This is a genomic window from Gaetbulibacter sp. M235 (assembly GCF_043876835.1).
In the GTDB taxonomy this organism is placed as follows: Bacteria; Bacteroidota; Bacteroidia; order Flavobacteriales; family Flavobacteriaceae; genus Yeosuana.
In genome coordinates, this window is sequence record NZ_JBAWJZ010000010.1 from 57,672 (window position 1) to 114,997 (window position 57,326).

Sequence of the window (57,326 nt, forward strand, 5' to 3'; positions counted from 1 at the left end):
GCTTGCAACTTCTACAAACGCTCCATTTCCTCCTGTTGCAAATGATACACTTTCTACTGAGTAATCTTGATTATTTGTGGTATTTAAATTGACATCACCAGGCAATCCTGCTCCCGAAAAAACAATACTTCTATTAGGATCTACACCTGCAACAAATGTATATTCTTTGGTCGTGCTATTATAAGTTACATCCCAAAAACCTGGCTCCGCTGGAATATCAGTACCTCCACCGAGGATTACAGTTCCATTGGGCCATCCAACAGATATATTTGGATCATAACCACCTGTTGTGCCCCAAGAACCATCTTCTGAAAATTTTATTGCAGAACTATCTCCTCCAGTACCTAATATTTTTACTCCAGCTTTAGAGTATAGGCCACCGCCTAAATCGTCTAGAACTACATTGCCTGGCTGAACCCAGCCACCAGTTCCATTTCCTGTAATAGTTACTACCTGTGCATTCATACTATATCCAAATAATATAGCAATTAGTAATAAGTGTAATTTTGTTTTCATAAAAATTTAATTTAGTTTTTTGTTAAAAAAGAATAGGCTAAATTTATAATATAATAATTTTAGCTCATATTTATTGCATACACTTTAATTACATCGTGTGAGTTAAGTATATTACGTCAATTATACTTTTTTAATTCTTATTTACTTAATAAATAGTGCTTTATGATTAAAAAAAATCATTATCTTTAGGTATTGTTTTATATATTAAAATTTCATCCTTTGGCTTTTAGATGGTATTATATTGTTTTGCTCTTTATGTATTCTTATATGCAAGGACAAATAGACTCTTCTTTGTTAGATAAGATAAAATCTTCGGTTACTGAGACTATAAACTATGATAAAAATGATTTTAAATCTGATTCTCAGTTTTGGACGATGTGTGAAGATGAAGATGGGCTTTTGATTTTTGGAAATAACGAAGGAATTATTGTTTTTGATGGAGAATATTGGAAAAAAATCTTGCTTCCCAATAATTCATCTGTAAGAAGTTTAATGGTAGATGATAATGGGACTGTTTGGGTTGGGGGATATAATGAGCTGGGTGTATTGAAAAAGGATTTTCATGGAGATTATAATTATGTCTCTCTTGTAAATGAACTTCATTTAGAAGGTACTAATCTCGAGAATAATTGGCAAATACATTCTTTTAATGGTAAAGTAGTATATAGGTCGTTTAGAGAATTGTTGGTAATAGTTGGGAAATCCGTTACCCATTTTAAAGCAAATCAAGCATTTCTTTATTCGAAAGAAATCGGCGACAATTTGATCGTTCAAGATGCTAACACTGGAGTTTACTTGTTGAATAAAGAAGCAAACAGAATAACATTGGTTTTTGCACCTGATAGTTATGAAAATGAAGTTATTTCGGCAGTTTTTAAAGTAAATGACCAAGAAGTGTTTTTGGTGACCAAAGAAGGAAACATATTTTTAGCAAATTTAATAACAAAAAAAATTATTAAGAAAATTGAGCTTTTTGAAAAAGGCCACATAGATCCAATAAATTGTGGAATTCAAAAAAATGACTCTACATTTCTTTTAGGAACCTTAAGTTCCAAAATTATTGAGTTAAGGAAAGATGGTAGTACACAGAGAAGTAATATTTCATTTTCAAACATCAAGAACACAGCAATTCATAATTTTTATAAATTAAAATCGAATAACATTTGGGTTTTGCACAACAATGGTGTTTCATGTTTAAATTTTAATTCACAATATTCCAATCTTTTTGATAATGCCTCGGTTTATGATATATTGATTGAAAACAAAACTATCTATCTGGCAACCAATGAAGGCGTATATTACTTAAATGGGTTTGATACTTCTGTTTTTAAAATTAACTTGATTGAAGACTTGCCTGGTCAGGCCTGGTCCTTGAATAAGGTAGATGATGATATTATAGTAGGCCATAATGATGGATTGTTTGTTTTGGGCAATAATAAATTGAAACCTGTTTATGACAATAGAACAGGTTTTTGGAAAATCACCCCAATAAAAAGCAAACGGAATTTATTCTTGGCTTCAAGCTATAATGGCTTGTTTTTACTGGCAAAAGAGCAGTCTAATTGGGTGTTAAAACATAAAATTGATGGATTTGATGAATCAACCCGCGATATTATTGAAGCTGAGGACCCTAATACATATTGGATTTGTCATGGTTATAAAGGAGTTTATAAGGTTCTTATTAATTCTGACTTTACACGTGTTGAATCTGTTGAGCATTTTACAACAAATAATGGTTTTAAGTCGCCTTTTAATATCAATGTTGTGAATTATAATGGACGTATTGTTTTTACAACTAACAATGGCATTTATATTTTTGACAAAGATTCAAAAACATTTATTCCGGATGATATTTTAAATAAGATTTTAGATCCTACAAAAAACACCAGAAAATTATTATATACTAAAGAAAAAACATGGTTTGTTCAAGACGACGAAGCAGGCTATTTTTTAAATGATGATGAGAACAAGCAATTTGTAACCCTTCCATTTTTAAATCTTAAAGGAAGTTTTAATAAAGGAATGGAATGTGTTTTACCTTATAGGAATTATGTCTTTTTTGGCTCAAGTAAAGGCATGTTTTTATACGATATTAATAATAACAATAATCAAAAAGCTTATACGGTTTTTAATAATATAAGTTATATAAAAGATCAGATTAAAAATTTTGCCCCAATTAACTCTGATGGGAATATTGAATTCCCAAATGACTCAGATATTTTAAGATTTGAATTTAGTGCTCCAAAAATATCTCCATATAATGATGTTCAGTATAGTTATTTTCTAGATGGTTTAGATTATGGCTGGTCAGAATGGGTCTCTCTTCCTTTTAAGGAATACACAAAATTGAGACATGGAAAATATGTATTCAAAGTAAAAAGCAAAAGCAATACGGGTATTGATGGAGAAGAAATTACATATGCTTTTACTATTCTTCCTACATGGTATCAAACAAATTTTGCATTTTTTATATACATTATAAGTTTTTTTGTTCTGACGTATTTTGTTTATAGGCTTATTTTAAAAAAAATAGAAGGAGAGAAAAGAAAAACAAAACTAGAAACTTTAAAAGATCAAAAATTAGTTAAACTAGAATTAGAGCAACTTAAATTGTCTATAGAACAACAAAAAATTAAAGAAGATAAAGACCATTTAGAAATGGACTTAATTGATAAAAGCAAAGAGCTGGCCAATTATACCCTTTTGTTAAGCAAAAGAAAGGAGGCCTTTTTAGAATTGAGCAACGATTTAAAACAACTCAAAGAGCTTGTTAAGAGCAGCGAGTCTAAAAATAAAATCATTCAAATCTTCAAAAAGCTGAATCAAAATAAAATTGGAGATAAATATTTAGAAATTTTTGATGTGAATTTTGAAAGAGTCCACACCAATTTTTTTATGGATTTAAAACAAATTGATGCCTCTTTTTCACAACGGGAATTGAGATTGTGTGCGCTGATTAAAATGAACCTTACAAACAAAGAAATTTCACATATACTTAATATTTCTACACGAGGAGTAGAAACGGCCAGATATAGAATCCGTAAAAAACTTAATTTGCCTGCTTCAGAAAGTCTTACCTTGTTTTTAGAAAATTTAAGTTTGCAAGATTTAAAATAAAAAAGCGGTTTACTAAATGCCAAACCGCTTTTTTAAGTGCTTTTCTAAGATTAAAACTTAGTCTTTAACCTTAAATACTTTCTCCAAAATAGTGTCCATTAAACACCATTTCGTTAAGGAGGATTGCAATAAATTAGCGCCTACAAAGGCTGTAAACCATAACCAGTTTTGGTTTACATAAATAGCAAGTAATAAACTTATAAGTATAAAGCTTCCTGCAATTCCTCTTACAATTCTATTTTTCATTTTATTTTATTTTTAGTTCGATTTTTCAATGTTCAAAACAGCTACGTGAATTTTTGACACTGTTTTTTGATTATCGTTAAAGTTATTTATCAAGTTGAAGAGCATATCAACATTCTCTTTTTTCACAAAGGCATAAAACACAATAGATTCAGTTTGGTTCATTTCACTAGAAAACCAATTAGATTCTATGGCATCTTCTGTACTATCTCGAAAACCTATAACTTCTCCGTATGAAAAGTTTGTAACTTCAGCTTTTTTTAGTTGGAGTTTAATGTCTTTTTCAAACTCTTTAATTGCGGTAATTATAACTAGTTTCATAGTATCAAGTATTTAATTCTTCTTTTTTTTCTTCAATAACATCTTCTTTCTCCCATTTTTTTCGTTCAGTGATATAATAAATTAATGGAACCACAATAAGAGTAAGAAGTGTAGAAACAATAGCACCAGCTACCAATGAAATTGCTAAACCTTGAAAAATCGGGTCGAATAAAATAATGGATGCACCAATTACAACTGCTCCAGTTGTTAATAAAATAGGAGTAGTTCTTACGGCACCGGCATCAATAATTGCTTGTTTTAAAGGAATGCCATCGTTTAATCGTATTTCGATAAAATCAATTAATAATACCGAATTTCTTACCATAACACCCGCTAAGGCAATCATACCAATAAAAGATGTTGCAGTGAAAAATGCTCCTAAAAGCCAGTGACCTAATACAATACCAACCAATGAAAGAGGTATGGCAACCATCATAACCAAAGGCGTTTTAAAGTTTTGAAACCAACCAACAATCAGCATGTAGATAATAACAATAACAATTAAAAAGGCTGCTCCTAAATCACGGAATACTTCCAAGGTTATTTGCCATTCACCATCCCATTTTACAGTAAAATCTGTTTCTTCGGTAGGAGACTCCATATATAACTCATTGATTTTATAACCCTTTGGAAGCTCAATTTTTTGCAATTTTTCATTCATTCCTAAAATGGCATAAACAGGACTTTCTAATGCTCCAGCCATATCGGCAAGTACGTAAACCACACGTTTTTGATCTTTTCTGTAAATGGTTTTTTCTAAGGTTTCTTTTTTAACTGAAACCAAATCGCTCACAGGAATCACGTTTCCACGATTTCCTTTAATTTTTAGATTTTGAATATCCTGAAGCGATGTTTTGTCTTTGTCATCCAATGAAAGCACAATGCTTACATTATCGTTTGATGTTTCATCATATAAATTTGCAATAGGATATTCTTGAAGTAAATAGGTTAAATTTCCAACTACTTGTTGTGGAGCAATGCCATTAAGCATGGCTTTTTCCTTGTCTATTTCTAAACGATATTCAACTTGATTTGCTTCAACCATCCAGTCTGTATCTACAACGTCAACCGTATTTTCTAAAATACTTTTAACTTGTTGGGCAACTTTTACTTGTTCATCATAATTTGGTCCATAAACCTCTGCAACCAATGTAGATAGTACTGGAGGTCCTGGCGGAACTTCAACTATTTTTACATTAGCATTATATTTTTTAGCAATTTTTTGAATGGTAGGACGTACAATTTTTGCGATATCATGGCTTTGTAACTTTCTGTCTTCCTTATGCAGAAGATTTACCTGTATGTCTGCCATATTGCTACCTCCACGTAAATCGTAATGGCGCACCAAACCATTAAATGTAATAGGGGCAGAGGCTCCAACATAGTTTTGGTAATCTATAACTTCTGGAATTGTTTTTAAATATTGGGTAATTTCTTGAGTAACTACCGCAGTTCTTTCTAAAGTAGTGCCTTCAGGCATATCAATCACTACCTGAAATTCATTTTTATTATCAAAAGGAAGCATTTTTACAGCAACCGATTTGGTGAAAAACATAAGAACTGAACCTAAAAGCAATAAAGCTGTTATGGCAAACATAACATTACGTTTTTTAGAACTGTTTAAAAATGGCTGTTCAGTTTTTTTGTAGATTTTATAGATCCAGCTTGTCTCTAAACCGTCATCTTCTTTATGGGTTTGTTCATCTTTTTCTTGTAACAAATGATATCCTAAATAAGGTGTCACAGTTAATGCTACGAATAATGATAATATCATGGCAATAGAAGCTCCAATAGGCATTGGACTCATATAAGGTCCCATCATACCCGATACAAACGCCATTGGTAAAATTGCAGCGATTACCGTAAAAGTGGCCAAAATGGTAGGGTTTCCAACTTCGTTTATGGCATAAATAGCAGCTTGTTTAAAAGGCAGGCGCTTCATTTTAAAATGCCTGTGCATATTTTCGGCAATAATTATACTGTCGTCAACAACAATACCTACAACAAACACTAAGGCGAATAAAGTGATTCTGTTCAATGTATAACCAAGCATATAGTAGGCAAACAAGGTTAAAGCAAAGGTTAATGGCACTGAAAAGAATACTACCAAACCACCACGCCAACCCATGGCCAGCATTACTAAAATGGTTACTGCTAAAATGGCAACACCTAAATGCAATAATAATTCTCCAACTTTATCAGATGCTGTTTCACCATAATTACGTGTCACGTCAATATGAACATCATTCGGAATTAAAGTTGATTTTAATCTATCAATATGTGTCAATATCTTTTCAGATATTTTCATGGCATCAGCACCTTTAACCTTGGAAATTGAAATGGTAACTGCTGGATATTCTGATTTGAAATTTTTAAAACCATCGTTAGCTTGACCAAAACCGAAAGACACATAACTTTCTGGTGATGATGGTCCATCTTGAATTGTTGCTACTTGTTTTAAGTAAACAGGCATGTTTTGGTTCACACCAATCACTAAATTTTCAACATCTTCTTTAGTTTCTAAAAAACGACCAGTTGTAATTAAATATTCAGTATCATTATTAACAAAACTACCAGATTGCGAACTGCTGTTGTTGGCCTTTATCATTTGCATAATTCCCAAAGCATCCACACCGTTACCAGACATTTTATCTTTATCCAGAATTACTTTCAATTCTCGGTTTCTTCCGCCAATAACTTTTGTGATAGAAACATCTTTAACTTTTTCAATTTCCGAAGTCAATTCTTCTCCAATTTGTCGTAATTGAAAATCATCGTAGTTTTCGCTCCATAGTGTTAAACCAAGCATAGGTACATCGTCGATAGATCGTGTTTTAACAATAGGTTTGTAAACACCCTCAGGAAACATGTTTTCATGTTTCATCAACTCATCATAGAGTTTTACATAAGAGCGTTCGGTATCTTCACCAACATAAAACTGAACAACCATAACGGCTTGTCCGTTCATGGCCATACTATGAATGTGTTCAACACCTTTAATGTTAGAAATAATCTTTTCCAAAGGTTTAATAACCCTACTTTCAACTTCTCCCGGATTTGCTCCTGGGTAGCCAACCATCACGTCGGCCATAGGCACATTTATTTGAGGCTCTTCTTCTCTTGGAATAAGAAACGAACTGTAAACACCAATAACCATCAAACCAATCATCAATAGGATGGTAAGTTTTGAATTGATGAAAAAATGTGCAATTTTACCTGAAATTCCTTCTTGCATTATTATATCTTTTTAGGCGTTTTAACAGGCTTTCACCAGTCGCTTTTTTTGTGCAATCACAAAAAAGAGCTCCAACAATGGCTCAATCCTTAACGCATTTATTTTATTGAATACTAACTTTAGCACCATTAAACAATTTACCATCAGCCGAAATAATATAACTTTCGTTTGATGACAAACCAGATAACACTTCTACTTGATTTCCAAAGGTTCTGCCAATGCGCAACCATCGCAACAAAGCAGTATTACTTTCGCTAACGGTATAAACTCCATAAAGCTGACCTTTTGTTACAATAGCTTCTTTAGGAATTAAAACCATTTCAGATTTTTCCTGAGCCTTCATTGGAAATTGAACAGTAACAAACATGCCCGACAAAATAGAAGTATCTGTTTCATCTAATGCTACTTTTACTAAGTATTGTCCACCAGTATTTTTTGCAGAACTGCTCAATTCTGTAACTTTTCCTGTTATTGTTTTGTTTATAGATTTTACTTGAACATTAACAGAAGTTCCTTTTGAAATTTTTGAAATTTCACTTTCTGGAACACTTGCCATTACTTCAAATTTTCCGGGAGCTTCCATAGCTATCAATGGCATTCCTGGGTTTGCCATATCGCCATTTTTGATATACTTTCCGGTTACAACGCCATCAAAAGGAGCACGAATATTGGCATATGCAAATTGAGCATCTACTTCGTTTTTCATTTGTTTTGCACCTTCCAACCTGGCTTTGGCCATATTGTAATTTGCAGTTATGTCGTCAAATTCTTTTTGAGATGCACTGTTTTCTGAAAACAAATTTTTATATCTGTTATAATCCTTTTCAGCATTGGTAAAAGCTGCGGTAGCTTCGGCAATACCGGCATTAACTTGTGAAAGTTTTGCTTGTAAATCTGAATTATTTATTGATACGAGCAATTGCCCTTTTTTTACTTTGTCGCCAACATTTACGGGCATATTGGTTACAAATCCCATCAGGCGGGTACTTAAATTGGCGCTGTTTACAGCTTGAATGGTTCCACTGGCAGTTAAAAATGGATTATTATCATTTTCACTTATTGAACTTACTTTTACAGTAATAGGAGAATCATCTGCTATTAATTTTTTCTCATCACTTCCACAGCTAAATGCTAAAAGGGTAAGAGCTAAAAAAGTAATTGTATATTTATTTTTCATGGTTTTTATTTGTCTTTAGTTAAAAATTGTAGGTATGCTTGCGCATAATTATATTCAAAAATAGTTTGGTAATACTCTAATTGTTTTTGAGCAAATTGGGTTTCAGCTATTAATAAGTCTGATGTTCTTTCTAAACCTTCTTTAAAGCGGTTTGTTCTAATTCTCAACGATTCGTGAGACTGTTCCATAGCAAGTTTTGAAAGTTTCAATTTATTTTCAGCATCAATAAACATGCGTTTTGCTTTATTCAATTCTAACTGACTTTGAGAGACATATTGTTCGTATTGAAGTTTGGACTTTTCAAATTCAGCTTTACTTTTTTGGGATTTTCCAAAACGTTTAGTTCCATCTAAAATGGTCCAGTTTAATTGGGCTCCAACTAAATAACCGTTAGCATCACCTTGAAACACTTTGTCATCATACAATTCATAACTTCCAAAAGCATTTAAAGTGGGTAGAAACGTCATTTTATCTGCCTTGTGCATGGTTTCGTAAGCATTTGAAGCTAATTGCATGGCTTTAATGTCTGAGCGTTCTGGAGAAACTTGAGACGCAACCGCTAAATCAAAATTGTTAACGGTTAAACTATCTGAAGGTTTTAGTATGGCATTACTCGTATCGTTCATAAGGAATGATATGTAATTTGAAGCATTTTCAACATTACTCTTGGCCATTTGTAACTGATTCTTAACTTCGGTAACTCTTACTTCTACTGCAAGTACATCGGCTTTTTGTAAGTAGCCTTGTTTAAAACTATTATCGGCCAATGCTTTGTTTGATTCTGCAGCTTTAAGGGCTTTTTCAATAACATCGAGAGCTTTGTAAGCTAACTGAAGTTGCATGTAAGCTTTGTCTACTTCAAAAACCAGATAATCATTGGTTCTTTCGGTTTGTAAAGTCATGGCTTCCATTTTGTTTTTTGCCGCTTTACGTTGGTAAAAACCATCCATGTTAATTAACGGTTGTTTTACTTCAATTTTAGTAGCAAAGTTTTGTGTTTGATCTGGATTATTTAATAATGCCGGATTAAAATCGTTAGCAGTTAATATTTCCTGGTTTAATTTTGAACCAAATGCCATTAAAGGATTGGTTGTAGAAATACCTGTATGGGAAACTGCAATGTTTGGTAAAAAAATGGCATTGGTTTGTCTGTAATCAGCTCTGGCTTGATTAAAGTCTTCTTTTGAGATTTTTAAGGTTTGATTGTCTTTTGAAACTCTGTCTAAAACATCGGCTTTAGAAATTTGAATAATTTCTTGGGCATTAAGAATTGAAACAAAACTTAAAAAACAAAAAGTTAATATATTTAAGTTATTTTTCATTTGTTGATTTATTTAACGTGGCAAAAGTAGAAGTGTTTTTAAAGTTTTTCGGTAACCTATGTTACTTAGTAAAGCAGAATGATTTTTTTAAGTGATAACTATTCAAGTTAAGCATTGATAATGAAAAAAAACATGACTTTTATCACAGGATTGAAAAATGTTAATAGAAATATTTTTGAAAAAAAAGCAATCTTTAAATCCAAAAGATTGCTTTTTTAAAAACCAAACAACAAAAAATTAACCAATCACAGAGGCTAATTTACTTTTCTCGTGCCGCCATGTCCACCGGCAACAATAACCATGACTTTTATACTTAATATAAAAAATTTAAAAAGTTGTATTATGGGATTCATCATTTTGAATCGTTGTATAGGTGAAATTCTTCTCATAATTTTTGTTTTTTATTCGGGAATTAACCACCAAAGAGGTTTCATTTTTGCTTTATAAATAAAGGCATAATGCAATGCTAGTTTTAACCAATGACCTGCTAACCCAATAGAGCCAAAGGTTTTTCCAAGATGTCTTCCTTGTGTTTTTGAATATTTTATATAATCAGGTATAATAGGAAAGGTAGTGATGCTGATGCCACTTCCGTCTAACAAACCGTAACCTGCTGAAGCAATACAGGCTGCTCCCATATTTCCCATAGAACCTTTGTGTTTTAAAGATTCTTTTCCACTTTTAATTGAATCAATAATGTTATCTGCTACTAATTTTGCAGTAATACCCGAAGGCATTCCTGTTCTAGGTGGTGAAGGAAATATTTCTGTTCCGTTTTTACTTTTTCTTGGTTTAGAAATAGTATGTGGCGGTGCAAATGCTATACCTGGAGCAAAAATATTTGGATAGCTAGGGTTTTGATAAGTCTCTGGCCAGTCTTGAACAGTCCATTCTTCATATGGTTTTGGAGTATAGTCAGCATCAACAATCATAAATCCTTTAAATAATTTATCAGTTATATCTTGATTGTTTTTATCGAAAGCTTTAAATCCATGCCCTGAAAATGATGGGATTAACATGGCAAAATCATATGCTTTTGTTTTTGTTTCTCCGTCTAAATTTTCATATTGAGCTAGACCGTTTTCAATTTTGTTTACGCCTGCTCCAAGAATCCATTTAATATCTCTGTCTTCAAAAATCATTTCTACCATTTCACTTGATTTCATAGTAATAGAGCCATAACTCATCAGCATACCGTCCATCCCAAAATCTCCTAATTTAAACTCGTTAGATATCCAAGTGATTTCTGCCATGTCACGTATTTTATGGCGACGTAATTCTTGTTCAACATTCAAAATATATTCAAAGGCAGCACCTTGACAGGTTGCTTTGGCATGACCAGTACCAATTAGGATTTTAGCTTTTTTGCCTTGCTTCATTTCTTGAATAACTTTATTCAAGCCATCCCAAGCATGTTCTGCATGTGTATAGGTGCAAACAGAGTAGGTTTTATTTTTACCAGGGATTAAACCATTGGTCGCTTCAAAATTTAATTTAGGCCCTGTTGCATTTATTAAATAATCGTAAGTAATTTTTTCTTGATTTCCTTGTTTCTCTCCAGTAACATATTCAGCTACAACATATGGTTTGCTCTCTTTTTCATCTCCTTCTGGATGAAAACTTATGGCTTTGGCTTGTTTAAAGTCTATGCCTTTCTTTTTGTATAAAGGGGCTAATGGGAAGAGTATTTTTTTAGATGACATTCTACCAATTCCAACCCATATATTTGAAGGTATCCATTGATAATTACTGTTGGGAGAAACCACAATTACCTCATGCTCTTTTGATAACTTTCTTCTTAAATGAGAAGCAGCCACATGACCAGAGATACCGGCTCCTAGAACAACTATTTTAGACATATTTAATGGTTTAGTTTCTCAAATGTACTTTGATAAAATAAGTTTTCCTGTTACAAATGTTACATATAAAAGAAAATAATTGATTGCTGATTTTTGTTTCTAAAAAATTTATTTTTTAATGGTCTCCATATCCAACATCATCCATTTTTCCTTTGAAAACTTTGTATTGAATAGTGAAATAAACCACAACTAGAAGTAATGCGATAAAGAACCAATTTAAGCCTACTGATAAACCATATTCATGCGCAGCAACATTGTAAATAGTTAATGCAGGATTAACATCATTGGTTGATGGTAATACTTTTGGGAAAATTGATGCTGCTGTAGCTGCAAATCCACCAAATAAAAATAAAGACGAAAAGACAAATCCAGATCCATCCTTTTTGAAAGATCTAATTTTAAATAACCCAAAAAGTCCTGTAAAGGTTATAATTGGAAAAATAAAAAGCCAAGGCATTTGAATGAAATTATGAAAAGGCTTAGGCTCTATAATATGCCAAATCGATAATGATATAATTACTAAAAGAAGCAGCACAAAATTTAATTTAAAAACAACATCTTTCAATTTGTTATTCAAACTTGAATTGGTTTTAAAAATAATCCAGTTGGCACCGTGAATAGTTATAGCAACAACGGCAACTACGCCTAATAAAATGGTGAACCAATCAATAATTCCTAAATGTTCTGGATGTGGGCTAAAAGTAGAATTCCATAAAGGTAAAAAGAAATAATGTGCTTCTTGTGTTGAAATGCCATTTGTTACGTTTCCCAGATTGACTCCTCTTACAATGTTTCCTAAGGCAATTCCAAAAAATAATGCTAAAAGTAAACTAGCAATTCCAAAGGATTTATCCCAAACACTTTCCCACATGGAGTTTTTTACTTGTCCTCTTAACTCTAAACCAATGGCTCTAAAAATCAACAACCATAAAATCATAATCAGAGGTAAGTAAAAACCACTAAAAGAAGAAGCATATAAAGTTGGAAATGCAAAAAATAAAACACCACCAGCTGCAATAAGCCAAACTTCATTCGCATCCCAAAAAGGACCAATGGCACTTGTTATTGCTTTTTTATCTTTTTCGGTTTTAGCAAAAAATAAATGGATAATTCCAGCCCCAAAATCATAACCGTCCAGTATTAAATACACAGCTAACATTAGCATTAAAACGAGATACCAAAATAATTCCATAATTAGTGTTTTATAATTTCAGGTCCTTTATTAATAATTTTTCCAGCTAACATAACAAAAAGTAAACCAAGCAATATGTATAACCCTATAAAACCCAATAGAGTAAATAGCGTATTGCCCGATGAAACTGTTGGAGAAGCTCCATTAACGGTTCTTAATAAGTTATAAACCAACCAAGGTTGTCTGCCCAATTCTGCAGTGTACCAACCAGTTGTATTTGCTATATAAGGAAAAGGTATCATAAACATAATTGTCCATAAAATCCATTTGGTTTTATATAATTTTTTTCTGAATAATTGAACCGTGGCAAGTAACATTAACCCTATAAAAATGGTTCCTAATCCAACCATGATATGATAGCTATAATATAAACCGGGAATGTTTGTAGGATAATCTTTTTTATCAAATTCATTCAATCCTTTTATTTCTGCATCCCATTTTTGATAGGTTAAAAAACTTAAAATATTGGGTACGGCAATTTTGTTGTCCAATTTTTTTTCCAACATATTAGGCTGTCCAATTAAAACAATTTCAGAACCACCTTTTTCAGTTTCAAAAATGCCTTCCATAGCTGCAAAAGTTACCGGCTGATGTTTTACTACGTTTTTTGCAGCTAAATCACCCGTTGGAAATGCAACTAATAATGAAGAAATTAAACCGAACACAACACCGGTTTTTACAAACAATTTACCAAACTCACTATGCTTATTATTTAAAATGTAAAAAGCTCCAATAGATGCTACAACAAAAGACGATGTGACAAGTGAAGCCGCCTGATTATGAAAATATGAAGGCCATAACCAAGGATTACTAAACAAAGCCCCAAAATTATTGAGAACAAATTTTCCGTTTTCTAAAACTTCATAACCAACAGGATATTGCATCCATGAATGTGTGGCAATAATTAAAAAGCCACTAGCCCAAGATCCTAAAAACACTAAAAATCCAGTAATAAAATGAAGTTTGTGTCCTAATAATTTTTCGCCAAAAAGGAATAAACCTAAAAAAGATGATTCCAAAAAGAAAGAGAACATCCCTTCCATAGCTAAAGTTTGACCAATTATACCTCCGGTGAGTTCAGAAAATTTGGCCCAATTGGTTCCAAATTGAAATTCCATTGGAATGCCAGTTACAACACCCATGGCAAAATTCAAGGCAAAGATTTTCATCCAGAATTTGGCTGCATCGTTGTATTTGTCAATTTTGGTTTTTAAGAATTTCCATTTAAAATACACAATTATTAAGGATAATCCCATAGTTAATTGTGGAAATAAGTAATGAAAGGTGATAGTGAACGCAAATTGCATTCTGTCATAAAAGAGCATGTCTTCCATTGTAATATTTTATTTTTTCAAAAATACAACACAGCTAATTAAATAGCTGTATTTATAAATTAATTTGATTAATGGACAGTGTTAAATTTTAAAATCTTGATAAGTTTCTGTTAAAAGCACGCAAATGGTTATTTGAAGCAAATAATAACCTTGAATACACAGTATTTATATCTGAATTTGAAGTGTTCTTTACAGCATTTTCTAAGTCTGCTATGTCTGTAACTTCAATGGTTTTACCAACTTCTAAAGCATCATATTTTGATTTTGAACCTTTTTCAATTAAATCATTGTACATTTTTTGTAAATGTTCATTATAGAATACACCGCATTTATCACTTAGCTTATATGATATTTTATTGATATTTAATAAATATTCCATCATATCCATATGTTGTTGTTCACTTTGCTTGATATTATTAAAAACCATTAAATTCCATTTGGTATCTAAAAATTCATAAACATCGCGAGCTACTTTTTCTTCTTCCAGCATATATTTCATATCGTTAATTTCTTGGTTTGAAATACTTGATACTTGACTAAAAACATTTATCCATCCTATTGAAATAATGAGAATTGAAAGTTTAAAAATTACATGTTTCATGGCTCTTTAATTTTGATTTTTTTCGAAGTGAATTGAATGAAAAAGTAAATGTTGTATAAAAGTACTTTAGTTTTTTTAAGTGTTTAGTAACCTGAGTTACGCAATCTTTTCAATATTGACCTCATATTTGAAAAAACTTAGAATAGAAATGATATAATGTACCCTAATTTTGACTTTAATATTATAATTTTGCATAATTGAAAATAGCTACAACCATATTATCATTTGTGCTCACTTCAACTATTTTATTTAATAGTTTAAGTGTGTCTTTTACTTATGGGTATTATTATTTAGACACCTCTGATTTTATTGAAAGGCTTTGTGAAAATAAGGACAAACCAGAAATGCAGTGTAATGGTAAATGTCATTTAAAAAAGGTTGTAGAAAATAATACTAACGATGACAAACTGCCTTTTAAGTATGTTAATTTTAAAGAAATTTTATTATATGTAGTTGAACCAACAAAGTATGAATTTGTAAATAGTTCATCAATAAAAGTTCAAAAAATTAATTATAATAATTTATATGCTTATTCGCTAGCGAAGGCTTTTGATCATCCACCTCAAGTTTAGTTCTCACATTTTTAAATTATAATTCAAAAGATGTTGAATCCTCTTTTGATAATCTATTTATTTCAATTTTTAAACAATAAAAAATGAGAACATTTTATAGTGTGCTATTTTGCATGCTTATTTATGCTATGTCTTTTTCACAAGATAAAGCCAAAGATACCATTGCACAAAAAGTAGTGCAGCTTGATGAGATTTTAGTAACAGGAAATTCAATTACAGATCCAGTGCTTACTCAAGTGTCTAACGACTATCAAAAAAATATTGTTCAACCTAAAAATGTAGCCGATTTATTTAATAATATCAATGGTTTTTCGGTTATAAAGCGAGGAAATTATGCTACTGATCCATCATTCAGGGCATCACAATATGAACAATTAAATATTCAATATGATGGAGGAACAAAAGCCATGAACGCTTGCCCAAATAGAATGGATCCTATTACAACACACATAATTCCAGAAGAAGTTTCAAAAATTGAAATTATTAAAGGGCCATATACTGTACGTTACGGAGCAACTTTTGGAGGTGTTATAAACATTGTAACCGGCAAACCAAATTTAGAAGAAGTAGGTTTTCATGGGAAAGTCTCAGGCGGTTATGAGTCTAATGGAAATTCATATGTAACCATGCTGCAGTTACAGCAAATTGCAGATTCTTATGATATCGTTGGGAATGTTGGTTACAGGGATTTTGGAAATTATGAAGACGGAAGTCAAACCGAAATTCCTTCGTCATTTAGAAGTACAGATTATGGTTTAAAATTAGGGTATAATTTTACTGATAGCCAACGTTTACAAGCCCATTGGAGACAATCTTTTGGTAGAGATGTGTTGCATGCAGGTTTGCCAATGGATACTGATTATGATAACAGCAGTATTTTGTCATTAGATTATAAATGGTCAAATATTGGAGATGTTTTAAAGTCTATTACGGCTAAAACATATTATAGTTATGTAGATCATTTAATGTCAAATAATATGAGACCATCTTTTATGATGACTGGAGCGTCATCTGCCGTTGAAGCAACAACTATTGGTGGAAAAGTTGAGTTAAACTGGAAACCAGCAAGTAAGCTAAATGTTTTTTCAGGAATAGATTTTATGCATATAGCAAGAGATGGAGGTAGAGATAGAGAAGTAAAAATAATGAATGGCATGGTGTTGCCAACACCTAAATTGTTTCATGATAAAGTATGGCAAGATTCTTATATAGATGACATAGGCTTGTTTACCGAAGCTAAATGGTCTGTTAATAGTTCTACTATTTTAACAGCTGGATTACGCATGGATATTGTAACTTCTGATATTAAAGATCCAGAAGCAGATTTTGATGCTATGTATATGTTAAGAAAGAGAACCGAAGAAAACATAAGCACTACTGTCTCAATAAAAAAAATAGTATCTGAAAACTTTACAATTGAAGCAGCTTTTGGAAGAGGAGTGCGATCAGCAAATATGATTGAGCGTTTTATTAATCATTTTACAGTAGGGCAAGATGCTTATGAATATATAGGAAATCCTAATTTAAAGGCTGAAGTAAACAATCAATTTGAATTAGGTTTTAAAGGGTATGAAAATTTAAGCAATGGGTTCAATAAATTTAGTTATGAAACCTCTTTTTACTATTCGTTTTTTGATAATTACATAGTCGCCCTGGAAGACGCTAGTTTAACAAGAAAATATATGCCAACATTACAGCCAGTTCATCCTAAAGTTTTTCAAAATTTAGACAAAGCTTATAAAACAGGTTTTGAAGTCATGGGGAAATTAGATTTTTTAAACGATTATTATTTTAAAGCTGAGGCAGCTTATGTATATGCTAAAAACAAAGATTTAAATGAATCTTTGCCACTTATTCCTCCATTTAACATGATGCTTACAGCAGGTTTTGAAAAAGATAAGGTTTGGGCTAATGCACAATATAATATCAATAGTAAACAGTATAATATTGCTAAAAGTTTTGGTGAAATTGAAACAGCGGGTTATGAAACTTTAAATCTTCGTTTTGGAGTAAAACCTTTCAAAAATGTGTCTTTAGGAGTAGCTGTTTTAAATGTATTTGATCAAACGTATCATGATCATTTAAACTTTTCATTTAATAACCAAGCAGATTTTGGAACGGTTCCAATTACAGAACCAGGGAGAAATATAACGGTGTTTATCCAAAAGAAATTCTAACTTAAAAGAGCCTTATTTTAGAGGTTCTTTTAAGTTAAATCTAAAAATGAAGAAGATAATGATGAAAAATAGAAATGCTAAAAGCCCAGTTATTCTACGTTTTTTTCATTATCTTCTTTTTTCTTTCCACCCATCATAAAATTAATAAGAATACCAATTAATGAAAGGCAAACAATTCCAAATACGGCAATCATGATGGCGCCATTTGTCCAACTATAGAATGCTATGTTTTGTGATAACATGAGTTTAGTATTTTAGATAAGTTTATCTATAAAGATAGAGATTGAGTGTGTTTTTATATATGACTTTTGTTAGATAATTAAAAGTATTCATAAATTAAGCGTCTATTCTTATCTTTATTTATGAAAATTGTAACATAAGCTACTGCTTTTCTCATTTAAAATTTGTTATTTTTGTTCAAAATTTTAAACAAATAAAACAAATGAAATTAATCAAGTTTTTAGCAGTTGTATTTTTAACTACTATAGTGTCTTCTTGCAATAGCCAAGGTGTTACCAAAAAATCATTGGATACAGAAATTGACTCATTAAGTTATGCTATTGGAATGGATGTAGCACGTAATGTTCAAACTAATGTTTCTGAATTGGATACAGATCTTTTTATTCAAGGATTTAGAAATACTTTGGATTCAACAAATCTTTTAATTGAAAAAGAAAAAGTACAGGAAATTTTAAGTACTTATTTTAGAAAAAAGCAAGAGGCAGAAAGAGCTAAAAGACAAGCAGAAGATTTGGCAAAAGCAGAAGAACAATTTAACGACAATAAAGTTGCAGGCGAAAAATTCTTAGAAGAAAACAAAACTAAAGCAGGTGTAAAAACTACAGCAAGTGGTTTGCAATATATAGTTGAGAAAGAAGGTACTGGTGAAAAACCAACAGCTGCTTCAAGAGTAAAAGTACACTACCACGGAACATTAATAGATGGAACTGTGTTTGATAGTTCAGTTGATAGAGGAGAGCCAACTCAATTTGGTGTTGGTCAAGTAATTAAAGGTTGGACAGAAGGTTTACAGTTAATGCCAGTTGGTTCAAAATATAAATTTTTCATACCTCAAGATTTAGCATATGGCGCGTTTCCTCGTCCAGGTGGAGCAATTAAGCCATTTTCTGCTTTAGTATTTGAAGTTGAACTTTTAGAAATTGTTAAATAATATATTTAAACACTCTATTTTTCAAATATAAACAGGAGGTTTTACTTCCTGTTTTTTTTGTTTATAGCAATATCATAACTAAATTACCAAAACAAGGTTGTAACTTTGTACCTTGAAAAAAATGAAGGCATGAGTCATAAAGCAGGTTTTGTAAATATTATTGGAAATCCAAATGTGGGTAAATCTACTTTAATGAATGCTTTTGTTGGAGAGAAATTATCCATCATTACATCAAAAGCTCAAACCACAAGACATCGTATTTTAGGAATTGTGAATGGAGAAGATTTTCAAGTAGTCTTGTCAGATACGCCTGGAATTATTAAACCAGCTTATGAACTGCAAGAATCTATGATGGATTTTGTTAAGTCTGCTTTTGAGGATGCCGATGTACTGCTTTATATGGTTGAAATTGGAGAGCAGGAATTAAAGGACGAAGCCTTTTTTAATAAGATTACTAATTCAACAATTCCAGTTCTTTTACTCTTAAATAAAATAGATAAATCTAATCAAGAGCAACTTGAAAGTCAAGTTCAGCTTTGGTCTGAGAAAGTGCCAAATGCTGAGATTTTCCCAATTTCTGCATTAGAAGGGTTTAATATTAAAGAAGTGTTTAATAGAATTATTGAGTTACTTCCAGAATCGCCTGCATTTTATCCAAAAGACCAGTTAACAGATAAACCTGAGCGATTTTTTATTAATGAAACCATAAGAGAAAAGATTTTGCTTCATTATAAAAAAGAAATTCCATACGCTGTTGAGGTTGATACCGAAGAGTTTTTTGAAGAAGATAACATTATTAGAGTACGTTCAGTAATTATGGTTGAACGTGACACTCAAAAAGGAATTATTATAGGTCATAAAGGAAGTGCTTTAAAACGTGTTGGAGTAGAAGCCAGAAAAGATTTAGAAAAATTCTTTGGTAAACAAATTCATATAGAACTGTATGTTAAGGTAAACAAGAACTGGCGATCCAATGTTAACCAATTGAAACGTTTTGGTTACAATCAAAAATAATTAATCAACGTTATAATCAAGCTTCATGGTTATAGAAGCTGTTTTTTCTTTTGAATCGGTGTTATAAGTGCCACCCCAAGAATAATCTTCATTGGAATTTTGACCAGTAATTTGAAAAATACCCATTTTAGCAGAAATTAATTCCCCTAATTTTCCACCGGAGTTTTTAGCTATCATGTCTGCTCTTGTTCTGGCATCAGCGGTAGCTTTAGAGATCATTTCAATTTTTAAATCGGCCAATTTGGTGTAATAATACCTTGGTGCCTGAGAATAAAATTGAATTCCTTTATTCAAAAGTTCTGTAATTTCTCTTGAAATACTTTCTACTTTTTCAACATTTTTAGAATCAATTTGTAAAGACTGGGTTAAAACGTACCCTAAAAACTCGTCGCCAATATATTTTCCATCGACTGTATATTTTGCTTGCATATTTTTTCTGCTGTTTACTGCATTAAAAACCAATTCTTTATTGGTTATGCCTTTAGATAGAAGGTATTCGGAAATTATTTTTTTATCCTTTTCAAGATCACTGTATGCCTTTTCAAGATTACTACTTTCCTTAGAAAAAGAGCCTTCCCAAACAATAAGATCTGAAGTAAAATCTGCATTTCCTAAACCAGTTACAGAAATGGTGCCATCCACTTTATTTCTATTCATATAAGCATTGCCTAATAAGTAAGCCCCGATAATGATTGCAAGTCCGAAAATGATTGCGCTAAGATTATTTTTCATAAGTAATAACAATTAAAAAGTGATTTAAAAAAGTTGAAATTTAATATATATACGGGTATTTTATAAACTTAGAGTTTTATTCATAAAATTATTTAGCTCGTGCATTTCATGTTTGCTGGAAGCTTTTCCTATACTACCACCAAAGTATAGCACAAACCAAGCTATCACCATAAAAATCATCATACTAACTTGTAAAGAATAACTGTTTTTTAATGACCAGTTTGTATAAGCCCAAATGCTAAATGCAATAAATAGACCTGCAACCATAAAGTGTAAAAACATAAATAAGGTCCAAACTGTTGGATTTGGTCCAAATAATCCGTGAACTACACAGGATTTATCATCAACTTCATTAATTTCAAGATGTAATTGAGGCGACCAAAAATGTTGCTTTTCTTTAGGGAATTTTATAAAAACATGGTCGTCTATACGGTTTACAATAAAGTTGTTTTGTGTTTTTTTTGCGTTTTCAAAAGTTTGTAAAACGTCTTCATTGTGGCGCTCTAAATTTATTTTAAAACGAGGCCGTAACACAATAGTATTGGTTGTTGACATTTAGTTTTGTTTTAAGGAGATTAAAATACTATTTTTTTCAAAGAGTAAACACTACCTTTGCAGACAATTTAAAGATTATGAGTAATATAGTTGCTATAGTAGGACGTCCAAATGTAGGGAAGTCAACATTTTTCAATCGTTTAATTCAACGAAGAGAAGCCATTGTTGATGCGGTAAGTGGAGTTACAAGAGATCGCCATTACGGAAAAAGTGATTGGAATGGGAAAGAATTTTCGCTTATTGATACAGGCGGTTATGTGTTAGGAAGTGATGATATATTTGAAGCCGAAATTGATAAACAGGTAGAATTAGCCATTGATGAAGCTGATGCTATCATTTTTATGGTTGATGTTGAATCTGGCGTTACTGGAATGGATGAAGATGTTGCCAACTTATTACGAAAAGTAAGTAAGCCTGTGTTTTTGGTTATAAATAAAGTTGATAACGCTAAAAGAGCTGAAGATGCCGTTGAGTTTTACTCATTAGGTTTAGGGGAATATTACACCATTGCAAGTATTAATGGTAGTGGTACAGGCGACTTATTAGATGCTTTAGTTAAGGCTTTGCCAGAAAAAGAAGAAGTGGTTGAAGAAAACCTGCCTCGATTTGCAGTTGTTGGTCGTCCAAATGCGGGTAAATCTTCATTTATAAATGCTTTAATTGGTGAAAACAGATATATAGTAACAGATATAGCTGGTACAACTCGGGATTCTATTGATACAAAATATAACAGTTTTGGCTTTGAGTTTAATTTAGTAGATACGGCTGGAATTAGAAGAAAATCAAAAGTTAAGGAAGATTTAGAGTTTTATTCTGTAATGCGTAGTATTCGTGCTATTGAAAACTGTGACGTTTGTATTCTTGTATTAGACGCAACCAGAGGGTTTGATGGGCAAGAACAAAATATTTTTTGGTTAGCAGAACGCAACCGTAAAGGCATTGTTATATTAGTTAATAAATGGGATTTGGTTGAAAAGGACAATAAATCTACTGTAGAATACGAAAAGGTCATTAGAAAACAAATAGAACCTTTTACAGATGTGCCAATTGTATTTGTTTCTGCATTAACCAAACAACGTGTTTATAAGGCTGTAGAAACAGCTGTTGAGGTTTATAACAACAGGTCTAAGAAAATAAAGACAAGTAAGCTTAATGAATTGTTTTTACCAATCATAGAAAGTTATCCGCCGCCAGCTCTTAAAGGTAAATATGTAAAGATTAAATACATTATGCAGTTGCCAACACCGCAACCTCAATTTGCATTTTTCTGTAATTTGCCTCAATATGTAAAGGAGCCATATAAACGTTTTCTTGAAAACAAATTACGAGAGCATTTTGATTTTCATGGTGTGCCAATAAGTGTTTATATGCGTAAGAAATAATTTTTTGTTTGTTGAAGTTGGTAAAAGGTTATTAAAAAATAAGATAAGTATTACCAGCTTCCACCAGCACCACCACCAGAGAAACCGCCGCCGCCGAAGCCTCCACCAAAGCCACCACCACCAGAACTTCCGCCCCAGCCACCTGATGATGATTGTCCACCAAAACTGCCTCTGCCCAAGTTGCTTAAAATAATGGCATCCCAAATATCAAAACCTTTGTGCCTGTTACCACCTTTGCCACCACCATCGCGTTTGTTTTTTGATATTGAAATAATAATAATTATAAATATGATAAATAAAATAAAGATTAATTGTGGAGGAAAAGATGGTGAGTCAACTTTTCTGCTGCCATGATAGGCTCCAGTTAAAATATCAAAAATGGTATCAACACCTTTGTTCAAGCCTTGGTAATAATCACCTTTTTTAAATTCTGGGATAATTATATTTCTTGTTAGTTCTCCAACAATACCAGCAGTTAATCTATCTTCTACACCATAACCGGGAGAAATCCATATTTTTCTATCTTCTCTGGCCAATAAAATAAAAACACCATTATCTTCTTTTGCTTGTCCAACACCCCATTTTTGGGCCCATTTTGGAGCCAGTAAACCAATGTTTTCTCCTTTTGTTGTGCCAATAATAACTACCACAATTTGTGTTGAAGTGGTATCAGAATATTTAATAAGTTTATTTTCTAAAGCACTTTTTTCTGAATTTGAAAGCAGGTTTATATAATCATAAACACTGGTTTGTTCTTTGGGAATTTCAGGGATATCAAATTGAGCTCTTGCTATTTGTATAAAGCATAAACTCAATAAAAGAGAAAAAATAAGTGATGTGTGTTTAAATTTAAGCATTAGCCTTTAGAAATTTCATCAGAGAGTTCATTGATATCACCACGTTGCCAAGGAAAATGTTTTTCTAATTCTTCTCCGGCTTTTAAAATACCTTCAACAAGTCCTTGTTTGAAATTACCTGATTTAAAATGAGACTGCATAATATCTTTAGTGTTATCCCAAAAATTAGTAGGTACTACTTCATTAATTCCTTTATCGCCATAAATTACAAAGGTTTTATCTTTTACGGCAACGTAAATAAGGACTCCATTTTGTTCTTTGGTATTATCCATTTTTAGGTAATGAAATACTTCTAAAGCACGGTTGAAAGGGTCTGTTTCAGAGGTTTTCTCAATGTGCACACGAATTTCACCAGATGTATTTAACTCTGCTTTTCTAATGGCTTCAATGATTTCCTGTTCTTCATGTTCTGAAAGGAAATCTTCTACTTTAGACATGGTTTCTAGTTAAAATCAAATTCTACATCAACCGGCTTTTCAGCACCAGCTTCAGCATCAAAATAAGGTTTTCCTTCAAAATTAAATAAACCAGCTAATAATGAGTTTGGGAACGTTTTTACGTGATTATTAAAAGGTTTAATAGCTTCGTTATATCGTGTTCTGGCTGTTTGAATGGTATTTTCTGTACTTGTTAATTCGTCCTGAAGTTTTAAGAAATTTTCATTGGCCTTCAATTCAGGATAACGTTCTACAGTTACCAAAAGTCTTGATAAAGCACTGCTTAAACCTCCTTGAGCTTCATTGAATTGTTTAAGTTGTTCTGGAGTAATATTAGTTGGGTCGATAGTTGTTTGTGTTGCTTTTGATCGAGCTTCTATGACTGCAGTCAGAGTGCTTTTTTCAAAATCAGCAGCACCTTTTACCGTATTTACAAGATTTCCAATAAGATCATTTCTACGTTGATATGATGTTTGAACATTTCCCCAAGCTTCGCTAACATTTTCATTTAGCTTTACTGCAGTATTGTTAAATCCAACAGCCCATCTGTATACGCCAAAAATTATAACAACAATTATAATTACTGGAATCAGCCATTTTTTCATAATAAGGTGATTTTAAAAAGTTAGTTTTATTGTTTCACTATTAGTAGTGCAAGTTGTAAAAATGTTACAACTCGCTTTTAATTTTGATAAGTTGAGATTTTATATCCTCTAATTTAGTGATAATTTCGAAGTTATTAAGTGTTTTTTGCTTTTCTTCTTTAAGATGAGTCTTAGCACCTTCAAGAGTGAAACCGCGCTCTTTAACTAAATGAAAAATAAGCTTAAGGTTTTTAATGTCTTCGGGTGTAAATTTTCTGTTTCCCTTGGCATTTTTTTTTGGTTTTAAAGCATCAAATTCCTTTTCCCAAAACCTAATTAATGAGGTGTTTACACCAAAAGCCTCTGCAACTTCGCCAATGCCATAATATCGTTTATCTGGTAGCTCTATATGCATTAGTCTAATGATTGGTTTTCTAATGAAGCATGTTCTAGCATCTCGTTAAATTCTTCAGCGGTTAAACTACCGTAGTAAAAGTTGATAGGATTTATTCTCTGTCCATCTTTAAAAATCTCATAATGGCAATGCGGTGCTTCTGAACGGCCTGTACTACCAACAAAACCTATGAGGTCGCCACGTTTTACTTTCTGGTTTTTTTTAACATTATACTTGTATAAATGTCCGTACAAACTAACATATCCATAACCATGATTAATTCTAATATGGTTTCCATAACCAGTTGCAGCATTATCAGCACGTTCTACAACACCATCTCCAGTAGCATAAATTGGTGTGCCTCTAGGTGCAGAAAAATCCATACCCCAATGCATTTTTCTTGCCTTGGTAAAAGGGTCAGAACGCATACCGTAACCAGAAGCCATACGTTTTAAATCTTCATTGCGTACAGGTTGTATGGCAGGTATTGCTGCCAAAAGTTTTTCTTTTTCTTCTGCCAATATAGCTATTTCATCAAGTGATTTTGATTGCACAACTATTTGCTTTTGAAGAATATCTAGGCGTTTATTACTCTCAATAATTAATTTAGAGTTATCAAAGCCCTCTAAATCTTTATATCTGTTAATACCTCCAAAACCAGCTTTTCTTTGCTCATCTGGAATTGGATTAGCTTCAAAATATACGCGATATATGTTATTATCTCTGTCAGCAACATTAGCTAAAACAGCTTCTGCTTCTGTCATTTTTTTATTTAATAATTGAAATTGAAGTTGAGCGTTTTGCAATTCTCTTTTAAGAGCACGCTCTTTAGGAGACTCAACATATTGACTGGCAATGAATACAAATAAAAACCCAAAAAGCGAAGAAGACAACAAAAACATGAAAGCATATTTAATGGTTGTTCTTTTTTTGCGTTCTATTTTTCGGTAAGAAAGCGATTCTGAATCGTAATAATATTTTACCTTACTCATTACTTAAATTATACTATTTTTGCACTTTGTTTAACATGCAATTTATCATTAATATTACTTGCAAACGACCAAACCTACAAAAATATTATAACAATAATAACATGTTGTTATAATTGTAGGTTCACACTCTCTAAAATTTTAAATAAAAAATGAGAGTAAATATAAAAATTGTTTTGCAATTAATATAATTTTACAATACAGTAACCATTTTATATAGATGAAATCTCAAGATATTCGCTCTAAATTTTTAAGTTTTTTTGAAGAAAAAAATCATAGCATTGTGCCATCTGCTCCTATGGTTTTAAAAGATGACCCGACTTTAATGTTTGTTAATTCAGGAATGGCACCTTTTAAAGAATACTTTTTAGGAAATGCTAAGCCAAAAAACAACAGAATTGCAGATACTCAAAAGTGTTTGCGCGTTTCTGGTAAGCATAATGATTTAGAAGAAGTGGGTTATGATACCTATCATCACACACTTTTTGAAATGTTGGGAAACTGGAGTTTTGGCGATTATTTTAAAAAAGAAGCTATTGCGTGGGCGTGGGAATTATTGACTAAAGTTTATAAAATTGATAAAGATATTCTTTATGTGACTGTTTTTGAAGGAAGCGAAGATGATAAACTTCCAATGGACACGGAAGCTTATGATTTATGGAAACAATTTATTTCTGAAGACCGCATTTTAAAAGGAAATAAAAAAGATAACTTCTGGGAAATGGGTGACCAAGGACCTTGTGGGCCTTGCAGTGAAATTCATGTTGATATCCGCTCTGCTGAAGAAAAAGCTAAAATTTCGGGTAAAGATTTGGTTAATAAAGATCATCCACAAGTCGTTGAAATCTGGAATTTGGTTTTCATGCAGTATAACCGAAAAGCCAATGGGTCGCTTGAAAGTTTACCTAACAAGCATATTGATACCGGAATGGGATTTGAAAGACTTTGTATGGTATTACAAGGTGTTCAATCAAATTATGATACGGATGTTTTTACGCCAATTATTAGAGAGATAGAAACTATTGCAGATAAAGAATATGGGACAGATGAAAAAATTGATGTTGCCATACGTGTCATTTCAGATCATGTGCGTGCCGTAGCATTTTCAATTGCCGACGGACAATTACCAAGTAATACAGGTGCTGGTTATGTCATTCGTAGAATTTTAAGAAGAGCGATTCGCTATAGTTTTACATTTTTAAACCAAAAAGAGCCATTTATATACAGATTGGTTGATGTATTGAGTGAAAAAATGGGGATAGCATTTCCGGAATTAAAATCTCAAAAGCATCTTATTGAAAATGTGATTCGCGAAGAAGAACAATCCTTTTTAAGAACCTTAGATCAAGGACTTGTTTTGTTAAATAGAATTGTTGAGGAGTCTAATGAAGAAATTATTTCAGGTGAAAAAGCATTTGAATTGTACGATACTTATGGTTTCCCTTTCGATTTGACATCCTTAATTCTTAGAGAGAAAGGATTGCAAATTGATGAAACTGGGTTTCATTCAGAAATGCAAAAACAAAAAAATCGTTCGCGTGCAGCTAGCGAAATGTCTACTGATGATTGGACGATTTTAATAGATGATGCTGTTGAAGAATTTGTTGGTTACGATACCTTAGAAACACAGGTAAAATTAACTCGATACAGAAAAGTCACTTCTAAAAAGGAAGGAGAAATGTATCAGTTGGTTTTTAATATTACTCCGTTTTACCCTGAGGGTGGCGGACAAGTAGGCGATAAAGGTTATCTTGAGGATGTTCATGGTGATGTAATTTATATTGTTGATACCAAAAAGGAAAATAATGTCATCATTCACTTTTCAAAAAATTTACCAAAACATATAAACGAAAGTTTTAAAGCGGTTGTAGACGAAAAACAACGCTATAGAACAGAATGCAATCATACGGCAACCCACTTACTTCACCAAGCTCTTAGAGAAATTTTAGGAACCCATGTAGAACAAAAAGGGAGCGCTGTTCATTCTAAACATTTACGTTTTGATTTTTCCCATTTTTCAAAATTAACGACTGAAGAATTACGCGATGTTGAAAATTTTGTAAATGCAAGAATTGAAGGGAAATTGCCATTAATTGAAAAACGGAATATACCAATGCAACAGGCAATTGACGAAGGTGCTATGGCTTTGTTTGGTGAGAAATATGGCGATACAGTAAGAGCTATACGTTTTGGGCAGTCTATAGAACTTTGCGGAGGAACACATGTTAAAAACACCGGAGATATCTGGCATTTTAAAATTGTTTCTGAAGGGGCAGTTGCAGCAGGAATTCGTCGTATAGAAGCTATTACAAACGATGCTGTTAAAGATTTTTATCATGAAAATAATAGAACTTTTTATGAAATGAAGGATTTGCTTAATAATGCAAAAGAACCTGTAAAAGCTCTTATAAGTTTGCAGGAAGAAAACGCAAATCTTAAAAAGCAGATTGAAATCTTGTTAAAAGAAAAAGCAAAAAATATTAAAGGAGACTTAAAAAACGAATTAACAGAAATTAATGGTGTTCAATTTTTAGCTAAAGAATTAGATTTAGAAGCTTCTGCAATAAAAGATGTTGCTTTTGAATTGGGTAGCCAATTTGATAATTTGTTTTTGCTTTTTGGTACAGAACAAGATGGAAAAGCGATGCTAACATGCTATATTTCTAAAGAATTAGTAGCAGGTAAAGGACTGAATGCCGGATTGGTAGTAAGAGAACTAGGAAAGTATATTCAAGGCGGCGGCGGCGGACAACCGTTTTTTGCTACGGCAGGAGGTAAAAACCCAAAGGGTATTCCTGAGGCTTTAGAAAAAGCAAAAGAATTTATTAATTAAATATAAAAACACCAATGTACATAAAAATTTTAGGTATTTTAATGTTGCTATGTCCAACTATCTTTTTTGGACAACAATTTCCAAGTCCTCCACCTATGAGACAAATAAATAATCAAATGATGCAACAACAACAAATGATGCAACAACAACAAATGATGATGCGAATGTTGCAAAACAATATTCAAACGGATGAACAAAAATTGAATAAAGAGGAAAATAAAAAATCTAAACTTAAAGATAAAATTAATAGTTTGAATGATGATTTATTAAAATTGAATGAGGAGCTATCAAAAACTAAAAAAACAAAAACGCAGTCTAGTAAATCGATTCAAAATCAGGAAGATAAATTGAATATAAAGATAGAAAAAACTAAGGAAGAGATTGAAAAGAATATTGAAAAACTAGAAGTTTCAAATAAAAAAGTTGAAGATCTTAAAAGTAGTATTCAGAAATCAAAAGTTGAATTAGAAACAAAGAAGAAAGAAAAAGAAGAAAAGAAACTAGAGAAAGAGGAGAAAAAGAAAAAGAAATAATTGTTTTTAAAATTTTGCAACTTCAAACCAATATACCATTTTCTAAGCAGTCTAATAATTTAATAGACTATCATTCTAATATTCTTTTATTAGGATCTTGTTTTTCAGACAACATTGGTAAAAAGTTAGATTATTTTAAGTTTAAAAATCTTCAAAATCCTTTTGGTATTTTGTTTCAACCAAAGGCGATTGAGGCATTAATTACTAATTCCGTTGAAAAAAAACAGTATTCAGAAAAAGATATTTTTTTTTACAACGAACAATGGCATGGTTTTGATGCACATTCTAAATTAAGTTCAAATTCTAAAGATGTTTTGCTTCACAAATTAAATGAACAAAGCATTTTAACAAATAAAGAAATAGTTGCTGCAACCCATATTATTATTACATTAGGAACTGCTTGGGTGTATCGTTTTATTGAAAACAATCGTATAGTTGCCAATTGCCATAAAGTGCCTCAAAATCAATTTTCAAAAGAGCTTTTGTCTGTCGATGAAGTGGTTAAGTCTTTAACATCTATAATTAACGCAATAAAAAGTATTAATTCTAATGCAACTATCATTTTTACCGTATCTCCGGTTCGTCACATAAAAGATGGTTTTGTTGAAAACACACGCAGTAAAGCGCATTTAATTTCAGCAATTCATCAAGTAATAAATAATCAATTTTTTTATTTTCCATCTTATGAACTTATGATGGATGAACTTCGTGATTACAGATTTTATGCTGAAGATATGATTCATCCCAATCAAATTGCAATAAATTATATTTGGGAAAAATTCCAAAATGTTTGGATTTCCCAAGAAGCTTCAAAAACCATGGATGATGTAGATTACATTCAAAAAGGATTGCTACATAAACCATTTAATTCAAACTCAGAAGCACATCAGTTATTCCTAAAAAAAATAGAGGAAAAACAACAAAAACTTAAATTAAAGTTACCTTATATTAGATTTTAAAGGCATTTAAATTGGCGTATTGGCTTCTATCTTAATTAATTACCCTTGTGAGCGCTATTAATCTTATTTAATAACGTTTTGTCGAAAAATTAGTGAAGTACAATTTTTTAAGCATAAATTTATTATGCTATTAATCAGTTCAAATATTAAACATCAGTTGTTATGCCATAAAAAAGCTATTCAATTGGTGTTTTTTTTATTCTAAAAACCCTTAAATATAGTAGCAAATACCAGATACAACAAGCTAGAAGCCGTAGAGAAAGCTAAAAAGAACAATTTAATATAAAGATTTATTAAACTTAGCTTAATGATAAAAATACTCATTATGAGTATTTTTGTTGAGAGTTAGTTGTTTTTTAAACATTAGGCAGACTTCTTTGTCGAAGGAAACTAATGTTTTTTTTGTCTTATAATTTACTTTTTAAACTAATCCAACCACCACCATTAATGGTTTCAATGCCGTTGCTGTTTAAAATGCTAGCTGCACTTGCAGAACGCATACCACTTGCACAACAAACTATAATTGGTTTTTTTAGTTTTTTTATAGTTGCAATTTGAGTATTTATAACTTGCAAAGGAATATTCTTTGAACCAGAAATACATCCTTGAGAAAATTCTGCTTTAGTTCTCACATCTATAATTATAGCACCTCTAGTTTGAAACTCCTTAATCTTATCTGTTTTATTTCCTGTTAGAAAACTGAATAGTCCCATATTTTAAAATTTTTAAGCAAATTACTTTATTTAATTTTGAAATCAATGTAACAAGAGTTACAATGTTTTTCTTTTTATAAAAACATTAAAATTTTGTTGGAATTGCATTTAAAGAAATCAATTTGATTAATTTTAGTAATATTTTTATAACAATGTTAGGATTAAGAACCACAATTTATAGAGTTAGCAATTTAACTGAAGCTAAAGCATGGTACAGTAAAGCTTTTAATGCCGTACCTTATTTCGATGAGCCTTTTTATATAGGTTTTAATATTAAAGGCTATGAACTTGGTTTGTTGCCTGAAGAAAATCAAACTTCAAAAGGAGAAGGCGTTTTGTCTTATTGGGGTGTAGAAGATATTTTTAAAACGTACAATTACTTGATAGAATTAGGAGCTAAACCGCATGAAGCACCGGTAAATGTTGGAGGAGAGCTTATGGTTGCAACGGTTTATGACCCTTGGGGAAATATTATAGGCATTATTTATAATCCATATTTTAAATTAGAGAATGAATAAAGAAATGCTTCTACAAGTGCATGAGCGGGTGAAACCATACATACACAGAACTCCTGTGTTAACATCAGAGTTGATTAACGAAATGGTTCAGGCAAATCTGTATTTTAAATGTGAAAATTTTCAAAAGATGGGAGCGTTTAAAATGCGTGGTGCAGCAAATGCTATTTTAAGTTTGTCCAAAGAAGAACAAGCAAAAGGAGTTGTAACCCATTCTTCAGGTAATTTTGCCCAAGCCTTATCGTTAGCAGCAAAAAAAATTGGAGTTAAAGCCTATATTGTGATGCCAAAAAATGCACCACAGGTTAAAAAGAATGCCGTTAAAACCTATGAAGGAGAAATTATAGAATGTGATTCAAATCCTATTGCTAGAGAAGAAATGGCAGCTAAAGTTCAAAAAGAAACGGGAGCAACTTTTATTCATCCTTCTAATGATGATGCTGTTATTTATGGTCAAGGAACTGCGGCTATCGAGTTATTGGAAGATTATCCAGATTTAAATTATATATTTTCTCCAATTGGTGGTGGCGGTTTAATAGCAGGAACAGCGTTAGCCGTTAATTATTTTTCAAATCACTGCAAAGTTATTGGTGGAGAGCCAAAAAATGCTGATGATGCATATCGTTCTTTATTAAGTGGAAAAATTGAAGGTAATGATGAAGTTAATACTATTGCAGACGGATTAAGAACATTTTTGGGAGATAGAAATTTTCCAATTATAAAAAAGTATGTAGAAAAAATTGTTAGAGTTGAAGAAGAAGAAATTATTGAAGCTATGAAACTCATTTGGGAGCGTATGAAAATTATTATTGAGCCTTCAAGCGCTGTCGCTTTTGCAGCAGTATTAAAAAACAAGGAAGATTTTAAAAACAAAAAGATAGGAGTTATACTTTCTGGAGGTAATGTAGATGTTGGAAATCTCCCGTTTTAGTAATTAATTAAATGCCTAAACTTAAAAGTAATTGCTAATTTTATGGCAAACAAAACTTATGAGTAACCCTTATGTAAAATTAACAATTGGAAATGGAGTAGGGTACATAACCTTTTTTCATCCAGATCAAAATGCGATGCCTAGTGAAAGTTTACTCAAATTAGAACAAACTATCATTGAAGCTGGAAATAATGATTTAGTGAATGTAATAGTTTTACAAAGTGGTGGAGACAGAACTTTTTGTGCGGGCGCTAGTTTTAAAGAGCTTACAAGTATTAAAACACCAAAAGAAGGAGAACAATTCTTTACAGGTTTTGCCAATGTGATTAATGCCATGAGAACGTGCCCAAAACTTATTATTGGAAGAGTTCAAGGAAAAGCTGTTGGAGGAGGAGTTGGTTTAGCCGCCGCAACCGATTATTGTTTAGCTACAAAATTCGCCGCTATTAAGTTAAGTGAGTTGAGTATTGGTATTGGGCCTTTCGTTATTGAACCGGCAGTTTCAAGAAAAATGGGAGCAACTGTAATGTCACAAATGACAATCAATGCTGAAACTTTTTTTTCTCCTGAATTTGCAAAAGATAAAGGCTTATTTGCTGAAGTTTACGAAACAAAAGAAGCATTGGATGGTGCTGTTAAAACACTTGCAGAAAAATTATCAAGTTATAATCCTGAAGCTTTGAAAGCAATGAAATCTGTATTTTGGAAAGGCACAGAACATTGGGATACGCTTTTAAATGAACGTGCTAAAATAAGCGGAAAACTTGTTTTAAGCGACTTTACCAAAGAAACATTAAAACGTTTCCAATAATTAAATTGCTATACCTTTTTTCTTAATTATTTCCAATCCATCATCAATCAATCTGCCAACTTCTGGTCTGTTTTGTTTTATTGATTCTAAGTGTTCCAGGCAATTATTGGCTAAAATAGTTTCGTTTCCAAAAACAGCAAGTTCATAAATTTCAACGGTTAACAGCCAATCATTTGAGTGATTTTTTATAAGTTCTTCTAATACTTTTGTTCTTGAAATGGTTGTGTTTTTACCTTCTCTGTAATCTCTGATTTGCTGATACAATCTTTCTAATTGTAGTTGCTTTTCAGATTTTTTAATGTGAACGGTTTGTGTTGAAGGTATGTGAGTAATTAAATCAAAACTATTTAAGTCGGCAGGACCAGAAAATGCTGAAACAATTTCTTTACCAACGGCCATATCATAAATGCCGCAGTTAGGTTCAAATAAAACAGTATTATAATGTTTTACAGTGCAATTTTTAAAGCTCACTAAAATTATTTTTCCTTGTAAATTTCGCTTTCCGGTAATGATTTCACCAGATATTGTAATGCCACCTTCAAATTCTAATGTTACGATTCTTTCCTCATAAATATTATAAGCACTTAAGTCACGTGGGCTCATATCTTCAATAGCCAAATTAATGCCTTTTAATTTTCCTATTGGTGAGCCAAAACCTTGATTGTGGTTTTCAACGCCATGGCCGATTAATTCTTTTTCTCTATACGAAAGTGCTGTTTTTCCACTCGTTTGAATATAAACAGGTTTGCCATTATCTTCAATAACGTTTGTAAATATTCCTGAAATTTGTATGCCAGTACTTAATTCAATAGTTCCTAAAGCATTTGAATTTATCAATTTTTGAATGCCTGATAAACCACCTTTTCTTAAAGCCATGGTATTAGCAAATTCTTCTAAGATCAAGCTTAAATGAGCAAAATCTGGTGTAACATATAGTTGTGGTTGAGGTTTGGTAATGTCAAAATCTTTAAATGTGGCATCAATGGTGTAAGGCAGTTTTTTAACTGCATTAGTCATGCACCAAGCACTTTCTCCAATTGATGATAATAAACCAGCACCATATATTTTTGGATTTTCTACTGTTCCTATAAGTCCGTATTCAACTGTCCACCAATGTAAATTTCTAATAAGAGCCATTTCACTTGGTTCTCCCATATTTTTTTGAAGGTTCTCTACATCCTTTTCTGCAAAGTCTATATCTTTTTGAGTTGAATTTGGAGCTTCTTTAATTATTGATAGTTTTCTAACGGCTTCATATAATTCATAATCTTTAGCTGAAGAAATGGCTTTACTTCCTATTTCACCAAAGCGTCTTAAGTATTCTGCATATTCGGGATTTGCAATAATGGGAGCATGACCAGCCCCTTCATGGATAATGTCTGGAGCAGGTGTATATTCAATATGCTCTAATTGGCGTATATCGCTTGCAATAACTAAAACATTGTATGCCTGAAATTCCATAAAAGCATTTGGTGGGATAAACCCATCAACAGCCACAGCAGCCCAACCAATGTTTTTTAAAATTCTGTTCATTCCATACATATTTGGAATATTTTCAATGGAAATCCCTGTTTGCCTTAAACCTTCTAAATAGGATTCATGGGCAACTTTACTCAAAAAATCCACATTTTTTCGCATTACATAGCGCCAAACAGCTTGATCAATAGCAGAGTAGTCCTCATAATTTTGAGGTTTTATGAATTGAAGTAAGTGTTTAGGTAACCTATTTAAAATAGGATTTGATTCTATTGAGTTATCCATGGTTGTCTTTAAATGTGGTTTTCGTAAAAATACAAATAATGAATAAAATGTAGACAGAGGTATTACTAAATAAAAAAAGCAACTTGAAAAAGTTGCCTTTAATATCATTTTATTGATTCATTCCAGGTGGATATTTTTTCATGATTTCTGCAACGAATTCTTTAATGCGCTCTTCTTTTTTGTCCATATTTCTTGATAAATAGCCAGTTCCCATACCTTGCCAAACCAGTTCTTTTTTGTTGGCATCAATTAGGTCAATATATAAGGTTCCTTCCGTAGATGTTGAAACATTAGGTTGATTCCAACCCCAGCCCCAACCTGGTCCGTATCCACCCCAACCCCAAGAGCCATAACCCCAATAGTTGTTATAAACATCTACACGTTGGTTTGATTTTGTAAATAAACTTATTAATAAATCTGGATTTTCAGATTTCGTGAATCCTTTTGCTAAAAGCTCTGATTCTATAGCACGAAGAATTCGTCGTTTATCTAAATCGCTAATTTCAGCTTTATCTATACCAGTTTTAAAGAAAGCAAAGGTTTTGTAATTAGAGAAATTTGCATTCTTATCGTAATCAGTTGCAACTCTTACAGAATCACATGATGTTAATACCACAAGAAGTACTAAAAATGGTATGAATTTTATAAGATTGTTTTTTATGGCACTTATTTCAAATAAGGACTCATGCATTTGTTTCAATTTTTTCATAGTGCAATTTTTTGGTTACATTAAATTTAATAAACTATGCTCAAAAATTAAAGAATAGTTCAAACTAATTAAGAATATTTAACTTAGTTTTTAATTTATTATACCTTCTGTTTAACAAATTTTAACCGAAAAAGTATTCATTAAAATATCTTTTAACTAATTAATGTTTATCAATAATTATACCAAATTAAAGGTTCTTTAGGTTGTAAATTAACGTAATTTTTTTTCAGAAAACCCATAAGGACAGTGTCTGCAATTGCTTTCGCAACAATATCCACGTTTTAAGTGGTACTGTTCTGTAAAACAGCGGTAACCTTCGGGTGTTAAATAATAATCACCTTCTTCAATAGGGATAATTTTCTTCATAGAACGACAAAGATAATGTAATTTGGATTGATTTTTGAAAGTGAAAACGTATGATTATATGTTCCAGATATTTAGTTCCAAAAGGATATGTTGGTTTAACCATTTTTCCTTTTATATTCTTAAAAAATAAAGCATTTAAAAAGGAAACTGCATTGCTAAATCATGAATATATTCATTTGAAACAACAGTTAGAGTTTTTAATTATTCCTTTTTATGTATGGTATGGACTAGAGTTTTTGTTGAGATTACTGCAATACAAAAACTGGAATTTAGCCTATAAAAATATTTCTTTTGAACGGGAAGCATTTGCTAATGAATATAATTCAAAGTACCTTAAAGAAAGAGGATTTTGGCAATTTTTAAAGTATCTTCGCAGTCATGATTTTCCATCTAAATAAAAGTATAAATCAGCCTATTTCGTTGTCCAAGAAATATGGCGTTGAATTATTTTTAAAACGAGAAGACGACATTCATTCGTTTATTTCAGGAAATAAATACAGAAAGCTAAAATACAACATTGAAGAAGCCAAAAAATTAAAATTAGATACCATACTTACATTTGGTGGAGCTTTTTCAAATCATATTGCAGCAGCAGCTTTTGCTGGGAAGGAATTTGGCTTTAAAACCATTGGAGTAATTAGAGGCGATGAATTGCAGGACAAGATTCAAGAAAATCCTACGTTATTATTTGCAGAGACTTGTGGTATGCAGTTTAAGTTTATTACCAGAGAACGGTTCAGAGAGAAACATACCATGTCATTTATAGAGAAATTGAAAGAAGAGTTTGGTGAATTTTATTTGTTGCCAGAAGGAGGCACTAATGAATTTGCCATAAAAGGATGTGAAGAAATTTTAACCGAAGAGGATGCTGATTTTGATTTTGTATGTTGTGCTGTTGGGACAGGAGGAACCATTTCGGGAATTATAAATAGTTCAAAACTTGGTCAACAAATTTTAGGATTTCCTGCCTTAAAAGGTTCGTTTTTGAATGAAGATATTAGTAAATTTGTGAGCAAACAAAATTGGAATATTATTACTGATTATGATTTTGGTGGTTATGCTAAAGTGAACGAGCCATTGGTACATTTTATAAATCAATTTAAAAAAGAAAATAATATACAGTTAGATCCTGTTTATACAGGGAAAATGATGTTTGGGATTTTTGATTTATTGGAGAAAGGTTATTTTCCAAAAGGGTCAAAAATATTAGCTATTCACACTGGAGGTTTACAGGGGATTTCAGGAATGAATATGGTTTTAAAGAAAAAAAAGTTGCCAATAATTGAGTAGTATGATAAAGAAAATAGTGATGTTTTTGTTTCTAGGAATGTTTATTTTTAGCTGTGGTTCCAAAAAATCAGTGGCTAGAAAGCATAAATCAACTAAAACAAAAACAGAACACGTTGTACTTGCTGAAACTCCAAAAGATACTCAAGTAGCTAATAATGAAGAACCTGCTACAATTGAACCATTAAAAATTAGCTCTACAGAAGAATATTTAGAAAGGTTTAGTGCCATTGCACAAGAAGAAATGCGATTATATGGAATTCCGGCAAGTATCACTTTGGCACAAGGTATTTTAGAGTCTAATTCTGGTAGAGGAAGACTTTCAATTGAAGCAAATAATCACTTTGGAATAAAATGCCATGATTGGACCGGAGCCAAAATTTATCATGATGACGACGCATTACAAGAATGTTTCAGAAAATATAATGACGCCAAGTATTCATACAGAGATCATTCTTTATTCTTAACAAATCGAAAACGATACTCAAAGTTATTCGATTTAGATAAAGATGATTATAAAGCCTGGGCTAAAGAATTGAAAGCTGCTGGGTATGCCACAGACAGACATTATCCCAGTAAGCTTATAAGTTTAATTGAACGATACGAATTGTACAAGTTAGATGATGAAGTGTTAGGAGATAAAAATAAAAGGAAATCTAAAGCTCCAAAAACAGTAATTGAAGATACTGTTTATGAAGTTGAGGATGCCGATGTTATTGGAGATAATTCAGAAAAAAATGATTCCTCAGTTTCAAATAATCAAGGGCAAGAAATTAAAGCAAACACAGTAACAGGTAGTAACACTTACACAGTTGAAAAAGGTGATACATTGTATTCTATATCAAAAAAGTTTAACACAACTGTAAGTGAACTTCAAGATATGAACGGACTAACAGATAATTCAATTAGTTTAGGACAAAAATTGAAAGTAAAACCAGTAGTTGAAAATAACAATAATACTTATGTAGTTGAACAAGGAGATACATTGTATTCTATTTCAAAAAAGCATAATACAACAGTACAGGAGTTGCAGCAGCTTAATAATTTAAAAGGAACCACAGTTAGTATAGGACAAGTGTTGCAAATAAAATAGTTAAAATAAAATTGATTAAATATTAATATGAATTATAAACGAAGTAGTGCATTATTTGCACAAGCTGAAAGCGTTATTCCTGGTGGAGTAAACTCTCCGGTAAGAGCTTTTAAAGCTGTTGGAGGAACACCAATTTTTGTAAAAGAAGCAAAAGGAGCCTATTTATATGATGAGGATGGAAACAAGTTGATTGATTATATTAATTCATGGGGACCAATGATTCTTGGTCATGCTTATGAACCTGTTGTTAATGCAGTTATAGAAAAAGCAAAAAAAGGTACATCTTTTGGAATGCCTACCGAAATTGAAACTCAAATAGCCGAATTAGCAGTTTCTATGGTTCCAAATATTGATAAAATTCGTTTTGTTAATTCAGGAACAGAAGCTTGTATGAGTGCCATCAGGCTTGCAAGAGGTTTTACAGGTAAGGATAAAATTATAAAGTTTGCAGGTTGTTATCACGGCCATAGTGATTCGTTTTTAATTCAGGCAGGAAGCGGTGCCATTACATTTGGTTCACCTAATAGCCCTGGAGTAACAAAAGGAACTGCCAAAGATACTTTACTTGCAATTTATAATGATATTGAAAGCGTAAAAGCTCTTTTTGAAGCTAATAAAGAAGAAATAGCTTGTATAATTATTGAGCCAGTAGCTGGAAATATGGGATGCATTCCTCCTAAAGATGGTTTTCTAAACGATTTAAGAAATCTGTGTAATGAGCATAATATCTTGCTCATTTTTGATGAGGTTATGACAGGATTTAGATTAGCTAAAGGAGGCGCCCAAGAACTTTTTAATATTAATGCAGATATTGTTTGTTTTGGAAAAGTTATTGGTGGTGGTTTGCCAGTTGGTGCTTTTGCAGCTAGAAATGAAATCATGAATTATCTAGCGCCATTAGGGCCTGTTTATCAAGCAGGTACTTTAAGTGGAAATCCGTTAGCAATGGCTGCGGGATTAACGATGTTAGAAGCTTTAAATAACGATTCAGAGGTTTTTACAAGATTGGCTGAAAAAACAGAATATCTTCATAAAGGGTTTACCGAAGTTTTAAATAACAATAGAATTAATCATAAAATTAATAGAGCTGGTTCTATGATTTCCATACATTTTACTGAAGAGAATGTTGTTGATTTTGAAACGTCTGCTAAAGGAAATAATGAAACCTTTAAAAAATTCTTTCACGGTATGTTAGAAGAAGGCGTTTATATAGCTCCAAGTGCTTTTGAAACATGGTTTATAACAGATGCTTTAACTTACGACGATTTAGATTTTACAATAGAAGCCGTAAATAAGGTTGCTAGTAAACTATAAATAAAAAAGCCTTTCCAATTTTGGAAAGGCTTTTCAAACTAAACTAAACTAATCAACTAACTAACCAATCAATTCATACGAAACTGATTATTTCTATTTATTTCCACGTTTGGGCATATCCTCACGTTTTCTATTCATTTCTTGCTGTTGTTTTTCCCATTTTGCAAATTGCTCATCATTTAAAATCTTTTTCATTTTAGCTTTCATTGCAATTTGTTTATCCAATCGCTCATTCATCATTTTTAAACGTTCTTCTTTTGTAGGTTTTGCCATAGTTCCATTTTCTCTTTGAGCTATACGAGCTTCCATTTTTGCTTTTCTGTAAATGGCATTTTCTAAATTTATTTTTTGAATTTCTTTTTGTTGAGATTCATTCAAACCTAAATGCAAGGTCATTTTTTTTGTTTGCATCGTTGCCATTTCTTCTGGAGTCAAATCTTGGAATTTATCCATTCTTGGGCTTCTCTCTCTATTTGGTCTCTCTTTTGAGTTTTGAGCCGATACTTGAAAAGCTACCATTGATACTAAGGCAATCAATATTAATTTTTTCATGTTATAAATGATTTAAGAGTTTATTGCTATTATGACATTGCAATTTTAAAAAGGTTTAATAGGGTTTTTTACTTTAACTCATAATTAACAAAAGACAGAAGAAAATAACAGGATTCATTATTTTGAAATAGTCAAACTAATTCCAGTTTGAACATCGGGAGAATTATTGACTTCAAGATCCTCTCTAAAATATAATGTAATTTTGAATTTTGGTTGTGCATAGGTATATAAAAAGGACCAATAAGAGAGGTTGTCATATAGTGTGGAAAAACCATGCTGCCAACCGCCATTTATCTCTTTCCATTTACCAATCAACCTATAATAATCGGCTTCTTTTAATTTATTGTATCTTGTCTGTACTTGGTAATTGATCCCAAAGGAATTATAATTTTTTTTCTTTGTGTATTTAGTGAATTCAATTTCACTTTCAAAAGTTGCTAAATATGGATTGTTTCCTAAATCAACAACATTATTAAAGTTGATGATATTTTTACGTAAAGCACTTGTTCCTACTCCAAAATGGAATTCATTGTTATTTTTTAAAACAAATTTTTTAATGGCATTAGCTGAAGCACCTATATCTATTGAAGGATTGTATTTAGTGATATTGATGCCCAAGTGTGTTCCAAAATTAAAAAACAGATTTTTTCTTTTATTGATTAAAAAAGAAGGATAGTAGAAGTGATTTAGCTCAATACCACTTATAAAAAAATCATTGTTATGTAATTCAAGAATGTTTCCATTTCTGTCAGTATATTTAAAGTTAACTTGATTTAATCCATAGTAACGTCTTCCGTATGGATCTTCGCCCCCTGCAATATTGCTGTGAAACCATTCTATACTTTCATCACTTGTGAAAATTGAAAATGGATACTTTCCTTTAGTGATTAAATACGAACGTAGAGAAACATCTAATTCATTTTGTTTGTTAATTGGAATGTTTAGTTGAAATTTAAATTCTTTTATAACTGCATCAATAATGATATTCATATAATCAGCAGGAGTAGTTTCTTGGTCAACAAAATGAAAATTTCTATGATACCATATAAGTTGACTTTGTTGTTCCTGAACTAAAGGGTCTTTTGGTATATAAGCTTCTACAAAAGGATGAAATAAATTGCCGCTAGCATAATTAAAACTAAATGATGTATTTAAGTTTGCTGAGGTTTTGAAATTCTGATTTATTCTTGAACTAAAAATCCCAAAGTGATGTAAAGATATAATGCTTGGTTTATCTATTCCGTTCTTTAAAGAAATACTATCGTTTTGTTGAGCTTTAACAACAAATAAATTACAAGCTATAATTAAAAATAGAATTCTTTGCCACATACTTAAAATTAAATAAATCTCTGCAAAGCTGAAATAGGATTTCTTAAAAAATTATTAAATACCTGATTGTTAGTGTTAAAGATTCTTAAAGAGTTGTAACATTTTTGATTTTGAATAGTCTATTGGATATAACAACAAAAACCAAAAATAAAATTTCAAATAAAATGATAAAATCAGCCTTAATATTCAGTTTGTTAGTAACACTAAACACAACAACTGTAAGTAGTAAAAACATTGACAATCTTAATGGAACCAATCATTATGCTGTTAATAATTATTCAGATGACTTAGATTGGAGCAAAATCGAACTTATAAAAGTAGAAGAAGAAGTAGAACTTGGTTTTGATACCAAAGAATATTTGCCAAAAGACTTTAACCCATTGAAAGGGAAAAATGATTTGAATTGGAATAAAATTCAATTGATTAAAGTAGAAGAAGAAGCTAAACTTGGTTTTGATACCAAAGGGTATTTGCCAAAAGATTTTAATCCTTTAAAAGGAAAGAATGATTTAGATTGGAATACCATAAAACTTGAAAAAGTAGAAGAAGACGTTGAGTTAAACTTCAACACTAAAGATTATTTACCTGAAGGATTTAATCCATATTTAGGAATGACAAATTGTAAATTAGTTTATTAAACTTTAGCAGTATTATTCATAAAAAAAGGAACCACTTGTGGTTCCTTTTTTTATTTTAAGTGGAAATTATTTTATAGTAATTCAACAATTAAATCCTCTCCAACTTTTTCAACTTTTGCCAGTTTATGTTTGGTTAGCCCTTTAATGCCTTTGTCCCAAGCTTTATTACTTAGTTCAGATTTTAATTTAAGGTCATTTAAAGGCATACTTTTTTGAGATTTTAAAATATCTAAAATAACTTTTTCAGCTTCACTTAATTCAACAGCCTTTTTCTCTGGTCGCATTTGCGGGAAGAACAATACTTCTTGAATGGATTGATTATTGGTTAAAAACATTATCAATCTGTCCATGCCAATTCCCATTCCAGATGTTGGAGGCATACCATATTCTAAAGCTCTTAAAAAGTCTTCATCAATAAATTCTGTAGCTTCATCATCACCTTTTTCAGCCAATTTCAATTGATGCTCAAAGCGTTCCCGTTGATCAATTGGGTCGTTAAGTTCAGAATAAGCATTGGCAATTTCTTTCCCACAAACCATAAGCTCAAAGCGTTCAGTTAATTCAGGATTATCTCTGTGTTCTTTGCACAATGGACTCATTTCTTTTGGGTAATCAGTTATAAAGGTTGGTTGAATGTAATTGCCTTCACATTTTTCGCCAAAAATTTCATCGATTAATTTGCCTTTACCCATGGTGTCGTCTACTTCAATACCCATGCTTTTTGCTGCATCACGAATTTCATCTTCGTTTTTACCAGTAATATCAAATCCTGTAAAATGCTTTATGGATTCAGCCATGGTAACTCTGGCATATGGTGCTTTAAAATCTATATGATGTTCACCAAAAGTTGCTTTAGTGATTCCGTTAACAGCTATGGCACAATGTTCTAATAATTGTTCACAGAAATCCATCATCCAGTTGTAGTCTTTGTAAGCTACGTAAATTTCCATAGCTGTAAACTCAGGATTATGGGTTCTGTCCATTCCTTCATTTCTAAAGTTTTTAGAGAACTCATAAACGCCATCAAAACCACCAACAATAAGTCTTTTTAAATATAACTCATTCGCGATACGCATATACAAAGGAATATTCAAACTGTTATGGTGCGTAATAAAAGGTCTTGCAGCTGCACCACCAGGAATAGGCTGTAAAACTGGAGTTTCTACTTCAAAATAACCTGCATTATTAAAAAATGAACGCATGGCATTGAAGAGTTTTGTGCGTTTAACAAACACATCCTTAACCTGCGGATTTACAACTAAATCGGCATAACGTTGTCTGTAACGTTGTTCTGGATCTGTAAAAGCATCATAAACAACACCATCTTTTTCTTTAGGCATTGGTAAAGGTTTTAATGCTTTGCTTAACACAGTGAAATCTTCAACTTTTACAGTTTTTTCCCCAACTTGAGTAGTGAAAAGCTCGCCTTCAATACCTATGAAATCACCAAAGTCCAGTAGTTTTTTAAAGACTTCGTTATATTTTGTTTTGTCTTCACCAGGACAAATCTCATCTCGGTTAAAATAAACCTGAATTTTACCTTCTGAATCTTGAATTTGAGCAAATGATGCTTTTCCCTGCAATTTAATGGCCATAAGTCTACCTGCGATGGTAACTTTTTTGCCTTCTTCAAAATTGCTCTTAATGTCTTTAGAAGAATGATTTACGGGATATAAATCTGCCGGATATGGATTAATGCCTAATTGGCGTAATCTTGATAATTTTTCTCTTCTTACTAGTTCTTGTTCAGAAAGTTGCATGCTAATTATTTTTTTTGGCTATCATTTTTTTGATAGGCGAGTGCAAAATTACACTATTTAGAAAAATTAGCACACAACTTTTTGCTAGATTTTAAAAATGAAAAATATCCTTTATTCAGCTTAGTTTGCTGGGCTTAATACTTCGCCTTTTATTTTTAATATTGTGGTAGGCTCTGAAGCATTGGAAGTTAAAGTTACTGTTTTAGAGAATTTACCAATTCTGTTAGTATCGTATTTTACTTTAATTTCACCTGTTTCTCCTGGAGGAACCATATTTCTGCTATATGTTGGTACGGTACAACCACAAGATCCTTTTGCGTTTGAAATCACAATTGGTGCATCACCTGTATTTTTAAAAGTAAAAATACGCTCACCATTATCATTTTGGTGAATGGTTCCGTAATCAATTTCTGTAGTTGTAAACGATAATACACCTACTTTGTCACTAGCCTTTGCTTCTTGTGAAAAGTTAGTGCCATAAATTAATAAGCAAATTATTAATAAGAATTTAATTTTCATGCTTTGTAATTGATTGATTGTTTGATTCATTTTTATTGATTTAAGGGTTAATAGATAACAAACTTCTGAAAATTTAATTTATAATGGACAAAATAATGGGTTGAATTGAGTACTAGTACCAAGTTTTAAATATGTTATTTATTTGATATTTAAGTTTTTAATGTCTTCTCTGGACTGTACATTTAGCTTTTTAAAAATATTGTTTACGTGTGTTTTAACTGTGCTTAAACTTACAAATAGGGCATCGGCAATTTCCTTGTTGGATTTATTTTCTTGTATTAGGGCAAGAATGTTCTGCTCTTGCTTAGTAAGACAATCCGAAGGATTTTTGGTTTTATTAATTTTAAGTTTTTTAAATATTTGCCAAAAATATATATTCAGGATAATTGAAATAAACAGAAAAATGTAAAGCATGTAATTCCAATTAAACGTTATGTCTTCTGAATTTTTAGAGATAATGAACTTATCAGAAGTCAATTCTGTTCTATATTGTTTGGTGTATGTTGAATTTGGATATTGCTCCGTTAATCTGTTTAATAAACCATCATAGTAAGAATTCGTCTTTAAATCTTCAAGATAATATTCATGAAAGTCGCTGCTTCTATCTGATAAAAAGGAATAAATGTATAATTCGGCTAAAGGTTCCTTGAGTTTTAATCCATAATCTTGTAAGGCCTTAAACCATTTTTTGTTATTGAGTTTTCGGTTGGCTTCACTTCTAAATTGATTAAAAGCATATTTCATTTCCTCTTTTAAGGAGTCTATTTTAGTAAAAGATGCAGCCTTTAAATTATTTGATTTTATATCACAAAACATTTCTTTTTCAAAGGAAAATGGAAGTTTTATGGTGTCATTATCCTTGGCTATGAAAATAATCTCTTTGCTGTCATCGCAACGGCCATTAAAATGGTTTTCATTTAGATCTTCATCCGAGCAATTATCTACATGAATTCTGTAAATTTTATTTTCATTTTCTAATTGATCACCAGCAAACTCAAAAAAACCAAGGCTGTCAGTTTTTACTTTTGAAATAATCTGTTCTGAATAAATCCCTGTGATTTTTCTGTAGTCTTCAATTATAGAAAGGTAAACATTGGCGTGCCATTTTTTATTATCAACATGGCCACTAAAACTATATTGTGCTTTGGCTGATAAAGACGTAAAAACTAAGATGAATAAAACAATGTTTAACCTCATGGTACGAATCTACTATATTTTATTCAAAAAATGAAAGCACAATAAATAGTATTTTCAAGTAATTAAACTTGTTTTAAATCATGACATAAGTCATAGGCAAACTCAATCTTTATATATTATTTTGTTAAATATTTAATCATATCCAGCCAACAATAATAGCACAAAAAACAATATCAAAAAATTTAAATTCTGAAACAGATGAAACATCTTATTATTAGTGCAATTACATTATTATTAGTTCATTTTAGTTCGTTTGGACAAGATTTGTCTCCTTATATAAAAGTGGGTGAATCTTCAAATTCAATACAAGAAGTGTCCGATAAAGTCATTCAAACTTTAAAAGACAATTCTTTCACTGTTTTAGGAGCTTACAATCCTTCAAACAAAAGCACCTTAAAAGTAATTGCTTTTACAAGGAATGATTTGAAAAACACTGTGATAAAAGTGAAAGATAGAGGTGCCCTTGGTGCTGTTATGAAAATAGGATTGGTTGCAAAAGGCGATAAAATAATTATTTCATATACAAATCCAGATTATTTATTAAGAGCCTATTTGCCTACAACCTACAATACATATAAAAGTCAGTTTGAAAAATTCAGCTCAGATTTAAAAATTACTTTATCCTCCTTAGGAGATGAATTTAAGCCTTTTGGGGGTTCAGTTCAGGCAGATAAATTAGGTAATTATCATTATAAAATTATGATGCCTTATTTTACAGATCCAATAGAGCTTGCTGAATTTTCATCATTCAAAGAAGGTTTAAATATGATAACTAACAATTTAAAAGCAAACAAAGGAAACACAAAAGAAGTTTTTAGATTGGTTTACGAAAAAGAAGAAGTAGCTGTTTTTGGTGTTGGACTTCAAAGTAAAGAAAATGGTGAGTCATATTTTTTACCAAAAATAGGCGAAGATCATGTTGCAGCATTACCATATGAAATTATTTTACAAGGTAAAGAAGCCACTATGTTGCATGGTAAATACAGGATTGCATTGCATTGGCCAGAACTAACTATGGGAACTTTTATGAAAATTATGAGTACACCCGGCGATATTGAAGATGCTTTAGAGGCTTTATGTAAACAATCAGATATTTAAAATGTAACAACTCTTTTCTAAAAGCGTCATATTGATAATCATCAATTAAAAATCATCAAAATGAGTTTCTGGAGAGTTTTGCTTTCAATTATTTGTCCACCCTTGGCTGTTATAGATAAAGGTTGTGGATCTATTTTCATCGTGTTTTTATTATGGCTTTGTGGCTGGGTTCCCGGCGTTATTGCGGCATTGGTTATTCTTAACAATCCAAAGAATTAAAACGCAAAAATATTGTAATTTTGCAGCCTATGAATAAGAAAATAGAACTGCAAGATTTAGGTTTTAAAGACTATAAGCAAACTTGGGATTACCAAGAACAGTTGTTTAAAGGAATTGTAGATACCAAGATTAAAAACAGACGGGAAAATTTACAGCTTCCAACTGATAATTATTTTTTATTTGTCGAGCATCCTCACGTTTATACTTTAGGTAAAAGTGGTGATTTATCAAATCTGTTGTTGGATGAAAATCAACTAAAGCAAAAAGGAGCTACTTTTTATAAAATAAATAGAGGAGGCGATATTACATATCATGGTCCTGGACAGATTGTAGGATATCCTATTTTGGACTTAGAAAACTTTTTTACCGATATTCATAAATACCTTCGTTTTTTAGAAGAAATGATTATTTTAACACTTGCTGAATATGGCTTAAAAGCCGAAAGAAGTGAAGGAGAAACAGGTGTTTGGTTGGATGTAGGAACACCGTTTGCGCGTAAAATTTGTGCTATGGGAGTTCGAGCCAGTCGTTGGGTAACCATGCATGGTTTTGCTTTGAATGTGAACGCCAATTTAGGTTATTTTGATAATATCATTCCTTGTGGTATTAGAGGGAAAGCAGTTACCTCGCTTAATGTTGAATTAGGAGTAAAAGAGGTGAATGTTGAAGAAGTAAAAGAAAAACTGCTCAAACATTTTTCACATCTTTTTGAGGCGGAGTTTAAAAAATAAAAATGGATATATAATATAGCCCTGTTATTATAAAAACAACACCAGCAAAGTACCTCATAGCTTTTTCAATTTTTGTAATTCTACTGTAAAAAATACTTATGTTATTGGCAGCGAAAGCTAAAAGATAAGTGAACAAGATAACGGGAAGCCCTGTTCCAAATGCAAAAATAATTGGTAAATATAATCCTTCAGCACTTGATATTGTTAAAGGAACAAGCATTCCAAAAAACAAAGCTCCGCTATAAGGACAAAATGCTAGAGCAAAAATAATTCCAATCAAAAAAGAACCTAATAATCCTTTGTTTTTAAATTTTTCTGATAATTTATTTGAAAAATCAGACTTGCTTAAAAAGTTAAGCCTAATAACATTTAGCATAATCAACCCTAAAATGATTAAAAGTGGTCCTAAATATTTTTCTCCATTTTGATTGAAAAAACGGGCAACATGAAATTTACTTGCTCCAAAATATAAAAATAATCCAATAACTGAGTAGCTAAATGCTCTTCCTAAGGAATATAACAAACCACTTAAAAGTACCTTTCTTTTATTAGCTATATTTTTAGAAATAAAAGCAGTTGCAGTAATATTTGTTGCTAAAGGACAAGGACTTATAGCAGTCATGATTCCTAATATAAAAGCAGAAATAAATGGAAGATTTGTGTTTTCCAGTAACGATTGAAAATAATCCATTAGAGTGTTTTCAATTCATTTTCAATTTTAACTTTCAATTCTTTTGAAAATGCATCTTGGTCTGTGCCTTCCATAAAGGCAAATTCGGTTAAATCAACATGTTTTTCTCTGCCATCTTTTATAACGTTTAAAAATAATGATGTACCAGCAGCTTCAAATTTTTCGGCAATTTTTTCATTTTCTTTTTCATCTACATTAATAACCTGAAATGATATTTGGCCAGCTTTAAGTTCTTCAGGAAAATAAGTGTTGAGGGTGAATTTTGTATTGGCTTCAATAGCCAAACAAGTGGTGCATCTGTGTGTGGAATGAAAATCAATCACTTCTATTTTAGAAATATTTTGATTTGTTTTTGTGTCCTTACTTTTGTTTTGACCATTACATGAACTAAGGATTAAACTGAATACTAAAATTGAAAAGAATTTAAATGTTTTCATTTGTATTTGTTTTTAATTATAAAATAAGATTGAATATATAGCCTGATAAAATGATGCAGAGTGTTACAACTCCAAAAAAGATTCCGATTAATTTCATTGTCATCACTTTTTTTAGAAGCATAGCCTCAGGTAGTGATAATGCTACAACACCCATCATAAAGGAGATGGCTGTTCCCAAAGGAATCCCTTTAGCAACCAATACCTGAACAACAGGCAATATTCCTGAGGCGTTTGAATACATAGGAACTGCTAATATGGTTGCTATGGGTACCGCAAACAGATTGTCTTTGTTCATGTATTGTTCAAAAAATCCTTCCGGGATATAACCGTGCATCAATCCACCAACAGCAATCCCAATGATTACGTAAGGGATAATTCCTTTAATTATTTTAAGAGCTTCTGCCCAAATAATAGGTAAACGTTGTTTAAATGATTGTTTTTCTTCTTGAAATATATCCTGTTCTCTTTGAGCATTTGCAAGAATATCTTTTACCCAAGGCGTTAAATAACGCTCTAATTTTAATTTTTGAAGAATTGTTCCCGAGATAGTTCCTAATAATACACCGCTAACTACATATATGAGAGTTGTTTTAACTCCGAATAGCCCAATAAAAAGTCCAATAGCAACTTCATTTACTAATGGAGAAGTTACAAGAAAAGCAAAGGTGACTCCTAAAGGAATCCCGCCTCTTACAAAACCAATAAATAAAGGAACTGATGAACACGAACAAAAAGGAGTAACTACACCAAAAAGGCTTGCCATAAGGTATTCCAATCCGTATAATTTGTTACGAGACAAGAAGTTTTTGACCTTATCAATTGGAAAGTAACTATTGACGATTCCCATAAAGAAAATAACAACGGCAAGTAGTATTAAAATCTTGGTGGTGTCGTATATAAAGAAATTTAAAGCGTTGGCTAAATGATTCCCTTTTTCTAAATGGAGAGCATCAAATACTACCCAATCGGCTATATGTTGAATCCAATCAAACATATATTATATTAACAACAACTATCCGAAGAGCAACAGCTTCCTCCTACATTGGTAGCTGGTTTGTTATCATTTAATAAATCTAAAACTTCTGCTTTTGAAGGAATTCGTCCTTTTATGGCGACAACATCATTGATGACTAATGCAGGTGTACTCATTACATTAAATGTCATGATATCCATAATATCTTCTACTTTTTCAATGGTAGCGTCAATATTGTTTTCATTAACAACCTCTTGAACTAAACTTGTCATGGTTTTACACTTTGGACAGCCTGTGCCTAAAACCTTAATAGCTATACTCATAATTTGTTTTTTAATTAAAACTTATCAATCAAAAAAATCGGCAAACAGTGATTTGGCAAGTCTCCAATTTTCTTGATTAATACAATACTTTATTTTTGGAGGCTTTAATTCTCCTTGAATTAACCCAGCATTTTTTAATTCTTTTAAATGCTGAGATACCGTAGATTGAGCTAAAGGAAATACATCAACCAAATCACCAGTAAAACAACATGATTGTTTTTTTAAATATTTTAAAATAGCAATACGGGTTGGATGTCCTAAAGCCTTGGCAAAACGGGCTAAAGCTTCAGTGCTTTCTTTGTATTCAATATGCTCTAAACTTCTTTTCATATCTATTATCGCAAATGTACGATTGGTTTTGTTGGATGCATATGACATTTGTCATCTTATCCAAATTTTATAGATAATATTTCTTTCGTAACCAAAAAGAAACCCTTACCAAAATAATTAGAGCAGGGACTTCAACTAAAGGACCTATAACACCTGCAAATGCCTGACCAGAATTCAATCCGAAAACAGCAATAGCCACTGCAATAGCCAATTCAAAATTATTTCCTGCTGCGGTAAATGAGATTGCGGCATTTTTATCATAGTCAGCACCCATGGCCTTACTTACAAAAAAACCAATTAAAAACATGATGGCAAAGTAGATGAGTAAAGGAAGAGCAATAATTAAAACGTCTTTAGGAATTTGAACAATCAATTCGCCTTTTAGGGAAAACATAACGATGATTGTAAAAAGCAATGCTATTAACGTGATGGGAGATATGGTTGAAATGAACTTTTCTCTGTACCAAGTTTCGCCTTTTAATTTCACTAAAATCAGGCGGCTTAATAGTCCTAAAGTAAATGGAATTCCCAAATATATTGCAACGCTTTCAGCAATTGTACCAATCGAAATATCAACAATGGCACCTTTAAAACCAAAATAGGGAGGAAGAACGGTAATGAATAACCATGCATAAAAGCTATAGGCAAATACTTGAAATATACTATTTAAAGCTACTAAACCAGCTCCATACTCACTACTACCTTCTGCAAGATCGTTCCAAACCAATACCATCGCAATGCATCTTGCAAGCCCAATTAGTATCAATCCTACCATATATTCAGGGTAGTCTTGTAAAAAGATAATGGCTAAAATGAACATTAAAACAGGACCAATAATCCAATTCAATATAAGAGATATAGAAAGAATTTTTACATTCTGAAACACTTTTGGTAATAAAGCGTAATTCACTTTGGCTAAAGGAGGATACATCATTAAAATAAGTCCGATGGCAATTGGAATGTTGGTAGTTCCATTACTAAATGAATCTATAGTTTTAGGAAACGAAGGCGCAAAATATCCAATGCCAACACCTAAAGCCATGGCTATAAATATCCAAAGTGTTAAATAGCTGTCTAGGAAGCTTAGTTTTTTCTTTAATGCCATTTGATTGCTATTTTATTTGTGAAAAAACATAGTATAATTCGGTAGCAACTTGAATGCTTCTTTCATTGTATTTTTCTTTTTGCAGAGGTGTGTTATCAAAAGCTTTTGGATCATCAAAAGTAATGGAAATTCGTTTTTCTGCTCCTGAAATGAATGGACAACCAGCATCTGCGCTTGAACAGGTCATGATGGCTGCAAATTCAGATTTCGGATTAAAAACAGCATCATAAGTTTTAGAAAAGCCAATGATAGGATGCTCGTTTTCAGAGTATTTAATGGCGTAAACCGGATTTTCACCTTCTGAAAGAGTTTCAATTGTAAACCCTGAATTCATTAATGTTTCAGCAACCATAGGAAATAAAGCTGTGGCTTCTGTTCCGCCTGAATAGCAATACACATTTTCTATTTGAAAATAATAAGACATAACTTGTGCCCAAACTTGCGACAAGTGACTTCTACGTGAATTGTGGGTGCAAATAAAATTAAGCCTGATGTTTTGGTTTGTATTGTGTTTGGTTTTAATAAAATCAATCAATGGTTGAAGAATCGCTTGTCTTTCCTTCGTAATAGTTTTAATGTTTAAGGTGTTGATTAAGGCGTTTATTTTTGGAAACATAATCGATTGAATGAATTAACAGCAATTGGAGTTAGGTGAACAACATGAGCTTTCCAATTGTAGATCGGACAGTTTAACTTTTGGTTTTTTATCAGGAATTCCGCAGTTACTTTTTGCCAAACAATCGGTTTGTTTTGTGGTGAGTAAAAAATTTGTGCCGTCAAAATCCAACCCAAATTTCCCAATAGTAGTATCTTGATATTCAACTTCTATATTTAAATCATCTAATCCTAAAACTTTTTCAGATAACTCAATAATATGAACTAGTTTTTCGGGATGTAATCTATGGTCGTAATCATTGGCTTCCCATAATTGAAAATTCACAACATCTTCATTTCTAACTGTACCTCCACAATCAATAAAATGTTTACTGACTTTTCCAACTTCTGTTACATGAAAATGGTTTGGTACTAGGTTCCCGTTGGGTAATTGGAACGCAATGGTGTCTAAATTTTTTAAGTGATTCTTGATTTCTGATAGTGTCATAATGTTGTTTGTTTTATTGTGATATTGCGTTATATAAGTATGTTTTTTTTAGCAACAGGAAATAGAACCTTTTGGTTTCTGACTTAAAAAGGATGTAAACAAGGTTTCAATATCTGCCCATTTCTCTAGATTGATGCAGTAGCAAACACTGGTGCCTTCAATATTTCCTTTAATGATACCAATGTTTTTTAATTCTTTTAAGTGTTGCGAAATAGTAGGTTGTGCCAAACCAATTTCATCTACCAAATCACCACAAATACAACTGTTTATTTTGATAAGGTGTTGTAAAATAGCTATGCGAGCCGGATGCCCAAGAGCTTTTGCTATTTGAGCAATGTTATTTTGCTCGTCAGTAAAAATTTCGGTTTTAGTTAAACCCATAGCATTAATTATTATATTGCAATATTACGATTAAATAAATTATTGACAAAATATTTTTATTCTTTTTTATATCTAAGTATTTGAATTATCTAAAGTTTCAATGGCTTTAATTATGCTTGAAGAATTTAAAAAAGGTATATTAAACCATTGCTAATGATTAAATGCTTTATCATTCTATGTTTTTAAGTAATTTTTTACTAACTATTTTATTATCAATTTTTTAATTCAAGAAACACTAAGAAAAATTGAGTATCTTTGCAATAGGTTTATACCATTTTTGATTTTAATCAGTCATTATTCCATTTTGCTGTTTTAATAATACAATCTTTCACTCTAGCAATTGATTTCTCATTGAATTACGGATAGTCAAGCCAATATTTATTTGTTTTATAACAAACAATAAAAGAGAACTCATGAAAAAACAAACCTTAGGAGTTATTGGAACTTCAAGAAAACAAGATGAAAAGCGTGTGCCAATTCATCCAGAACATTTAGCACGTTTACCAGAGCATACAAGAAAACAATTAATTTTTGAAGAAGGATATGGCATTCCGTTTGGTTTGGATGATGATTTTTTTGTTTCTCAAGCCGGAGGTGTTGCTTCTCGGCATGAATTATTATCAGATTTAGGTTCAGTTATAATTGCAAAACCTGTATTAGCAGATTTACAAGAAATACGTCAAGGCGGCTTTATTTGGGGGTATCCACATTGTGCTCAACAAGGTGATATTACCCAAACCGCAATTGATAAAAAATTAACGCTAATTGCATTTGAAGACATGTTTGTTTGGTCCCCAGAAGGTCAAATGGGTAGACATACATTTTACAAAAACAATGAAATGGCAGGTTATTGCGCTGTGCTTCATGCTTTACAATTAAGAGGTATTGATGGACATTATGGTAAACAACGCAAGGTGATAATTTTTAGTTTTGGAGCCGTTAGTAGAGGAGCTATTTATGCGCTTAAAGCTCATGGGTTCAGAGATATAACTATTTGTATTCAAAGACCTGACCATGAGGTGCGTGAAGAAATTTTAGACGTTCATTATATTAGAATACGTGAAGGCAATAATAATGAAGCTAGAATGGTTACGGTTGAACATGATGGTACAGTGAGACCTTTATCAGATTTAATTAATGAATCTGATATTATTATTAATGGTGTTTATCAAGATACAGATAATCCAATAAATTTTGTAACTGTAGAGGAGAAAGATATTTTAAAATCAGGTTGTTTAATTATTGATGTGAGTTGCGATGAAGGTATGGGGTTTTATTTTGCAAAACCTACTACTTTTAAAAATCCATTTATTAGTATTAATAGTGTTGACTATTATGCGGTAGATCATACACCAAGTTATTTGTGGGAAAGTGCTTCAAGATCTATATCTGCAGCATTAATTGTTTATTTGCCAACCATTTTAGAAGGTTCTTATAGTTGGGTAAAAAATCCTACCATTCAAAAGGCTATTAATATTGAAGATGGTGTAATTAAAAAAGAGTCTGTATTAACTTTTCAGAACCGTGAACTAAAATATCCACATGATTTTATAAAAAACTAACCTTCCACATTAAAAAACACCTTGTAATAGTGCATTTTTTTCTCGTCATCATAACCACGCTCTAGGTATTCGCTGGCAGCTTCAGGTGCATCAATATCCAATTTAATTTGTATGTTGGTATCTAACTTAATATCGGTTTTTATTTTTTTCTTTTCCTTATTAACTACTAGTTCAGAAATGTCAAATTGATTTCTAATAAGAATATTTTTTTCGCTTTCAAATTCTTTTTTAAAGGAATCGAACAAGGTTTTATGCTTGTCTTCGGCAAACACATCTTCTTTAAATGTCTCAAGATTTACAACTTCATGCTCTTTAAAGAAATCGATGGTTTTTGCTAAAAAGGTGTTTTGTTCCTGTGAGCCATAACTGGTTTTTAAAATGTCGGTTGAGAAATCTTTGCAAAGCTCAATATACTGTTGCGTATGGCTGTTGGCATCATCAGCATATTTAATATTTAAGAATTGATTTATCCAATATTGGGCATCGTAATTATTATTGTCAACACTAAAAATAATGTTTCCTTCAGCATCTGATTGATTTAAAATTAAGCATCCTTTATCAACTTTTTTAGAGCTGATTCCTTTTTGAACCAATACATCATAACTATTGTTTTCTAAATAAGTTTGAAAGAAGTTTACTTTGTTTTCAATCTTAAAAATACCAAGTGCATTGGTAGTTATTTCGTTAAATTCAATACCTTCAAACATGACAATCAAGACATCACCAGTTTTAATTTGTGAAGAATTTGATTGTTCATATAAATGGTTAACTATATGTTTTGAAGTTTCAATAAAAGCATCATCATCATTAAAAATCTGGTTAGAATAACTATTGATTTCGTTAAGAGTAATGTTTGAATGATGATTAAAACGATGACTTTGAACAACTGAACTAAATGGTTTCAATAAAAAAGGAAGCATTAAATCGTAACTGGCTTCATCAAAATCGACTATTTTTTCTGAAAAAGCATTTTTTGTATCATTGAATTTATTACCAACTTTATGAATGATAAATTTTGAAATGGAAGCATTCTTTCTTGAAATCATAGTGTTTAATTTATCTTTTTTGAGTGTGCAATACTATGAAAAATTGAAAGAAATATGCTAATTAATTTTATATAGAATAATGGAATTGTTTTCTCCTTTGGTTACAAACTCCAAATCCCTGTCAGAATCAATATTATCAAGACTTATAGCCGAATTTCCGTATACAGGAAAGTTAGGCAACAATTTAGCATTACTATCAAACAGATATACTTTTTGTGTCTGTAAATCGGTTACTGTAACGTAAATCTTATCTTGTAAATAGAATAGTTTTGGTGCCGTATAAATGCCAAAATCCAACTCATAAGAATTTCCTTTTATTGATAATTTGTTGTCACCAAGTGTTACCAAAGTTTTGCTAGAACTATCAATATGATGTTGTGAAGGCAGACTTATGTTTTGCGATACACTATTACCTTTGGTGTCTATTGAAATTAGGTTTCCTTCAGTGCTTGTTGTCGTAAATTTATCATTATAAACATATATGGATTCATTTGAAAATGTACTTGTTGTTTTAGGATTGAGCCTGGTTTTACCAGTCCTGTCAAGTACATAAATTTTATCTAAAGTTTTAAACACGATATAATCTTTACCACTAATTCTAAAATGTTGTGGTTGACTAAGTATTATGTTGTTTGCAGCTTTAAAATTAAACCCTTTAACTTCTTTCAAATTTTTATCGTACATCAATACATTTTTTCCTTGTGTTACTAAAAGTCTGTAGTTTTTGTCTTTATCATAATCAAAAACAGATAAAGGCTGTGTAATCACATCATTGAAATTTCCAGGGAAAGGTGCTACATCTTTACCATTTCTGTCGACAAGATAAACTTTGTGTGGTGTGGCAAATAGTAGTTGAAGTCTACCATTTTTAAAAATATCAATTTGTTCAATTGTTCCTAAAACAGGTCCGTCCAATTGTTTTTTCCAAAGAATTTTACCTGAATTAGATATTAAATACAAGTTGTTTTTAATGTCTTGAACAACAATTTCTTTTTGCTTGTTTAAATGATTTGTTACAAATTGTGGATTGGTAAGCAAATCTATATCTAGTTTTATATTTAATTCTTCTGAAATAGAATTTAGTGATGCTTTTTCTTTCGTTTTTTTGATGATGCCATTAACATGAGCAAAATTATTGTCGTAAATAAATTGTATCGCAGAAGCTTTGTATTTATCCAAAGATAAGCTGGTATCTTCATTTAAGTTTTTATTTATAACCTCATTAAGTGTATTTGGGCTTAACACCAATAATAATGATGAAGCATCACTAAGTTGCTTTTTAATGTCATTAAAATATGGTTGCTCTCCTAAAGTGGTTTTATTTTGATAATTTGAAATGATATTTTGTAACAGTTCAATGTCGTCTGTAAACACAAAAAAGTTGTCAAGAACACAATATCGAGTAGCATTTTCAAAGGAAATTAAAGGAGAAAATGAAGCTTTAAACAGATTTGGCTGACTAAAACTAAAAATGTCTGTTTGCCTAAAGGTGTCAATAACATTTTGTTCACTAATTAAGGCGTCCTCAGTTGAAAAAGCATCCAGAGAATTTAAAACAACTACTTTTTTATTTGATTGATAAATGACACCAACTTCAATAATGTTATCAAAAAGAGTAGTCTGATTTTTTAAAGTGTCTATTTGAGTGAACTTAACCAGATTAGAATTAAAGTTTTTAAAGCTGCTAAATGTGAAACTTAAAAAACCATCGGCATTTTCTGGAGCTA

The 57,326-nt window shown here is 31.5% G+C and carries 60 protein-coding genes (2 of these 60 cut by a window edge); 21 read left to right on the forward strand and 39 right to left on the reverse strand.

Going from position 1 to position 57,326, the window contains the following annotated elements; genetic code table 11:
* Positions 1–516, reverse strand: partial view of a T9SS type A sorting domain-containing protein gene (locus V8G69_RS14545; RefSeq protein WP_394882809.1) — the start only. It extends 1,266 nt beyond the left edge of the window; the window shows 516 of its 1,782 coding nt (coding positions 1–516); the start codon lies at positions 514–516; its stop codon lies off the left edge, out of view.
* Positions 517–783: 267 nt separating this feature from the next.
* Here V8G69_RS14545 and V8G69_RS14550 point away from each other — a divergent pair, with 267 nt between their 5' ends.
* Positions 784–3,633 (forward strand): two-component regulator propeller domain-containing protein, encoded by a 2,850-nt coding sequence (locus tag V8G69_RS14550; protein WP_394882810.1) that lies wholly within the window; start codon positions 784–786, stop codon positions 3,631–3,633.
* Positions 3,634–3,690: 57 nt separating this feature from the next.
* Here the strand turns inward: V8G69_RS14550 and V8G69_RS14555 are convergent, their stop codons facing one another.
* The 10 genes from V8G69_RS14555 to V8G69_RS14600 all read right to left on the reverse strand — a co-directional run bounded on the left by V8G69_RS14555 (position 3,691) and on the right by V8G69_RS14600 (position 14,917).
* Entirely contained in the window at positions 3,691–3,879 is a 189-nt protein-coding gene (locus tag V8G69_RS14555; protein ID WP_394882811.1) for a DUF2892 domain-containing protein, read from the reverse strand.
* A 12-nt stretch (positions 3,880–3,891) separates the two neighbouring features.
* Complete coding sequence (locus V8G69_RS14560; RefSeq protein ID WP_394882812.1) at positions 3,892–4,197, reverse strand: hypothetical protein; 306 nt, start codon at positions 4,195–4,197, stop codon at positions 3,892–3,894.
* Positions 4,198–4,201: 4 nt separating this feature from the next.
* Positions 4,202–7,432 carry an efflux RND transporter permease subunit gene (locus V8G69_RS14565; RefSeq protein WP_394882813.1) on the reverse strand — a complete coding sequence of 1,077 codons (3,231 nt, stop codon included), beginning with the start codon at positions 7,430–7,432 and terminating at the stop codon, positions 4,202–4,204.
* A 103-nt stretch (positions 7,433–7,535) separates the two neighbouring features.
* Positions 7,536–8,609 carry an efflux RND transporter periplasmic adaptor subunit gene (locus V8G69_RS14570; protein ID WP_394882815.1) on the reverse strand — a complete coding sequence of 358 codons (1,074 nt, stop codon included), beginning with the start codon at positions 8,607–8,609 and terminating at the stop codon, positions 7,536–7,538.
* A gap of 5 nt (positions 8,610–8,614) precedes the next feature.
* Positions 8,615–9,931: a TolC family protein gene (locus V8G69_RS14575; RefSeq protein ID WP_394882816.1), complete on the reverse strand. Its 1,317-nt coding sequence runs from the start codon at positions 9,929–9,931 to the stop codon at positions 8,615–8,617.
* A gap of 254 nt (positions 9,932–10,185) precedes the next feature.
* Positions 10,186–10,320 carry a hypothetical protein gene (locus V8G69_RS14580; protein WP_262886928.1) on the reverse strand — a complete coding sequence of 45 codons (135 nt, stop codon included), beginning with the start codon at positions 10,318–10,320 and terminating at the stop codon, positions 10,186–10,188.
* Positions 10,321–10,332: 12 nt separating this feature from the next.
* Entirely contained in the window at positions 10,333–11,790 is a 1,458-nt protein-coding gene (locus V8G69_RS14585) for an NAD(P)/FAD-dependent oxidoreductase (RefSeq protein WP_394882817.1), read from the reverse strand.
* A 115-nt stretch (positions 11,791–11,905) separates the two neighbouring features.
* Positions 11,906–12,982 (reverse strand): cytochrome d ubiquinol oxidase subunit II, encoded by a 1,077-nt coding sequence (gene cydB, locus V8G69_RS14590; RefSeq protein ID WP_394882818.1) that lies wholly within the window; start codon positions 12,980–12,982, stop codon positions 11,906–11,908.
* 2 nt (positions 12,983–12,984) lie between these two features.
* Entirely contained in the window at positions 12,985–14,316 is a 1,332-nt protein-coding gene (locus tag V8G69_RS14595; RefSeq protein ID WP_394882819.1) for a cytochrome ubiquinol oxidase subunit I, read from the reverse strand.
* A gap of 88 nt (positions 14,317–14,404) precedes the next feature.
* The gene (locus V8G69_RS14600) at positions 14,405–14,917 is read right to left on the reverse strand and encodes a DUF2202 domain-containing protein (protein ID WP_394882821.1); all 513 of its coding nucleotides are present in this window, start codon (positions 14,915–14,917) and stop codon (positions 14,405–14,407) included.
* Between the two features lie 197 nt (positions 14,918–15,114).
* Between V8G69_RS14600 and V8G69_RS14605 the strand changes: the two genes are divergently transcribed.
* Positions 15,115–15,489 carry a hypothetical protein gene (locus V8G69_RS14605; protein WP_394882822.1) on the forward strand — a complete coding sequence of 125 codons (375 nt, stop codon included), beginning with the start codon at positions 15,115–15,117 and terminating at the stop codon, positions 15,487–15,489.
* Positions 15,490–15,572: 83 nt separating this feature from the next.
* Entirely contained in the window at positions 15,573–17,666 is a 2,094-nt protein-coding gene (locus V8G69_RS14610; RefSeq protein ID WP_394882823.1) for a TonB-dependent receptor, read from the forward strand.
* Positions 17,667–17,755: 89 nt separating this feature from the next.
* On the opposite strand, the gene V8G69_RS14615 is transcribed toward V8G69_RS14610, so the two are convergent.
* On the reverse strand, positions 17,756–17,908 hold the full coding sequence (locus V8G69_RS14615; protein ID WP_394882824.1) for a hypothetical protein: 153 nt from the start codon (positions 17,906–17,908) through the stop codon (positions 17,756–17,758).
* 200 nt (positions 17,909–18,108) lie between these two features.
* Between V8G69_RS14615 and V8G69_RS14620 the strand changes: the two genes are divergently transcribed.
* Positions 18,109–18,837 carry an FKBP-type peptidyl-prolyl cis-trans isomerase gene (locus tag V8G69_RS14620; protein ID WP_394882825.1) on the forward strand — a complete coding sequence of 243 codons (729 nt, stop codon included), beginning with the start codon at positions 18,109–18,111 and terminating at the stop codon, positions 18,835–18,837.
* A 129-nt stretch (positions 18,838–18,966) separates the two neighbouring features.
* A complete protein-coding gene (gene era, locus V8G69_RS14625) occupies positions 18,967–19,851 on the forward strand; it encodes a GTPase Era (protein ID WP_394882826.1) in 885 nt (294 codons plus the stop codon).
* Here era and V8G69_RS14630 read toward each other — a convergent pair whose 3' ends face one another.
* Positions 19,852–20,583: an SIMPL domain-containing protein gene (locus V8G69_RS14630; RefSeq protein ID WP_394882828.1), complete on the reverse strand. Its 732-nt coding sequence runs from the start codon at positions 20,581–20,583 to the stop codon at positions 19,852–19,854. It lies immediately after the preceding gene.
* Between the two features lie 60 nt (positions 20,584–20,643).
* Positions 20,644–21,138, reverse strand: a complete 495-nt coding sequence (locus V8G69_RS14635) for a GTP-binding protein (RefSeq protein ID WP_394882829.1) — start codon at positions 21,136–21,138, stop codon at positions 20,644–20,646.
* 77 nt (positions 21,139–21,215) lie between these two features.
* On the opposite strand from V8G69_RS14635, the gene der reads away from it, so the two are divergent.
* The gene (der, locus tag V8G69_RS14640) at positions 21,216–22,520 is read left to right on the forward strand and encodes a ribosome biogenesis GTPase Der (RefSeq protein ID WP_394882830.1); all 1,305 of its coding nucleotides are present in this window, start codon (positions 21,216–21,218) and stop codon (positions 22,518–22,520) included.
* Between the two features lie 50 nt (positions 22,521–22,570).
* Here der and V8G69_RS14645 read toward each other — a convergent pair whose 3' ends face one another.
* The 5 genes from V8G69_RS14645 to V8G69_RS14665 form a co-directional block, all read right to left on the reverse strand.
* A complete protein-coding gene (locus V8G69_RS14645) occupies positions 22,571–23,377 on the reverse strand; it encodes a TPM domain-containing protein (protein ID WP_394882831.1) in 807 nt (268 codons plus the stop codon).
* A complete protein-coding gene (locus V8G69_RS14650; RefSeq protein ID WP_394882833.1) occupies positions 23,377–23,814 on the reverse strand; it encodes a TPM domain-containing protein in 438 nt (145 codons plus the stop codon). The genes V8G69_RS14645 and V8G69_RS14650 overlap by 1 nt, the downstream gene beginning before the upstream one ends.
* Before the next feature lie 5 nt (positions 23,815–23,819).
* On the reverse strand, positions 23,820–24,419 hold the full coding sequence (locus V8G69_RS14655; protein ID WP_394882834.1) for a LemA family protein: 600 nt from the start codon (positions 24,417–24,419) through the stop codon (positions 23,820–23,822).
* A 64-nt stretch (positions 24,420–24,483) separates the two neighbouring features.
* Entirely contained in the window at positions 24,484–24,813 is a 330-nt protein-coding gene (locus tag V8G69_RS14660) for a MerR family transcriptional regulator (RefSeq protein ID WP_394882835.1), read from the reverse strand.
* Complete coding sequence (locus tag V8G69_RS14665) at positions 24,813–25,784, reverse strand: M23 family metallopeptidase (RefSeq protein WP_394882837.1); 972 nt, start codon at positions 25,782–25,784, stop codon at positions 24,813–24,815. The genes V8G69_RS14660 and V8G69_RS14665 overlap by 1 nt, the downstream gene beginning before the upstream one ends.
* 217 nt (positions 25,785–26,001) lie before the next feature.
* On the opposite strand from V8G69_RS14665, the gene alaS reads away from it, so the two are divergent.
* From alaS to V8G69_RS14680, 3 genes are read left to right on the forward strand one after another with little or no spacing between them, the layout of a single operon-like run.
* A complete protein-coding gene (gene alaS, locus V8G69_RS14670; protein WP_394882838.1) occupies positions 26,002–28,614 on the forward strand; it encodes an alanine--tRNA ligase in 2,613 nt (870 codons plus the stop codon).
* A gap of 14 nt (positions 28,615–28,628) precedes the next feature.
* Complete coding sequence (locus tag V8G69_RS14675) at positions 28,629–29,147, forward strand: coiled-coil domain-containing protein (RefSeq protein WP_394882839.1); 519 nt, start codon at positions 28,629–28,631, stop codon at positions 29,145–29,147.
* 14 nt (positions 29,148–29,161) lie between these two features.
* Positions 29,162–30,106 carry a GSCFA domain-containing protein gene (locus V8G69_RS14680; RefSeq protein ID WP_394882841.1) on the forward strand — a complete coding sequence of 315 codons (945 nt, stop codon included), beginning with the start codon at positions 29,162–29,164 and terminating at the stop codon, positions 30,104–30,106.
* Between the two features lie 407 nt (positions 30,107–30,513).
* On the opposite strand, the gene V8G69_RS14685 is transcribed toward V8G69_RS14680, so the two are convergent.
* Positions 30,514–30,819, reverse strand: coding sequence for a rhodanese-like domain-containing protein (locus V8G69_RS14685; RefSeq protein WP_394882842.1), 306 nt, complete (start codon positions 30,817–30,819; stop codon positions 30,514–30,516).
* 152 nt (positions 30,820–30,971) lie between these two features.
* Between V8G69_RS14685 and V8G69_RS14690 the strand changes: the two genes are divergently transcribed.
* From V8G69_RS14690 to V8G69_RS14700, 3 genes are read left to right on the forward strand one after another with little or no spacing between them, the layout of a single operon-like run.
* The gene (locus tag V8G69_RS14690; protein WP_394882844.1) at positions 30,972–31,337 is read left to right on the forward strand and encodes a VOC family protein; all 366 of its coding nucleotides are present in this window, start codon (positions 30,972–30,974) and stop codon (positions 31,335–31,337) included.
* Complete coding sequence (locus V8G69_RS14695) at positions 31,330–32,265, forward strand: pyridoxal-phosphate dependent enzyme (protein ID WP_394882845.1); 936 nt, start codon at positions 31,330–31,332, stop codon at positions 32,263–32,265. Before V8G69_RS14690 ends, V8G69_RS14695 begins: the two co-directional genes overlap by 8 nt.
* Before the next feature lie 58 nt (positions 32,266–32,323).
* Entirely contained in the window at positions 32,324–33,076 is a 753-nt protein-coding gene (locus tag V8G69_RS14700) for an enoyl-CoA hydratase/isomerase family protein (RefSeq protein WP_394882847.1), read from the forward strand.
* Here V8G69_RS14700 and V8G69_RS14705 read toward each other — a convergent pair whose 3' ends face one another.
* The 3 genes from V8G69_RS14705 to V8G69_RS14715 all read right to left on the reverse strand — a co-directional run bounded on the left by V8G69_RS14705 (position 33,077) and on the right by V8G69_RS14715 (position 35,912).
* On the reverse strand, positions 33,077–34,837 hold the full coding sequence (locus tag V8G69_RS14705) for an aromatic amino acid hydroxylase (protein WP_394882848.1): 1,761 nt from the start codon (positions 34,835–34,837) through the stop codon (positions 33,077–33,079). It abuts the gene before it with no gap.
* 109 nt (positions 34,838–34,946) lie between these two features.
* Positions 34,947–35,546 carry a DUF4136 domain-containing protein gene (locus V8G69_RS14710; protein WP_394882849.1) on the reverse strand — a complete coding sequence of 200 codons (600 nt, stop codon included), beginning with the start codon at positions 35,544–35,546 and terminating at the stop codon, positions 34,947–34,949.
* Positions 35,547–35,756: 210 nt separating this feature from the next.
* Positions 35,757–35,912, reverse strand: coding sequence for a DUF5522 domain-containing protein (locus V8G69_RS14715; protein ID WP_394882851.1), 156 nt, complete (start codon positions 35,910–35,912; stop codon positions 35,757–35,759).
* Between the two features lie 50 nt (positions 35,913–35,962).
* On the opposite strand from V8G69_RS14715, the gene V8G69_RS14720 reads away from it, so the two are divergent.
* From V8G69_RS14720 to hemL, 4 genes are read left to right on the forward strand one after another with little or no spacing between them, the layout of a single operon-like run.
* On the forward strand, positions 35,963–36,310 hold the full coding sequence (locus V8G69_RS14720; RefSeq protein WP_394882852.1) for a hypothetical protein: 348 nt from the start codon (positions 35,963–35,965) through the stop codon (positions 36,308–36,310).
* Positions 36,291–37,202 carry a 1-aminocyclopropane-1-carboxylate deaminase/D-cysteine desulfhydrase gene (locus V8G69_RS14725; protein ID WP_394882853.1) on the forward strand — a complete coding sequence of 304 codons (912 nt, stop codon included), beginning with the start codon at positions 36,291–36,293 and terminating at the stop codon, positions 37,200–37,202. Before V8G69_RS14720 ends, V8G69_RS14725 begins: the two co-directional genes overlap by 20 nt.
* Position 37,203: 1 nt before the next feature.
* Entirely contained in the window at positions 37,204–38,292 is a 1,089-nt protein-coding gene (locus V8G69_RS14730) for a glucosaminidase domain-containing protein (protein WP_394882854.1), read from the forward strand.
* A 27-nt stretch (positions 38,293–38,319) separates the two neighbouring features.
* On the forward strand, positions 38,320–39,606 hold the full coding sequence (gene hemL, locus V8G69_RS14735; protein ID WP_394882855.1) for a glutamate-1-semialdehyde 2,1-aminomutase: 1,287 nt from the start codon (positions 38,320–38,322) through the stop codon (positions 39,604–39,606).
* Between the two features lie 93 nt (positions 39,607–39,699).
* Here the strand turns inward: hemL and V8G69_RS14740 are convergent, their stop codons facing one another.
* Together V8G69_RS14740 and V8G69_RS14745 are read right to left on the reverse strand one after the other, a co-directional pair.
* Positions 39,700–40,158: a hypothetical protein gene (locus tag V8G69_RS14740; protein ID WP_394882856.1), complete on the reverse strand. Its 459-nt coding sequence runs from the start codon at positions 40,156–40,158 to the stop codon at positions 39,700–39,702.
* 117 nt (positions 40,159–40,275) lie between these two features.
* Positions 40,276–41,487, reverse strand: a complete 1,212-nt coding sequence (locus V8G69_RS14745; protein WP_394882857.1) for a hypothetical protein — start codon at positions 41,485–41,487, stop codon at positions 40,276–40,278.
* Positions 41,488–41,651: 164 nt separating this feature from the next.
* On the opposite strand from V8G69_RS14745, the gene V8G69_RS14750 reads away from it, so the two are divergent.
* Positions 41,652–42,125 (forward strand): hypothetical protein, encoded by a 474-nt coding sequence (locus tag V8G69_RS14750; protein ID WP_394882858.1) that lies wholly within the window; start codon positions 41,652–41,654, stop codon positions 42,123–42,125.
* 71 nt (positions 42,126–42,196) lie between these two features.
* Here V8G69_RS14750 and lysS read toward each other — a convergent pair whose 3' ends face one another.
* The 3 genes from lysS to V8G69_RS14765 all read right to left on the reverse strand — a co-directional run bounded on the left by lysS (position 42,197) and on the right by V8G69_RS14765 (position 45,601).
* Entirely contained in the window at positions 42,197–43,885 is a 1,689-nt protein-coding gene (lysS, locus tag V8G69_RS14755) for a lysine--tRNA ligase (protein WP_394882859.1), read from the reverse strand.
* A gap of 120 nt (positions 43,886–44,005) precedes the next feature.
* On the reverse strand, positions 44,006–44,434 hold the full coding sequence (locus V8G69_RS14760; protein ID WP_394882860.1) for a DUF1573 domain-containing protein: 429 nt from the start codon (positions 44,432–44,434) through the stop codon (positions 44,006–44,008).
* Between the two features lie 108 nt (positions 44,435–44,542).
* Positions 44,543–45,601 carry a helix-turn-helix transcriptional regulator gene (locus V8G69_RS14765; protein WP_394882861.1) on the reverse strand — a complete coding sequence of 353 codons (1,059 nt, stop codon included), beginning with the start codon at positions 45,599–45,601 and terminating at the stop codon, positions 44,543–44,545.
* Between the two features lie 198 nt (positions 45,602–45,799).
* Between V8G69_RS14765 and V8G69_RS14770 the strand changes: the two genes are divergently transcribed.
* The 3 genes from V8G69_RS14770 to lipB are packed head-to-tail and all read left to right on the forward strand — an operon-like array spanning position 45,800 to position 47,649.
* Positions 45,800–46,699, forward strand: coding sequence for a hypothetical protein (locus V8G69_RS14770; protein ID WP_394882862.1), 900 nt, complete (start codon positions 45,800–45,802; stop codon positions 46,697–46,699).
* Between the two features lie 60 nt (positions 46,700–46,759).
* Positions 46,760–46,918 (forward strand): YqaE/Pmp3 family membrane protein, encoded by a 159-nt coding sequence (locus V8G69_RS14775; RefSeq protein WP_209653349.1) that lies wholly within the window; start codon positions 46,760–46,762, stop codon positions 46,916–46,918.
* Between the two features lie 29 nt (positions 46,919–46,947).
* Entirely contained in the window at positions 46,948–47,649 is a 702-nt protein-coding gene (lipB, locus tag V8G69_RS14780; protein WP_394882863.1) for a lipoyl(octanoyl) transferase LipB, read from the forward strand.
* Here the strand turns inward: lipB and V8G69_RS14785 are convergent.
* The 9 genes from V8G69_RS14785 to V8G69_RS14825 form a co-directional block, all read right to left on the reverse strand.
* Positions 47,639–48,340, reverse strand: a complete 702-nt coding sequence (locus V8G69_RS14785; protein ID WP_394882864.1) for an aromatic aminobenezylarsenical efflux permease ArsG family transporter — start codon at positions 48,338–48,340, stop codon at positions 47,639–47,641. The genes lipB and V8G69_RS14785 overlap by 11 nt on opposite strands.
* Positions 48,340–48,777 (reverse strand): nitrophenyl compound nitroreductase subunit ArsF family protein, encoded by a 438-nt coding sequence (locus V8G69_RS14790; protein WP_394882865.1) that lies wholly within the window; start codon positions 48,775–48,777, stop codon positions 48,340–48,342. Before V8G69_RS14790 ends, V8G69_RS14785 begins: the two co-directional genes overlap by 1 nt.
* Positions 48,778–48,793: 16 nt before the next feature.
* A complete protein-coding gene (locus V8G69_RS14795; protein ID WP_394882866.1) occupies positions 48,794–49,771 on the reverse strand; it encodes a permease in 978 nt (325 codons plus the stop codon).
* Between the two features lie 8 nt (positions 49,772–49,779).
* Positions 49,780–50,073, reverse strand: a complete 294-nt coding sequence (locus tag V8G69_RS14800) for a thioredoxin family protein (protein WP_394882868.1) — start codon at positions 50,071–50,073, stop codon at positions 49,780–49,782.
* A 24-nt stretch (positions 50,074–50,097) separates the two neighbouring features.
* The gene (locus tag V8G69_RS14805) at positions 50,098–50,403 is read right to left on the reverse strand and encodes an ArsR/SmtB family transcription factor (protein ID WP_394882870.1); all 306 of its coding nucleotides are present in this window, start codon (positions 50,401–50,403) and stop codon (positions 50,098–50,100) included.
* A gap of 67 nt (positions 50,404–50,470) precedes the next feature.
* A complete protein-coding gene (gene arsB / locus V8G69_RS14810) occupies positions 50,471–51,508 on the reverse strand; it encodes an ACR3 family arsenite efflux transporter (RefSeq protein WP_394882872.1) in 1,038 nt (345 codons plus the stop codon).
* Positions 51,509–51,515: 7 nt separating this feature from the next.
* The gene (locus tag V8G69_RS14815; RefSeq protein ID WP_394882874.1) at positions 51,516–52,124 is read right to left on the reverse strand and encodes a low molecular weight phosphatase family protein; all 609 of its coding nucleotides are present in this window, start codon (positions 52,122–52,124) and stop codon (positions 51,516–51,518) included.
* A gap of 15 nt (positions 52,125–52,139) precedes the next feature.
* Entirely contained in the window at positions 52,140–52,610 is a 471-nt protein-coding gene (locus V8G69_RS14820; protein ID WP_394882876.1) for a DUF6428 family protein, read from the reverse strand.
* A gap of 48 nt (positions 52,611–52,658) precedes the next feature.
* Positions 52,659–52,991, reverse strand: a complete 333-nt coding sequence (locus V8G69_RS14825; protein ID WP_394882877.1) for an ArsR/SmtB family transcription factor — start codon at positions 52,989–52,991, stop codon at positions 52,659–52,661.
* A gap of 413 nt (positions 52,992–53,404) precedes the next feature.
* Between V8G69_RS14825 and V8G69_RS14830 the strand changes: the two genes are divergently transcribed.
* Positions 53,405–54,553 carry a N(5)-(carboxyethyl)ornithine synthase gene (locus V8G69_RS14830; protein ID WP_394882878.1) on the forward strand — a complete coding sequence of 383 codons (1,149 nt, stop codon included), beginning with the start codon at positions 53,405–53,407 and terminating at the stop codon, positions 54,551–54,553.
* Here the strand turns inward: V8G69_RS14830 and V8G69_RS14835 are convergent.
* Entirely contained in the window at positions 54,550–55,599 is a 1,050-nt protein-coding gene (locus tag V8G69_RS14835; protein ID WP_394882880.1) for a nucleoid-associated protein, read from the reverse strand. The genes V8G69_RS14830 and V8G69_RS14835 overlap by 4 nt on opposite strands.
* Before the next feature lie 57 nt (positions 55,600–55,656).
* Positions 55,657–57,326: the 3' portion of a ribonuclease HII gene (locus tag V8G69_RS14840; protein WP_394882882.1), read on the reverse strand. The gene runs 766 nt beyond the window's last position; the window shows 1,670 of its 2,436 coding nt (coding positions 767–2,436); the start codon falls outside the window, past its right edge; it ends in the stop codon at positions 55,657–55,659.

Excerpts from the sequence above, each read along its gene's own strand:
- V8G69_RS14595 (WP_394882819.1), bottom strand. The coding sequence starts at position 14,316 with ATGGAAGACATGCTCTTTTATGACAGAATGCAATTTGCGTTCACTATC.
- V8G69_RS14570 (WP_394882815.1), bottom strand. The coding sequence starts at position 8,609 with ATGAAAAATAAATATACAATTACTTTTTTAGCTCTTACCCTTTTAGCA.
- V8G69_RS14785 (WP_394882864.1), bottom strand. The coding sequence starts at position 48,340 with ATGGATTATTTTCAATCGTTACTGGAAAACACAAATCTTCCATTTATT.
- V8G69_RS14565 (WP_394882813.1), bottom strand. The coding sequence starts at position 7,432 with ATGCAAGAAGGAATTTCAGGTAAAATTGCACATTTTTTCATCAATTCA.
- alaS (WP_394882838.1), top strand. The coding sequence starts at position 26,002 with ATGAAATCTCAAGATATTCGCTCTAAATTTTTAAGTTTTTTTGAAGAA.
- V8G69_RS14770 (WP_394882862.1), top strand. The coding sequence starts at position 45,800 with ATGAAACATCTTATTATTAGTGCAATTACATTATTATTAGTTCATTTT.
- V8G69_RS14760 (WP_394882860.1), bottom strand. The coding sequence starts at position 44,434 with ATGAATCAAACAATCAATCAATTACAAAGCATGAAAATTAAATTCTTA.
- lipB (WP_394882863.1), top strand. The coding sequence starts at position 46,948 with ATGAATAAGAAAATAGAACTGCAAGATTTAGGTTTTAAAGACTATAAG.
- V8G69_RS14815 (WP_394882874.1), bottom strand. The coding sequence starts at position 52,124 with ATGTTTCCAAAAATAAACGCCTTAATCAACACCTTAAACATTAAAACT.
- V8G69_RS14575 (WP_394882816.1), bottom strand. The coding sequence starts at position 9,931 with ATGAAAAATAACTTAAATATATTAACTTTTTGTTTTTTAAGTTTTGTT.
- V8G69_RS14635 (WP_394882829.1), bottom strand. The coding sequence starts at position 21,138 with ATGTCAACAACCAATACTATTGTGTTACGGCCTCGTTTTAAAATAAAT.
- V8G69_RS14645 (WP_394882831.1), bottom strand. The coding sequence starts at position 23,377 with ATGCTTAAATTTAAACACACATCACTTATTTTTTCTCTTTTATTGAGT.
- hemL (WP_394882855.1), top strand. The coding sequence starts at position 38,320 with ATGAATTATAAACGAAGTAGTGCATTATTTGCACAAGCTGAAAGCGTT.
- V8G69_RS14830 (WP_394882878.1), top strand. The coding sequence starts at position 53,405 with ATGAAAAAACAAACCTTAGGAGTTATTGGAACTTCAAGAAAACAAGAT.
- der (WP_394882830.1), top strand. The coding sequence starts at position 21,216 with ATGAGTAATATAGTTGCTATAGTAGGACGTCCAAATGTAGGGAAGTCA.
- V8G69_RS14800 (WP_394882868.1), bottom strand. The coding sequence starts at position 50,073 with ATGAGTATAGCTATTAAGGTTTTAGGCACAGGCTGTCCAAAGTGTAAA.
- V8G69_RS14700 (WP_394882847.1), top strand. The coding sequence starts at position 32,324 with ATGAGTAACCCTTATGTAAAATTAACAATTGGAAATGGAGTAGGGTAC.
- lysS (WP_394882859.1), bottom strand. The coding sequence starts at position 43,885 with ATGCAACTTTCTGAACAAGAACTAGTAAGAAGAGAAAAATTATCAAGA.
- V8G69_RS14805 (WP_394882870.1), bottom strand. The coding sequence starts at position 50,403 with ATGAAAAGAAGTTTAGAGCATATTGAATACAAAGAAAGCACTGAAGCT.
- V8G69_RS14630 (WP_394882828.1), bottom strand. The coding sequence starts at position 20,583 with ATGAAAAATAATCTTAGCGCAATCATTTTCGGACTTGCAATCATTATC.
- V8G69_RS14660 (WP_394882835.1), bottom strand. The coding sequence starts at position 24,813 with ATGCATATAGAGCTACCAGATAAACGATATTATGGCATTGGCGAAGTT.
- V8G69_RS14795 (WP_394882866.1), bottom strand. The coding sequence starts at position 49,771 with ATGTTTGATTGGATTCAACATATAGCCGATTGGGTAGTATTTGATGCT.
- V8G69_RS14580 (WP_262886928.1), bottom strand. The coding sequence starts at position 10,320 with ATGAGAAGAATTTCACCTATACAACGATTCAAAATGATGAATCCCATA.
- V8G69_RS14690 (WP_394882844.1), top strand. The coding sequence starts at position 30,972 with ATGTTAGGATTAAGAACCACAATTTATAGAGTTAGCAATTTAACTGAA.
- V8G69_RS14745 (WP_394882857.1), bottom strand. The coding sequence starts at position 41,487 with ATGTGGCAAAGAATTCTATTTTTAATTATAGCTTGTAATTTATTTGTT.
- V8G69_RS14765 (WP_394882861.1), bottom strand. The coding sequence starts at position 45,601 with ATGAGGTTAAACATTGTTTTATTCATCTTAGTTTTTACGTCTTTATCA.
- V8G69_RS14775 (WP_209653349.1), top strand. The coding sequence starts at position 46,760 with ATGAGTTTCTGGAGAGTTTTGCTTTCAATTATTTGTCCACCCTTGGCT.
- V8G69_RS14620 (WP_394882825.1), top strand. The coding sequence starts at position 18,109 with ATGAAATTAATCAAGTTTTTAGCAGTTGTATTTTTAACTACTATAGTG.
- V8G69_RS14835 (WP_394882880.1), bottom strand. The coding sequence starts at position 55,599 with ATGATTTCAAGAAAGAATGCTTCCATTTCAAAATTTATCATTCATAAA.
- era (WP_394882826.1), top strand. The coding sequence starts at position 18,967 with ATGAGTCATAAAGCAGGTTTTGTAAATATTATTGGAAATCCAAATGTG.
- V8G69_RS14715 (WP_394882851.1), bottom strand. The coding sequence starts at position 35,912 with ATGAAGAAAATTATCCCTATTGAAGAAGGTGATTATTATTTAACACCC.
- V8G69_RS14610 (WP_394882823.1), top strand. The coding sequence starts at position 15,573 with ATGAGAACATTTTATAGTGTGCTATTTTGCATGCTTATTTATGCTATG.
- V8G69_RS14730 (WP_394882854.1), top strand. The coding sequence starts at position 37,204 with ATGATAAAGAAAATAGTGATGTTTTTGTTTCTAGGAATGTTTATTTTT.
- V8G69_RS14675 (WP_394882839.1), top strand. The coding sequence starts at position 28,629 with ATGTACATAAAAATTTTAGGTATTTTAATGTTGCTATGTCCAACTATC.
- V8G69_RS14695 (WP_394882845.1), top strand. The coding sequence starts at position 31,330 with ATGAATAAAGAAATGCTTCTACAAGTGCATGAGCGGGTGAAACCATAC.
- arsB (WP_394882872.1), bottom strand. The coding sequence starts at position 51,508 with ATGGCATTAAAGAAAAAACTAAGCTTCCTAGACAGCTATTTAACACTT.
- V8G69_RS14740 (WP_394882856.1), bottom strand. The coding sequence starts at position 40,158 with ATGAAAAAATTAATATTGATTGCCTTAGTATCAATGGTAGCTTTTCAA.
- V8G69_RS14555 (WP_394882811.1), bottom strand. The coding sequence starts at position 3,879 with ATGAAAAATAGAATTGTAAGAGGAATTGCAGGAAGCTTTATACTTATA.
- V8G69_RS14790 (WP_394882865.1), bottom strand. The coding sequence starts at position 48,777 with ATGAAAACATTTAAATTCTTTTCAATTTTAGTATTCAGTTTAATCCTT.
- V8G69_RS14720 (WP_394882852.1), top strand. The coding sequence starts at position 35,963 with ATGATTATATGTTCCAGATATTTAGTTCCAAAAGGATATGTTGGTTTA.
- V8G69_RS14710 (WP_394882849.1), bottom strand. The coding sequence starts at position 35,546 with ATGAAAAAATTGAAACAAATGCATGAGTCCTTATTTGAAATAAGTGCC.
- V8G69_RS14550 (WP_394882810.1), top strand. The coding sequence starts at position 784 with ATGCAAGGACAAATAGACTCTTCTTTGTTAGATAAGATAAAATCTTCG.
- V8G69_RS14820 (WP_394882876.1), bottom strand. The coding sequence starts at position 52,610 with ATGACACTATCAGAAATCAAGAATCACTTAAAAAATTTAGACACCATT.
- V8G69_RS14560 (WP_394882812.1), bottom strand. The coding sequence starts at position 4,197 with ATGAAACTAGTTATAATTACCGCAATTAAAGAGTTTGAAAAAGACATT.
- V8G69_RS14615 (WP_394882824.1), bottom strand. The coding sequence starts at position 17,908 with ATGTTATCACAAAACATAGCATTCTATAGTTGGACAAATGGCGCCATC.
- V8G69_RS14600 (WP_394882821.1), bottom strand. The coding sequence starts at position 14,917 with ATGAAACATGTAATTTTTAAACTTTCAATTCTCATTATTTCAATAGGA.
- V8G69_RS14650 (WP_394882833.1), bottom strand. The coding sequence starts at position 23,814 with ATGTCTAAAGTAGAAGATTTCCTTTCAGAACATGAAGAACAGGAAATC.
- V8G69_RS14750 (WP_394882858.1), top strand. The coding sequence starts at position 41,652 with ATGATAAAATCAGCCTTAATATTCAGTTTGTTAGTAACACTAAACACA.
- V8G69_RS14725 (WP_394882853.1), top strand. The coding sequence starts at position 36,291 with ATGATTTTCCATCTAAATAAAAGTATAAATCAGCCTATTTCGTTGTCC.
- V8G69_RS14705 (WP_394882848.1), bottom strand. The coding sequence starts at position 34,837 with ATGGATAACTCAATAGAATCAAATCCTATTTTAAATAGGTTACCTAAA.
- V8G69_RS14685 (WP_394882842.1), bottom strand. The coding sequence starts at position 30,819 with ATGGGACTATTCAGTTTTCTAACAGGAAATAAAACAGATAAGATTAAG.
- V8G69_RS14825 (WP_394882877.1), bottom strand. The coding sequence starts at position 52,991 with ATGGGTTTAACTAAAACCGAAATTTTTACTGACGAGCAAAATAACATT.
- cydB (WP_394882818.1), bottom strand. The coding sequence starts at position 12,982 with ATGGAATTATTTTGGTATCTCGTTTTAATGCTAATGTTAGCTGTGTAT.
- V8G69_RS14665 (WP_394882837.1), bottom strand. The coding sequence starts at position 25,784 with ATGAGTAAGGTAAAATATTATTACGATTCAGAATCGCTTTCTTACCGA.
- V8G69_RS14585 (WP_394882817.1), bottom strand. The coding sequence starts at position 11,790 with ATGTCTAAAATAGTTGTTCTAGGAGCCGGTATCTCTGGTCATGTGGCT.
- V8G69_RS14655 (WP_394882834.1), bottom strand. The coding sequence starts at position 24,419 with ATGAAAAAATGGCTGATTCCAGTAATTATAATTGTTGTTATAATTTTT.